Raw genomic sequence first — 53364 nt, 5'->3', positions numbered from 1 at the left:
TGAACCACGCCGATGCGCCGTTGCGGTTGCCACCTTGCGGCCATCCGGATCGCTTGCCGGAGCTGCAGCGCTGGCGCCGGACGTCCGGGTGGCAAGCCGCTGGCTGGGTGGCCGCGATTGAGGCTGGCTCCGTTGCCGTCGATGTTGACGTCCTCACGGTGCTGGCAGAACGCCTAGATGGGCCATCGGCCCTGCGCCTGCTGCGTTGGTGGTGGCAGCTACCCAGCCCTGATCCCCGCTGGCCAGCCCTGATCGGCGGGGTTCGCGATCCTTTGCTGGCGGCCTGGCTGCGGGATCGCCTGGCCAGTCCAGACCAGTCTGGAGCCCCTGAGATGAGCGCTTGCCTGTTGCCGTTGCTGGGCTTCCAGCGCCAGCCCCAGGACGGGGCGCTCTTGGCCCGTTGGGCCTTGGCTCCGCAGCCCGGTGCGGTGCGGCGCGCGGCCCTGGAGGGGTTGGCCGTTGGCCTCAGTGCCTGGCCGCAGGCCGCCCTGGCCAACTGGCTGCGCCGCCTCGCCACCGACCACGATTCGTCGCTCGCCGCTGCAGCCGTCGATTTGCTGGCCCGTTTGCCCGCGGCCCGTGCCCAGTTGGTCGCCCTGGCAGGTGTGCCCCTGGATGCTGCGGTGGAGCAGCGGCGTCAGCGGCGGCTGGCGGCTCTGTCCCTCCCCCAGGCCCTGGCCAGCTCCCTGCTGCTGGTGGTGCACGGCCGCGCCGGCGGGGTGGTGCCTCCGGAGCTGCTGGAGCTGGCGGCTGAGCTGGAGCGGCGTCGGCGAGCGCCGGTGTTGCTACAGGCCCTCACCGGCGAGCCCCCCGGGCGACCTGCTGCTGTGGGCGAGGCCAGCGCGTTGCCGCTCACCCTGGTGCCCCTGATGCTCCTGCCAGGCGGCCATGTGCGCCACGACATTCCCGCCATTGCCGCCCATTGGCGGCTGCAGGGCCCCGTGCGGCGGCTGCCTTTCTTAGGCGCCTGGCCCGCCTGGCAACGCGCCCTGGCCGCCGAGATGGCGGAGCTGTGCGAGCGAGCGGCCCAGCCACCCGCTCAGCCGCCCCCCCAGCCCCTGCTGCTGCACCATCCCCTGGAGGGCCCTCTGGCCCGGCGTTTCCTCGCCCATCTGGAGGCGTGCACCGGCGCCCGCTGCGTGCCCGCTTCATACAGTGACCCCAGTGGCGAGGGTCTCCTGAGCAGCCTGATCCCAGCCCCGATCGCCGGCGCTCCAGCACCGCCGCCCCTGCTGCCCCTGGCCCTGGCCGCCAACCGGCTGACCGACAGCCTCGCCTCCCTGGTGGGTCCGCCGTTGTTGCAGCGCGCTCGCTTTCGTCAGCTGCTGCTGGCCGAGCTGGAGGCCCTGCCATGAGCGGCGCCAACCCGCCGGGCACGGTGTATCTGGTGGGGGCGGGCCCTGGGGATCCCGATCTGCTCACGGTGAAGGCCCAGCGCCTGCTGCAGCAGTGCGACGCGCTGGTGTACGACTCGCTCGTGCCGCGCGAGGTGCTGGCCCTGGTGCCGGACAGCGCCGAGAAGCATTTCGTGGGCAAGCGCCGCGGCCACCACTCGGTGCCCCAGCCCTCCACCAATGCGGTGCTGGTGGAGCTGGCGGGCCGGTGCCGCTGCGTGGTGCGCCTCAAGGGCGGCGATCCGTTTTTGTTTGGCCGCGGCGGTGAGGAAGCCGCCCACCTGGAGCGCCAGGGGATGCCCGTGGAGGTGGTGCCGGGGGTGACTGCGGGCATCGCTGCTCCGGCCTATGTGGGCATTCCGGTGACCCACCGGCGGGCCGGCAGCTCCGTCACGTTTGTGACCGGCCATGAGGAGATCGACAAGGCCCGGCCCGGCGTCGACTGGCGCGGCCTGGCCCGCAGCAGCGACGGCCTGGTGATCTACATGGGGCTGCACAACCTGCCCCACATCTGCGAAGAGTTGATCGCCGGGGGCCTCGATCCGTCGACGCCTGCTGCTGCGGTGCAACAGGGCACGGTGCGCGGCCAGCGCTGGGTGATTGCCGAGTTGGCCCAGCTGGCGGCTGAGGTGTGCCGCGCGGAGTTGGCCTCCCCCTCGATCGTGGTGATCGGGGAAGTGGTGAATCAACGGGTGGCGTCCTGTGCTCCCGAGCCGGCGGCGGTGGAGATGCCGATCCCCTTCTGAGCCAGCCACGCGCAACCAGCCAGGGAACTGGCCTGTGGGAGCAGGGATTGGGTAGTCGATGCAACGGCCGGGACAGGGGTGGTGCGGTTCATTGAGCCATTGCCTTGGTGCCGGTTGGACGGCGCCTCTTCCCATGTCCGCCACCCCCAAGACGGCGCCGATGTTTGAGCTGGTCCCCTATGAGAAGTTTCGCGATACCCCGGCTGTTCGCTTTTTCGACATCACCGTTGCCAGCTCGAATGCCCGCGATCTGGTGATCCACTCCGGTCCGGCGGTTAGCCCCCCCGATGAGGAGAAGACCGGTGCCTGGCAGTTCTATCTGCATCCCCACCAGGAGGACAACCTGCTGGCCCTGCATGGCGGGCGCACCTTTTATCTGGTGAATTTCGGCTGGAACTATCCCTTCCACATCGTGCGCCTCGAGACCGGTGGCGACATCCTGCGCATTCCCCCCGGCACCTTCCATCGCTCGGTGTCCGATCACGATGGCTCGGTGGTGCTCAACCAGGCCGTGCGCGAGGAGGGTGCATCGGTGCTGCGCGAATTCCGCGTTTACAACAGCCGTCGCATTCCCCGGCTGTTTGCCACCACCTTCAAGACGGCACCCCTGCCGAAGTTGCATGGAGTGAGCTGGTAAGCGCCGGCTCCTCGATCTCCGCGTCAATGCTCCACTCCAGGGCGCTTTCAACGCCGGCGGGGCCGGAGAAGCTGCCCGTGATGGCGGCCGTGAGTTCGGGTTTCGAGGAGGTGGCCAGGGTGATGTAGCGATCGTCAATCACACCTATGCCGCTGGGGTCGTAGCCCCGCCAGCCGGCGCCGGGCAGGTACACCTCCGCCCAGGCGTGTAGGTCGTAGCGCTCGGGTTTCGGCTCCACCAGGTGGTAGCCGCTCACGAAGCGGGCCGGCAGCCCGACGCAGCGGCAGGATTCCACCATCAGCATGGCCAGGTCGCGGCAGGAGCCCACCCGCTCCTTGAGGGTGCGCCCGGCAGGCCAGGCGGGGCCCACGTGGCGCTGGGTGTATTTGACCCGGTCTTGGATCATTTCCACCAGCTGCTGCAGAAACATCAAGGCCCGCTGATCGCTCCCCATCAGGGCTTCCTGGGCCACGTCCACCGCCGCGGGATCGTGCTGGCCATTGGGTAGCCAGCCCTCGAGGCTGCCGGCCAGGTCGCCGTTCAGATGGCCCACCGGATAGGGCAGCAGCGGCTCGTTGTCTTCCAGGCAGGCCTGCAGCAGCGGCGCTGTTTCGGTGTCCACCAGGCTGCTGGCCCGCACGGTGAAGGCGTCTGCAGCACCACTGAAGCGGGCCCGCAAAATCTCATCACCACTGGCCGCCACTAGGGGATAGAGCCGCCCCGGCTCCGGGCTGATGGCCAGCTGGAAATCCAACAGTCGCTGGAATCCATGGCCCCTGGGCTTCAGGCAGAAGCGGTGTGGTCCCAGCAGCACGGGTGCGCTGTACCGGTAGGTGAAGGTGTGGATTACGCGGGCACGCATGCGGGCTCGGCGATGAAGTAGCGCTGCTCGATCAGATCATGGAGTCGGTTGAGGTCGCTCTGCAGGGCGTCAATCGATTCATGCAGTCCTCCGGCGATCAGCTCGTCGATGGAGGTGTAGCTCCAGCGGGCCAGGGTCAGCCCACTGAGGCATTCCAGATCATCCGGAGCCCCAGGCACTGCTTGGCCGCGCACGATCTTGAGGGCTTCGTTGATGCGCTCGAGGCAGTAGCGCACCGACCGCGGGAAGATCGGGTCGAGCAGCAGAAAGGACGCCACCGCTTTGGGTTCGATCGCCTGCTGGCGCGACTGGCGGAACATCTGATAAGCCCCGGCGCTGCGCAGCAGGGAGATCCACTGCAGTTCATCCAGCACGCCACCCACCTCATCGGGGGAGGGCAGCAGCAGGAAGTACTTCACATCGAGGATGCGGGTCGTTTTTTCAGCCCGCTCCAGCACCCGTCCCAGCCGGCTGAACTGCCAGGAGAGGTCGCGGCTGAGGGTGGCATCGGTGATGCCATAGAAGAGTTGGCAAGCGCGGCGGATGTCGCGCAGCTGCTCCTGGGGCGGCTGCTTCCAGAAGCCCTCGTTGTCGAGCAGGGTCCAATAGATGTCGTTGAGTTGCTCCCACATTTCGGTGGTGATCACCTCGCGGATCTGACGGGCGTTTTCCCGGGCGATGGCGATGCAGTTCACCACGCTGTTGGGGTTGTCCTCGGCCCGCACCAGAAACTCCACCACCTGGTCGGCTCCACCGGTTGGATAGAGGCGATCAAACAGCTCCCGTTCGCCACTGGCATCCACCAAGGGCAACCAGGGCTCGGCACTGCCGGGCGGGCAGTCGAGTGCCATGGCTTCGCTCACCTCCACAAAGCGCGAGATGTTTTCGGCTCGCTCCACGTAGCGGTTGATCCAGTAGAGCGAATCGGCAACGCGGCTCAGCATGGCAAGGCCTCCTCGTTCTCGCTGACGATCCAGGTGTCCTTGCAACCGCCCCCCTGGGAGGAGTTCACCACCAGCGAACCCCGGCGCAGGGCCACGCGGGTGAGGCCGCCGGGGCTGACCCAGGCCCCCTTGCCGCGCAGCACGTAGGGCCGCAGATCGACGTGGCAGGGGAACAGTTCGCCCTCGCTCAACGACGGAACGGTGGAGAGCTCCAGGGTGGGCTGGGCGATGTAATTGCGGGGATCGGCCTGGATCTTGGCGGCGAATTCAGCGATCTCCTCGCCACTGGCATGGGGGCCAATCAACATGCCGTAGCCGCCGGCCTCGGCCACCGCCTTCACCACCAGCTCACCCAGGTGGGCCAGCACATAGGTGCGGTCGTCCTCCCGGGAGCAGAGATAGGTGGGCACGTTTTCGATGATCGGTTCTTCGCCCAGGTAGTAGCGGATCATCTCCGGCACGTAGGCGTAGATCAGCTTGTCGTCGGCGACGCCGGTGCCGGGCGCATTGGCGATCGCCACCCGGCCGGCCCGGTAGGCCGACATCAGGCCGCGCACTCCCAGCATCGAATCGCTGCGGAACACCGCTGGATCGAGGAAGTCGTCGTCGATGCGCCGGTAGATCACATCCACCGGTTCGAGGCCGGCAGTGCTGCGCATCCACACCCGGTCGTCTTGGCACACCAGATCGCGCCCTTCCACCAGCTGGATGCCCATCTGTTGGGCCAGGTAGCTGTGCTCGAAATAGGCGCTGTTGAACACCCCGGGGGTGAGCAGCACCACCTTGGGGGTGTCGGTCCAGGGGGCGAGCTCCCGCAGGGTCTGCAGCAGGTGGGAGGGGTAGTCGTCGATCGGTTGCACCGTGCGCCCTGAGAACAGGCTCGGGAACATCCGCTTCATCACCCGCCGGTTTTCCAGGAAGTAGGCCACGCCTGAGGGACAGCGCAGGTTGTCTTCCAGCACGCGCCAGGTGCCCTGGCCGTCGCGCACCAGATCCAGGCCGGAGATGTGGCACCAGCGGCCCAGGGGCGGCTCGAATCCCTGCAGCTGGGGGCGCCAGCCCTGGGAGCTTTCGACGTCTTCGCGGGGAATCACGCCGTCGCCCAGGATCCGCTGGGGCCCGTAGACGTCGGCCAAGAAGAGGTCAATGGCCTCGAGGCGCTGAAACAGGCCTCGCTCCAGGGTCCGCCAGTCGCCGCTGCTGATCAGGCGGGGCAGGGGGTCGAAGGGAAGGATGCGCTCACCAACATGGCTGCCGGAGCCGTTGAGGCGAAAGGTGGCCCCCAGGCGCCGCAGCAGCACGCCGGCCGCGGCGTGGTTGCGGTTGAGTTCATCGAGGCCCAGTTGGCCCAGGGAGGACAGCAGGGGGCTCAGGGCGCTGCGCGGCACATCGACGGCGCTGAAGTATTCGTCGTAGCCCCCACTGGGTTTGTATTCGGTAAACATGCCGGACCACTGGGCGTGGCGGGATCATGTCCAGCCGTGGGGGTCAGTGCCGGTGTGGGTTGCTACGAAAGATCAGCAACAGCAGATCTCGCTACAAAAGAAAGTAGCGCTGGGCCATCGGCAGCACCTCGGCGGGCTCGCAGGTGAGCAGTTGGCCGTCGGCGAATACCTCGTAGGTCTGGGGGTCCACCTCCACTTTGGGCAGGGCAGTGTTGTTCCTCATCGCGGCCTTGCCGATGCCGCTCCGGGTGTTCACCACCGGCACGCAGGGCCGCTTCAGGCCCAGCTGGCGGGGCACATCGGCATCGAGGGCCGCTTGGCTCAAGAAGGTGAGGCAGCTGGGGGCTAGGGCCGCGCCAAAGGCGGCGAACATCGGCCGGCCGTGCACCGGTCCGGGGGTGGGAATCGAGGCGTTGGCATCACCCATCTGGGCCCACACGATTGAGCCGCCCTTGATCACCAGCTCCGGTTTTACCCCGAAGAAGCCCGGCTTCCACAGCACCAGATCGGCCAGCTTGCCCACCTCCACCGAGCCGATCTGGGAGTCGAGCCCGTGGGCGATCGCCGGATTGATCGTGGTTTTGGCGATGTAGCGCTTGAGCCGGGTGTTGTCGTTGCGTGAGCTGTCTTCCGGCAGCGGCCCCCGCTGCACCTTCATCTTGTGGGCGGTCTGGAAGGTGCGGGTGATCACCTCGCCCACCCTGCCCATGGCCTGGGAGTCGCTGGCGATGATCGAGAAGGCGCCCAGGTCGTGGAGGATGTCTTCGGCGGCGATCGTTTCGCGGCGGATGCGCGACTCGGCGAAGGCCACATCCTCCGGGATCTTGGGATCCAGGTGGTGACACACCATCAGCATGTCGAGGTGCTCCTCGAGGGTGTTCACCGTGTAGGGCCGGGTGGGGTTGGTGCTGCTGGGCAACACGTTGGCCTCGCCGCAGATCTTGATGATGTCGGGGGCGTGGCCGCCGCCGGCTCCTTCGGTGTGGAAGGTGTGGATGGTGCGGCCGCCGATGGCCCGGATGGTGTCCTCCACGAAACCCGCCTCGTTGAGGGTGTCGGAGTGGATGCACACCTGCACGTCGAGCTGGTCGGCCACCGTGAGGCAGCAGTCGATCGCCGCCGGGGTGGTGCCCCAGTCTTCATGCAGCTTGAGGCCGCAGGCGCCAGCCCGCACCTGCTCCTCGAGCGCCTCGGGGGTGGAGGCGTTGCCCTTGCCGTAGAAGCCCAGGTTCACCGGCAGCCCCTCGGCGGCCTGCAGCATGCGGGCCAGGTGGAAGGCGCCGGGGGTGCAGGTGGTGGCGTTGGTGCCGGTGGCCGGGCCCGTGCCGCCGCCCAGCAGGGTGGTGACGCCACTGGCCAGGGCCGTTTCGATCTGCTGGGGGCAGATGAAGTGGATGTGGCTGTCGATCGAGCCGGCGGTGAGGATGTGGCCCTCGCCGGCGATCGCCTCGGTGCCGGGGCCCACCACGATGGTCACGCCGGCCTGGGTGTCGGGGTTGCCGGCCTTGCCGATGGCGCAGATGCGGCCGTCACGGATGCCGATGTCGGCCTTCACGATCCCCCACCAATCCAGGATCAGGGCGTTGGTGATCACCGTGTCCACGGCACCTTCGGCTCGGGTGGTTTGGGCCTGGCCCATGCCGTCGCGGATCACCTTGCCGCCGCCGAATTTCACCTCATCGCCGTAAACGGTGAAGTCCTGCTCCACCTCCAGGATCAGCTCGGTGTCGGCCAGCCGCAGCCGATCGCCGGTGGTGGGGCCGTAGGTCTCGGCGTAGGCGCGGCGGGAGATGCGGTAGGCCATGGGTTGGGGATGCGGGGGTCGCGCGTCAGTCGAGGGGGCCGTTCACCAGGCCGTTGAAGCCGAACACGCGGCGCTCGCCGGCAAACGGCACCAGCTGCACCTCGCGGCTGTCGCCGGGCTCGAAGCGGATCGCCGTGCCGGCGGGGATGTCGAGTCGCAGGCCGCGGGTGGCGTCACGGTCGAATCTGAGGGCGCTATTGGCCTCATGGAAGTGGAAGTGGGATCCCACCTGCACCGGCCGATCGCCGCTGTTGGCCACCAGCACGGTGGTGACGGGCCGGCCGGCGTTGAGCTCGAGGTCGCCGGGTTCGGGGAGCAGTTCGCCGGGGATCAGGGGGGCCATCAGGGTGTGCGGGGATCAGCGGATGGGGTCGTGCAGGGTCACGAGCTTGGTGCCGTCGGGAAACATCGCTTCGATTTGCACCTCGCTCACCAGCTCTGGAATGCCTTCCATCACCTGGTCGCGGCTGAGCCAGGTGCTGCCCTCGGCCATCAGGGCAGCCACGCTTTTGCCATCGCGGGCGCCCTCCAGCACCTGGAAGCTGAGCCAGGCCACGGCCTCGGGGTGGTTGAGCTTCAGGCCGCGGTTCAGCCGCCGCTCCGCCAGCAGGGCGGCGGTGACGATCAGCAGCTTGTCCTTTTCCTGGGGGGTGAGGTGCATCGCCCAATTCGCATGGCCCAACTCTGGCAGGGACGGGCTCTGGCGTCCCGTTCAGCTTGAACCTCCTGGGGGTGCTGCCAGGGGCTGTTCCTGAAACGGCCACACCCGCGGGATCGGCGGGGCGGGATGGCCACACACCTGATGGACGCCTGACCAGATGCGGGTGAACCAGAACCGGGCCGCCTGGCTTGAGTCTCCCCGGTAGCGGGCTATCAGCCCCGACTCCAGCAGGCCGCAGGCCATGGTGCCGCTCAGGCCTGCCCTGCTGTTGCGCGCCTCGGCCAGCACGGCGGCGCGGCTCGCCGGGTCGAGGGTGCTCGGTGCGATCCACACCAGCGTGCCGAACACCGGCTGGCCGGCCATGCCGTGCTCCCCGTCCAGGCTGGTCCTGTCCAGGCTGACCGCATCGACCAGTTCCCAACGATTGCTGTTGCCGCTCCGGCGGCTGATCTCCAGTCGCGAGCGCCAGCAGCCCTCCCCCAGGTCTTCTCCGGCGGAGCTGCGGCCCAGTCGCACCACGTCGCTGGCCAGGAAACTGGCGCCCTCGGCCAGGCGCACGGCGATCCGCTGCTCCATCAGGGCGCCGCTGTACATCACCAGTTCCTGCGGCATCCAGTCGAGCCAGCTGTGGCCGTCCAGCTCAAAACTGAGCTGTTGGTGAGCCCAGCGGCCCTGGGGCTGGCTGCGGAAGCGCCCGACCGATCCATACACCTTCTGGGCCGCCACGCTGGTAAGCAGGGCCCGGGCCTGGTTGTGGCTGTGCACCCGCAGCTCCAGCCGGTCGCCCCCCACCAGGCCGCCGGCGGTGTGCAGCAGGGGCAATTCCAGCGAGCCATCGCTGTGGTGGGTGGCCCGCAGCCACTTCAGTGGGGCGCGCGCTCCGGCCTGGTGCTGCACCCGCTCGCCAGCGCCGCCGGAGCCGGGCCGATCCAGTTCCAGCCAGGCCTTGGCCTGCCAGGAGGATTCGGCTGTTGCTTCTGCTGCTTGCAAAGCCACCATTGGCGCGTTCGAGCCTCTTTCCTAGGGTGATTTTGTGTAAGGCCATCACCATGGAACGCTGGCGATCGAGAGAACGCTGGCGATGGAGCTGGTCATGGCGGCTGGCGTTCCTGCTGGCTGGCTGCAGCCTGGCAGGCGCGCCGGCATCGGCAGCCCAGCGGGTCACGGCCCGACTGGGGGAGCTGGAACGCTCGGTTGCGGTGCCGGCCCTGGCGGATTTCGCCCGGACTGGTGCGATCAACCCCGACCTGCGCTTCTTTCTCGATCGCCTCAAGCCAGCCCAGCGTGAGGACCTGCGCACCGCCCTGAGCCAGCCGCTCCCCGTCACGACGGTGATGGTGGCCAACTTTCTCTCCACGCCGCTGGGGGAGCGCATTCTTCAGCAGTTGGTGAAGGTGCTGGATCGGCCCCCGGCTGTTGCCCAGGCCGCTGTGTCGTCCGCCTTGATCCAGGCGGCGGCTGAGGCGGGCGATGGACAGCTGCGGCTGATTGATGTGTTGGAGGCCTATCCGCTGCCGAGCCTGGGGGTGAATCTCGCGGCGGTGCAGTCGTTGGCTGAGCAGATCAGCCACGAACAGAATCTGCTCAGTCAGCTGTATCCCCGCATGCTGGCGCTGGGCGCTGGATCGCCGCCGGATGGTTTCAGTTTGGAGGCCTGGGCAGGTTCAGGGCAACGCCACTTCAGCACCGAATCCTTTGGGTTCGTTGGTCGTGATGGCAGCCAGGTCGAGGCCCTGGCCTACCTGCCGCAGGCTCCGGCCCCAGCCCCCCTTGTGGTGCTGGCCCCCGGCTTGAACGCAGAGATGAACGCCCTGCTCTACCTGGGCCAGCACCTGGCGTCCCACGGCTATGCGGTGGCTGCGCTCAACTTCCCCTTCGCCAGTGGCCAGGCGATACAGGCGGCGATTCGGGGCACCGGCACGATTCCCCAGCCCAACGCCTGGTACGGCCAACCCCACACCGTGAGCGACCTGATCGATCAGGTGCAGAGCCGTTGGGGTGAACTGGTGCGCACCGATGCTGTGGGGGTGCTGGGCCAGTCGCTCGGTGGCTACACCGCGGTGGCCCTGGCTGGCGCCAGCCTCGATTGGGACCACCTCAAGCAGGGCTGCAGGGCCCTGGCGGATCCCGCCCGGCTAGTGCTGAATCCAGCGGTGATCTGGCAGTGCCAGGCCCCTGGCGAGGTGGTGGAGCGGCGCGACTTCCGCGATCCCAGGGTGCGGGTGGCCGTGGCCGTGAACCCGGTCACCAATCCGATCTTCAGTGCGACGTCGATGGCAGACGTGGCGGTACCCCTGCTGGTGATCGCCGGCAGCCAGGATGTGTTTGCTCCGGCTGCGTCCCAGCAGCTTGTGCCTTATTCGGCAATCAGGCAGCCGGATTCCCTGCTGGTGATGCAGCAGCACGGCACCCATCTCTCGTTCCTGGATGGCCCTGCCAGCTTGCCCGCGATTCTGCTGGGGCCGGACAGGGCCTTGGCCCGAACAGAGCTGCGGGGTTTGAGCCTGGCCTTTTTTGATCGTCATCTGCGCACGGACGGCCCGGCCCCGGCCCTGGTGCCGTCAGCGCAGAAAGAGGGCGGCGTGACGATGGGCGCCGATCCCCTGCCCTTGGTGGTGCGTTCCCAGTTGAGCCGCCAGAAGCTGCTTGAGGTGGTGCAGGATCCCCGCCTCACGCATTAATTGGATCGCTCCAGGATGGATCACGCTTGGAAGGACCACTGCACACCCATTGGCTGCCATGGCTGACCAGCTCCTGGGGCCACTTCAGCTGATTGCCCGCCAGGCCTCCAGGCCGGGCCAGCTGGCCCAGCACTGGCGCCTGCCGCTGCGAGCCCACGAGCGCAGCCAGTTGCGAGGACGGCGGGTGTGCCAGGAAGGCCAGGAGGTGCTGTTGCAGCTCCCCCGCCAGGAACCCCTGCGGCCGGGTGAGTGGTTGTTGCCGGCGCAGGCTTCTGACGCCTCGCTGGGGGTGTCTTCGCCGGGGGTGGCAGTGGAGGTGGTGGCAGCTGAGGAGGATGTGCTGGAGATTGGCTCGCACGACAGCTTGGCCCTGCTGCAGGCGGCCTATCACCTGGGCAATCGCCACGTGGCGATGGAGATCCACGCCGATCGGTTGCTGCTGCTCCACGACAGCGTGCTGGCCGATCTGCTGGAGCATCGCGGGCTTGAGTTGCGGCGGCTGCGGGCACCGTTCTGCCCGGAAGCGGGGGCCTATGCGGGGCACGCTCATTCCCATGCCAGTGACCATGACCACTGAGGGGGCCGGCGGGCCGGCGGCGGCCCGGTTGCGGCTGTTGCAGCTGGTGAGCCCGGCCCTGCCGGTGGGCGCCTTCAGCTATTCCGAGGGCCTGGAGGTGCTGGTTCAGCAGGGTCGCCTGAGCGATGCAGCGGCCCTGTTGCCCTGGCTGCGGGCCGAACTGGAGCGGGGCACCCTGGCGCTGGAAGCTGCCGCCCTCGCTGCGCTGGCTGAGGGGTTGGAGCGCTGGCGTCAGGGCGATGCCGGCGGGGCCACAGCCATGCGCGATCTTGATGGGTGGCTGCTGGCCCTGCGGGAAGCACCGGAGCTGCGGGCTCAGCAGCGCCAGATGGGGGCGTCGCTGCTGCAGCTGCTGGCTGATCTGGGCTGGCCCCTGCCAGAGCTGGAGCCTGGGGCAGCGCCGCCATCCCTGGCCTGGCCGGCGGCCTTCGCTTGGGCGGGGCTGTGCCTGGAGATCGGCTCCCCTGCGCTGGAGGAGGCTTATCTCTACGGCTGGACGGCCAACCAGATCAGCGCCGCCGTGCGCCTTGTACCCCTGGGGGCCACCGAGGGCCAGCGGTTGCAGCTCGGGCTGGCGCCGTTGATTGCCGCCCGCGCCGCTGAGCTGGCGGTCGCTGATCCTGATGCGCTCTGGAGCGGAGGCGTGGGATCGGGCCTGGCCCAGTTGCGCCATGCCGAGCTCTATTCCAGGCTGTTTCGCAGCTGAGGGCCTCGGATGAGCAAGCTGCGGGTGGGCGTGGCCGGGCCGGTGGGCTCGGGCAAAACCGCCCTGGTGGAGGCCCTCTGCCGGCGGCTGCGCGATCGGCTGCAGCTGGCGGTGGTCACCAACGACATCTACACCCAGGAGGACGCCCAGTTCCTCACCCGCGCAGGAGCCCTGGAGCCCGAGCGCATCCGCGGTGTGGAAACGGGCGGCTGCCCCCATACCGCCATCCGCGAAGACTGCTCGATCAACCGGGCGGCGGTGGCGGAGCTGGAGGCGGCGTTTCCCGATCTGGATCTGGTGCTGGTGGAGAGCGGCGGCGACAACCTGGCCGCCAGCTTCAGCCCCGAGCTCGTGGACCTCTGCATTTACGTGATTGATGTGGCCGCCGGCGACAAGATCCCGCGCAAGGGCGGGCCGGGCATCACCCGCTCCGACCTGCTCGTGATCAACAAGATCGACCTGGCGCCGATGGTGGGCGCCAGCCTTGCGGTGATGGAGGCCGACACCGAGCGCATGCGTGGCGGGCGCCCCTGGTGCTTCACCAACATCCGCACTGGTGAGGGGCTGGATGCTGTGGAGCAGTTTCTGTGGGCCCAGTTGCCCTGATTTGGTAGCCATCGCCACAGACAGCGCTGCCGCTGAATGTTGCTTTGTTGTGATGGATTCAGTTGTGTTGATGCCTTCGTTGCAGCGGTTGAAGGAATCGTTGCAACCGCTACACAGCGTAACCCGTTCGGCTGGATACGTTCCACAGCACCGCTGAACAGCAGCGGCACATTCAGCGGTTTTTTCGTAGGAGTTTTTATGCATCCTTCCCTCATGCGCAAGGCGGCCTTCCGTTATGTCGCCGGTGCCACGGCGGTGGCGGCCAGCCTGTCGCTGGTGGCCTGTGGTGGCGGTGAGCAGGCCTCCGGGGACTTTGACGGCGAAGTGAAGGTGGGCATCCTTCACTCCCGCTCCGGCACCATGGCCATCTCCGAAAACACGGTGGCCGAAGCCGAGTTGATGGCCATCGATGAGATCAACGCCAAGGGTGGCGTGTTGGTCGATGGCAAGAAGCTCAAGATCGTCCCTGTTGAGGAAGACGGTGCTTCCGATTGGCCCACCTTTGCTGAGAAGGCCAAGAAGCTGATCGATCAGGACCAGGTGGCCGTCGTCTTCGGTGGCTGGACCTCCGCCAGCCGCAAGGCGATGCTGCCGGTGTTTGAGGCCAAGGACCACTTCCTCTTCTACCCGATTCAGTACGAAGGTCAGGAGTGTTCCAAGAACATCTTCTACAGCGGTGCAGCACCCAACCAGCAGGCCGAGCCTGCCGTGGACTGGCTGCTGCAGAACAAGGGCAAAGATTTCTTCCTGGTGGGCTCGGACTACGTGTATCCACGTACCGCCAACACGATCATGAAGGAGCAGCTCAAGGCCAACGGCGGCAAGGTGGTGGGCGAGGACTACCTGCCCCTCGGCAACACGGAAGTGGCTCCGATCATTGCCAAGATCAAGCAGGCCTTGCCCAAGGGCGGTGTGATCGTCAACACCCTCAACGGCGACAGCAACGTGGCCTTCTTCAAACAGATGAAGGCCGCTGGGATCACCCCGGCCAATGGCTACTCGATCATGAGCTTCTCGATCGCCGAAGAGGAGATCGCCGCGATTGGTCCTGAATATCTTGAAGGCACCTATGCGGCCTGGAACTACTTCCAGAGCCTCGACACCCCGGCCTCCAAGGAGTTCACCAAAAACTTCAAGGCCAAGTACGGCGACAGCCGGGTCACCAGTGATCCCGCTGAAGCCGCCTACATGATGGTGTACCTCTGGGCTGCTGCTGCCGAGAAGGCCAATAGCGTTGATGACAACAAGGTGCGCGAGGCCCTGATTGGGGTGAGCTTCGATGCTCCCGAGGGCAAGGTGACCGTGCAGCCCAACCACCACGTCGAGAAGCTCGTGCTGATCGGTGAGGTGCAGAAGGATGGCATGTTCAAGATCCTCGAGAACAAAGGCTTCGTGAAGCCCGTGGCCTGGAATCAGTACGTGCCCGAAACCAAGGGCTTCACCTGCGACTGGACCCAGAACCGCCCCGACGCTGGCAAGTTCAAGATGTGAGCCCTGGGCTCGCCAATTGCGTCATGACCGGGGGGAGCATTGTCTCCCCCTCTTTTATTTCCTGTGATTTCCCTTTGCTGAGCCCTACTGGGCGCCATGGATCTTCTTTACGACACACTCTTCAACGGCCTGGCCATCGGCTCGGTGCTGGTGCTGGCGGCCCTGGGATTGGCCGTGGTCTTCGGCTTGATGGGTGTCATCAACATGGCCCACGGCGAGTTGATGATGCTGGGCGCGTACACCACGTTTGTGGTGCAAAACCTCTTCAAAAATGGACCGCTACAGGGGATCTTCCCGCTTTACATCCTGGTGGCGATTCCGCTGGCCTTTCTGGTGAGTGGCCTGGCTGGTTTGCTGCTGGAGAAAACGGTGATTCGTCGTCTCTATGGCCGGCCCCTGGAAACGTTGCTGGCCACCTGGGGCGTAAGCCTGATCTTGCAGCAGTTCGTGCGATCGGTGAGCAGTGCTTTTGTGATTGGCCTGCTGGTGGCCGTCGCCCTGGGCCTGGTGGCGCCGCGGCTGTTGCCCAGGCCCTGGGGGCAGCGCCGCTGGGCGCCTGTGCTTGGAGTGGCCACCTGGGTGATCGCCGGCCTGGTTGGCATCGCCCTGGCTTCTGGTTTGGGTGGCGTGCGGGTGCTGGATCAGCCCTGGTTCAGTGCCCGCAACATTGATGTCACCGCACCGGTTTGGTTGCGGGGCTCGGTCGATCTCGGTGCCGTCAACATGCCCACGGCCCGTCTATTCATCATTGCCCTCACGGCCCTGGCCCTGGTGGCCGTGCATTGGTTTCTGCAGAAGAGTGTCTGGGGGATCCGCATTCGCGCCGTCACCCAAAACCGCTCGATGAGTGACTGCCTGGGGATTCCCACCGAAACCGTCGACGCGCTCACCTTTTTGGTGGGATCCGGTTTGGCCGGTGTGGCCGGTGTGGCGGTAACCCTGCTGGGTTCGGTAGGCCCCAACCTGGGCGGCAATTACATCGTCGACTGTTTCATGGTGGTGGTGCTCGGCGGGGTTGGCAAACTCCTCGGCACCGTGGTGGCGGCCCTGGGCATCGGCGTGCTCAGCTACGTGATCGGTTCGGGTTCGCTGTTGTTGGTGTGGCCCGCCATGCCCGCTGGCCTCAATGAGCTGATCACCTTCTTCGCCACCACCTCGATGGCCAAGGTGCTCGTGTTTGCTTTGGTTGTGGTGTTTCTGCAGTTCAGGCCGGCTGGTCTGTTTCCGCAGAAGGGCCGCATGGTGGAGGCCTGAGCCATGGCGAAATGGCGCACCTGGCTGCCCTGGCTGTTGCTTGTGGCAGCCGGCCTGATTCTTCCGGCGATCCTGCCGCCGTTCCGGCTCAATCTGCTGGGCCGTTTTCTTTCCTTGGGGATTGTGGCCCTGGGGATCGATTTGATCTGGGGCTTCACCGGGATGCTGAGCCTGGGGCAAGGCATTTTCTTTGCCCTCGGTGGGTATGCCGTTGGCATGCACCTGCAGCTGCTTGCCTTGCCACCCGGTGAATTGCCGGAGTTCTTTGGCCTGTATGGCGTGAAGGCCCTGCCGGCTTTCTGGCAACCCTTCCATTCACCGCTGTTTACCGGTTTATGCATCTGGGTGCTGCCGGCCCTGGTGGCCGGAGTGCTCGGCTACCTGGTCTTTCGTAACCGCATCAAGGGGGTCTATTTCTCGATCCTCACCCAGGCGGCCTTGCTGGTGTTTTTCAACTTCTTCAATGGCCAGCAGAAGTTGATCAACGGCACCAACGGTCTCAAAACTGATACGGCTCGGATTTTCGGGGAGCTGGTGGGCAGCGACGCCATGCAGCGCAACCTCTTCTGGCTCACCTTGGTGCTGGTGGTGGCAGCCTGGGCGCTGTGCCGCTGGATCACCCGCGGCCGCTTTGGCGATGCCCTGATCGCCATCCGCGACGACGAGCCGCGGCTGCGTTTCACCGGCTACAACCCCACCGCCTACAAGACCCTGGTGTTCGCCATCGCGGGTGCCATGGCTGGTGTCAGCGGTGCGCTCTACACCGTGCAGTCGGGCATCGTCTCGCCCCAGTACATGGCGGTGCCCTTCTCGATCGAGATGGTGATCTGGGTTGCGGTGGGCGGCCGCGGCACCCTGATCGGTGCGGTGCTCGGCGCCGTGCTGATCAACTACGCCAAGAGCCTGGTGAGTGAGCAGCTGCCGGAAACCTGGTTGTTCATCCAGGGTGGTCTGTTCCTGTTGGTGGTCACGGCCCTGCCCGATGGTCTGGTCGGCTGGTGGCGCCAGGGCGGCCCCCGTCAGATCCAGGCGATGGTGGGCTGGCCGCCACTGGCACCCACCTATCCCGGCCTGGATCTCGACCCCGCCGTGCAGGCCGAACGCGAGGCCCTTGGCTCTATCCCCGGAGGTGCCCCATGACGGTGTCCGCTTCCACCCCAGTGCTTGAACTGCGCCAGGTGAGCGTCAGCTTCGATGGCTTCTTGGCGCTCAACGACCTCAATCTGTCGTTGGCTCCCGGTGAGTTGCGGGCCGTAATCGGTCCCAATGGTGCTGGCAAAACCACCTTCCTCGATGTGATCACCGGCAAGGTGCGCCCCACCAAAGGGGATGTTGTGTTTCGAGGGCGCTCGCTGCTGGGGATTGCCGAGCACCGCATCGCCCGGCTCGGCATCGGCCGCAAGTTTCAAACGCCACGGGTGTATCAAAACCTCACCCCTCGGCGCAATCTCGAGCTGGCCGTGAAGGGCAGCCACGCCCCCTTCAGCCTGTTGTTCGGCGGTCTGGACAGCCGCCAGCGCGATCGGGTGCAGCAGTTGCTGGCGGTGGTTGGTCTGGAGGCCCATGCCTCCCAGCGGGCTGGCAGCTTGTCCCACGGCCAGAAGCAGTGGCTTGAGATCGCCATGTTGCTGGCCCAGGATCCCTACGTGCTGCTGGTGGATGAGCCCGTCGCCGGCCTGTCCGAGGAGGAAACCGAGCGCACCGGGGCTCTGCTGCGCAGCCTGGCCGGTGACCACACCGTGCTGGTGATTGAGCACGACATGGACTTCATCCGCGAGCTCGATTGCCCGGTCACCGTGCTGCACGAGGGCCACGTGCTGTGTGAGGGCCCGATGGATGCAGTGCAGAGCGATCCCCGCGTGATTGAGGTGTACCTCGGCGTTGAGGACAGCGGCGTCGAGGACAGCGGCGTTGAGGCAGACGCATGATCTCTTCCCCCACCATGACCTCTCACTCCTATCCCCCCCAGGACGAGGCCGGCCACCTGCTGAGCGTGCGCGGGCTGAACGTCTACTACGGGGAGAGCCATATCCTCCGCAACGTCGACCTGTCGATCGCGCCCGGTCAGATGGCCTGCTTGATCGGGCTCAATGGCGTCGGCAAGACGACCCTGCTCAAGTCGATCATCGGTCTGGTGCCCCAGCGCAGCGGTCGCATCGACCTGGCTGGCAGCGCCTGCGGCGGTCTGCCGCCCCATCGCCGGGCCCGGGCCGGCATCGGCTACGTGCCCCAGGGGCGGGAGATCATCCCCCAGCTCACCGTGCGCGAAAACCTGTTGCTGGGCTTGGAAGCTCTACCGGGGGGGATGGCGCGCCATCGCCACATCGATCCGCTGGTGTTTGAGCTGTTTCCCGTGTTGGAAACGTTTTTGGCCCGCCGCGGTGGCGACCTCTCCGGCGGCCAGCAGCAGCAGCTGGCGATTGCCCGCGCCCTATTGGGCAAGCCCCGCCTCTTGCTGCTCGATGAGCCCACCGAAGGCATCCAGCCCTCCGTGGTGCTCGACATTCAGCGCGCCGTGGCTCGGATCATTCGCGAGACGGGGATTTCCGTGTTGCTGGTCGAGCACCACGCCAGCTTCGTGCGCCAGGCCGATTGGTATTACGCCATGCAGAAGGGGGGCATCGTGGCCAGTGGCTCCACCGCCGACCTCAGCAAGGAGATGATCCAGCGCTTCCTGAGCGTTTGAAGCTTTGGGTCTGGTGATTGGGCCTGGTGACGGGTTGGTTGTCGAGTCCCTGCTCCCTGGCTAGGACTGGGCCTCAAGTTCACGCTTTGGATTGTTGATGCGCTCTTCTTTTGTTGCCGCCGCCGCCGCCGCAGGTCTCTGCAGCACAGGTCTCCTGGCGGGCTCCTTGCCGGCCCAGGCGCAGACCTGTCAGTTCCTGGCCCCCGTTGGTGGCGATGGCGTCACCAACATCATCACCAAGACGATTGGGCCGGGCAATCCCTTTGGCCGCCCCAACTGGAACACCGATTTCTTCGTCACCCAGCCTTACGGCAGCTACAAGTTTTTCTTCACCGCCAACTCCTCGGTGAGTGCCACCTATCCGATTCAGGGATACCTGAAGTTCACCGATGGCTCCAGCCTGCAGGTGATCAACGAGTCGTTTGCACCCCAGGTGGGAACGGGTCGGATGTGGGGCCCCTTCCCGGCGATCCCCGGCAAGACCGTGAGCCAGCTCAACTTCAAGATCGGCGCCAGTGCCGATCAAGCCGCTACCGGCTTCACCTACCGCATCTCGACGATGGGCTGCAACTGATCGGGTTGCAACTGAGTGGGCTCAACCTGGGCCCCTGGGTGGGCCTGCGCCAGCCGTGAACCGGTGGCGATGGGAAACACCACCAGTGCCCAGGCCGCCAACACGCTGAGCTGGGTCGTTAGGCCCAGCTCGATGCTGGTGATGGCCACGATGCCGCCCAGGTAGAGAAACCACCACAGGCCCTGGCGCAGTTGCTGCCGATCAGCCAGAGCAAACAGGCCCGCCGGCACCAGCACGATCAGGCTGGCGCCGCGCAGGGCGCTGCTGCCGCACCAGCTGATCGCCCAGGTGGCCAGCACGAAGGCGGCGGGGCACCACAGGCGGGCACCGGGCAGGCGGTAGGCGCGGTGGGCCTGGGGCAGCTGCTTGCGCAAGGCGATCAGGCTCACCGGGCCCATGGCCAGAGCGATCACCAAGGTGGCCGTTAGGAAGCTCACCACGGTTTGCCAGCTGGGGCCGCTGAGCAGCATCAGCACCCCCATGGCCAAACTCACGAGGAGCGCCACCGAAGGCACCGCCTGGCGGTTGAGCCGTCCGAGGCTGCCCGGTAGCAGCCCACAGCGACCCATCATCCAGCCCACCCGGGCCGAGGCGCCCATGTAGGCCATGGCCGTGGCGCTGGGGGAGATCACCGCATCAAGCAGCAGCGGCCGCGCCACCCAGCCGAGGCCCAGGCCCATGGCCAGGGCCACCAGCGGTCCGCCATGGGCGCTGAGTTGCAGCCGGGCCCAGCCGCCAGTGAGCTGGTCGGGGGGAACGGACACCAGGAAGGCCAACTGCAGGATCACGTAGACGGCCAGGGACATGCCCAGGCCGAGAGCCATAGCCAGGGGCACGGTGCGCTGGGGCCGGCGGGCCTCGCCAGCCAGATCCATGGCGGTGCGGAATCCCAGCAGGGAAAACAGGATGCCGCCGCTGCTGATCGCCGTGACCATGCCCTGCAAGGTTTGGGCGGGGGCCTGGGGGATGGCGCGCAGGTTGCCCCAATGGCCCGAGGCCAGCATCAGTGTGATCGAGATCAGTAGGGGGATGGCCAGCTTCCAGGCCGTGAGCCCATCGATCCAGCGGGCCAACCAGCCCACGCCCGCCAGGTTGATCCAGGCCAGCACCACCAGCAGGGCCGTGGCCAGGGCCAGTCCTGGGCCGCTCAGCACCTGGCCGGCCCCGCCCTGGCTGGTGGTGGCCGCCACGGTGAGCCAGGGAAAGCTGCTGGCCAGGTATTGCAACACCGCCAGCACCTCAATGGTGGGCAGGGCCAGGTAGGCGATCCAGGCGCTCCAGCCGCCGATGAAGCCGGCGGTGCGGCCGTGGCTGAGCAGGGGGATCTGGGCCAGGGCGCCGGAACTGCTCACCAGGGAGCCCAGCTCGGCAAACACCAGGGCCAGGCTGAAGGCCAGCACGCCGCCCAACAGCCAGGCGCCGAGAGCGGCCGGGCCAGCACTGCGGGCGGCATAGAAGGGGGCAAACAGCCAGCCCGAGCCGATGGTGCTGGTGACCACGGCGAGGGTGAGGCTGCGCAGCCCCAGCTGGCGGGAGAGTCCGGAGCTGGTCATCAACGAGTCGTCATGTGATCATCCTCGCCTGGGCAGGAGCAGTTGCCGCCAGAACGTCTCGGCCTCACCGCCAAGGCTGCTGCCCGCGACCTCGCCGGCCAGGGGGGTGGCATCCAGGTGGCTGATCGGCCGGCAGCCCAGGCTGTTGATCAACCAGGCCGCTTCGCAGCGGGTCAGATCCTGCTCCTGGATCGGCTGCTCCACCAGCAGGCCTCGATCGAGGGCCTGCTGCCGCATGACGCCCGGCAGGCAGCCATGGCTCAGCGGCGGCGTGATCCAGCTGCCGTTGCGGCGCAGCAGCAGGTTGGCGGTGGTGCCGCAGCAGAGCCCGCCAGCGGTGCTGCGCAGCAGGGCGTCGTCGGCGCCGGCTTCGCGGGCCTGGCGGCGGGCCTGGATCGAGGGCCCGTAGGCGAAGCTCTTGCAACGGCTCAGCAGGCTGGTGGCGCTGCGCTCTTCGGTGGGGCTGACGATCACCCGCACCGGCTCAAAACACGGCTCGATGGCACTGAGCTGCAGCCAGAAGCTCGGGGTGCACGCACTGGGAATGGCGATCCCCCGGCTTCCCCCCCCGCCGGCGCCCCCGCTGCCCCGACTCCAGTTGAGCCGCAGGGCGCCACTGCTGCCACGGCCACTGCCGATGCCACTGCGCTGGATGGCTTCTGTGATCAGGGGTTGCACGATCGCCACGCCCGGTGGGGGCGGCAGGGCCAGCAGGGCAGCGGAGCGCTGCCAGCGATCGAGGTGCTCCTCCAGCAGCCAGGCGCGGCCCCCCTCCACCAGCAGCGTTTCAAACACGCCATCGGCCAGCAGCAGGCCCCGATCGCTGATCGGCAGCGCCAGATCTTCCGGCGGGCCCCAGCACCCTGGCCCCGAGGGGTCGGCCAGCCAGGCGATGGTCGCAGCTGGACTGCTCATGCCAGGGCCTCCAGCAGCGGTTGCAGCTTCCAACCCAGTTCTTCGGCTTCCCCGCCGGGATCGGAGTCGGCCACGATGCCGCAGCCGGCATGGGCCCGCAGCCGCTGGCCGCGCAGCAGCAGTGAGCGGATCAGGATGCTGCTGTCGAAGCTGCCATCGCTCCCCAACCGGAAGAGGGAGCCGCAGTAGGGCCCGCGGGGCACCGGCTCAAGGCCATGCAGCCGCTCACAGGCGCGGATCTTGGGGGCGCCGGTGATCGACCCCCCCGGCCAGCAGGCCCGCAGCAGGTCGATCGCGGCGAGCCCGGGCCGCAGCTGGCCCTGCACCACGGAGGTGAGGTGGTGCACCTGGCGGTAGCTCTCCAGACCCACCAGCTGGGGTACCTGGATCGAGCCCGGCACACACACCCGGCCCAGGTCGTTGCGCAGCAGATCGACGATCATCACGTTTTCGGCCCGGTCCTTGGGGCTGCAGACCAGGTCGGCGGCGGCATCCGCATCGGCCTCGGGGTCGCGGTGGCGCGGCCGGGTGCCCTTGATCGGCCGGGTTTCCACCAGCCCGGCCCCATCCACCCGCAGAAAGCGCTCCGGCGAGGCCGACAGCACCGCTTCTCCGGCCGCAGCGGCACCAGCGATCGCCAGGCCGCCAAAGGGTGCGGCGCAGGCGCGGCGCAGGCGGCTGTAGAGCACCAGGGGATCGGCGGCGCCCTCCAGCTGGTGTTCGCAGCAGGCGGTGAGGTTGGCCTGAAAGAGATCGCCGGCGGCGATCCAGCTGAGGATCTGCGCCACCTGCTCGGCGAACCGCTCGGGTGGGGTGTGCCAGTGCCAGGCCGTCGGGGGGATGGCTGCCAGTGGCGGGCCTGCCGGGGTGTGGGTGCCTGCCCCGTCCAGATCCAGGCCAGCCAGCAGCGCCGCAAAGGCGGCCAGCCGGGCTGGATCTTCGCCTTCGAGCCACTGCTCCCGGGCCTCGTGGTCGATCACCAGCACCGGGTCGTGGCGGGCGGCCCAGAGCAGGGCCATGTCGGGGTGATGCCAGTGGGAGGCCGGTTCCACCCAGGCCCCGGCTTCGTAGCTCAGCCAGCCCATCCAGTGGCCGCCGCCCTCGGCCAGGGCGGCCAACTCGGCAAAGGGATCCTCTGCCCCGGCCTGGCCCGGTAACCCTCGGCACACCCGTTGCTCCAGTGGTGCCAGGCCCAGGCGGCTGCAGCGGCCCTGGGGGCTGCCATCGCCATCGAGCCACACCAGCCCTTCGCTGCCCAGTGCCGCGGCCAGGGCCTGCACCAACGGCCAGGGCTCCCGCCAGGACAGGGGGTGGCGCTGGCTCATGGGGCCGTCGGCTGGCTGGCCAGGTCGGGTCGTCCGGCTTCGATCAGGGCGGCATCGCGGATGCGGCAGCTGTCGCACACGCCGCAGGGTTGCTCGCCGCCGGCGTAGCAGCTCCAGGTGGTCGCAATCGGCACCCCCAGCCGCAGGGCTTCCTGCACGATGCGCTTCTTGCTCCAGCTCACCAGCGGCGCCCAGAGTTGGGCGCCGTGGCCTTCGCGACCGGCCTTGCTGGCCAGGTTGGCCAGGGTCTGGAAGGCGGCCAGGTAGTCGGGGCGGCAGTCGGGATAGCCGGAGTAGTCAACAGCGTTTACTCCCAGCACCAGCCGCTCGGCGCCGCGGGCTTCAGCCAGGCTCAGCCCCAGGGCGATGAACACGGTGTTGCGGCCTGGCACGTAGGTGCTGGGAATCACACCTGCCTCGACGCCATCGATGGGGATGGCCAGGGCTCCATCCGTGAGGGAAGAGCCGCCCCAGGCCGCCAGGTTGACGGCGATGGTGTGGTGTTCCTCGAGGCCCAGGGCGACGGCCAGCTCCGTGGCGGCTTCCAGTTCGCGGCGGTGGCGTTGGCCGTAATCGAAGGAGAGCCCGATCACGCGGTGGCCGGCCTCGCCCGCCAGGGCCGCGGCGGTGGCGGAATCCAAACCGCCGGAGAGCAGGGCGATGGCCAGGGGCGGAGGAGGCATGGTCACGGATGCGAAACGGCCAGGGCGAGGGTCTGGTTCGCGAGTCGCTCACAAAGGTTGTACAGATGTACATCTTCCCTGAGGCCAGCGGCGCTCAATCCCGCCACGATGGCGGCAGTGCAACCGCAAGGCCGCCATGGTGATGGGACTGGTTCGCCTCTCGGCGTTGTTGTCCACGGGCATGACGCTCCTGCTGGTTGGGGCCCCCGCAGGCGCCATCCCCAGGCTCGATCTCTCCAGCTACCCCAAGCCCGCCGCCGGCGATCGGCGTTGGGTGATCCAGCTGCCGGGGGTGTTGCGGCCCTCTGCGGATGCGGTGATGTCATCCAACCCCGCTGATTGGCGGGTGCAGCTGATCGTCGGCCAGATGGCCCTGGTGGATTGCAATCGTCAGGTGTTCGGCGGCAAGCTGCGCCCCGTGAAACCCGCCCAGAAGGGTGGCCCGGTGATCTACCGAGTCACGGATGTGGGGTCCCTGGCCTCCACCCGCATGGCCTGCCCACCGGATCAGTCCCGCCGCAGCGCGTTTGTGCCGATGGCTGGCCAGCCGTTTGTGGTGCCCTACAACGCCAGCCGTCCCATCGTGGTGGATGCGCCCCGGCCCTTGGAGTTGCGTTGGCGCCTGTGGAAGGCCGAAAGCCAGGAGCGCCCGGCGAGTCTGCAGTGATCAGCGAGTCGTGATCAGCGCAGCCCCAGCAGCTTGTGGCTCTGCAGGCTGAGCCGCCATTGGGGGTGCTGGCGCACGTAGTCGATCGCTTGGGCCTGGCCGCTGGCGGAGTCCCAGCCTGGCTGAAGCAGGAGCTGGGGGCTGGCGTTGCCGCCGCGGGCTGCTTGGGCCGCAGCGGCCATCGCTTCCGCGAAGTCCAGATCCTCCGGCCCGTGCACCACCACCTTCAACTCATCGCAGGCGGCCAGCAGCTCCGGCAGCGGCGGCCGGTGGGCCTTCGGCGAGAGGGTGACCCAGGCAAAGCGGCCGCTCAGCGGATCAACGCCACTGGTTTCCAAGTGCAGTGGCAGCCCTGCGGCAGCCAGCGCGTTGCACAGGGGTGCCAGATCGTGGTGCAGCGGTTCTCCGCCGGTGATCACCACAAAGGCGGCTCCGGCGATCGCGGCGGCCTGGGCTTCGGCAGCGAGCGCCGCCAGGCTTCGCTGCGGGTGCACGTCCGCGGGCCAGGAGTGCTTGGTGTCGCACCAGCTGCAGCCCAAAGAGCAGCCGCCCAGCCGGATGAAGAAGGCGCTGCGGCCGGCGTGGAGGCCTTCCCCCTGCAGGGAGTGGAAGGTTTCCACCACGGGCAGGGTGCCCGTCATGCCACGGCGTTGGTGCTGGCGAGGGCTTCCTGGGGCGACCGCGGCAGCCGCTGCTGGGCGGCTTCGATCAGGCCACGGAAGAGCGGATGGGGCTTGCCCGGGCGGGAGAGGAATTCGGGGTGGTACTGGCAGGCGGTGAAGAAGGGGTGGTCTTTGAGCTCGATCAGCTCCACCAGCCGGCCGTCCGGAGAGGTGCCGCTGATGGCGTAGCCCGATTCCAGGAACAGGTTGCGGTAGGCGTTGTTGAACTCATAGCGATGGCGGTGGCGCTCGTACACCACCTCATCGCCATAGAGGCTCTGGCCCAGGGTGCCTGCCGCCAGGCGGCAGGGGTAGACGCCGAGCCGCATCGTGCCGCCCAGGTCCACCACGTCCTGCTGCTCGGGCAGCAGGTGGATCACCGGGTGGGCCGTGTCGGGATCCAGTTCGGCGCTGGTGGCATCGGCCAGGCCCGCCTGGTTGCGGGCCCACTCGATCACGGCGCACTGCATGCCAAGGCACAGGCCTAGGAACGGCACCCGCTGCTCGCGGGCCAAGCGGATCGCGGCCACCTTGCCGTCGACGCCGCGGTTGCCAAAGCCGCCGGGCACCACCACCGCATCCATGCCCGCCAGCAGCGCTTCGGCGCCCTGGGTTTCGATCTGTTCGGCGCAGATCCAGTGCAGATCGAGGGAGGCATCCCGATCCAGACAGGCGTGGCGTAGGGCCTCCACCACCGAGAGGTAGGCGTCGTTGAGCTGCACGTATTTGCCCACCAGGGCCACCTTCACGGCCGGGCCCGGGTGCCGCAGCTTGGTGACCAGCTCCTGCCAGCGGGCCATGTCACTTTCAGCGTTGCTGAGCTGCAGCACGTCGAGCACCTCGCGGCAGAGGCCCTCCTGCTCCATGGCCAGCGGCACGGCGTAAATGCTGTCGGCATCGAGGGCCTGGATCACCGCCCGTTCGGGGACGCCGCAGAAGCCGCCGATCTTGCGCCGCAGCTCCTCACTCACCGGCCGGTCGCTGCGGCACACCAGCACATCTGGCTGGATGCCGATCGAGCGCAGCTCCTTCACCGAGTGCTGGGTGGGCTTGGTTTTCAGTTCGCCCGAGGTGCCAATGAAGGGCAGCAGGGTGACGTGCACGTAGGCCAGGTCGTGGCGCCCCACATCGCCCCGGAATTCCCGGATCGCCTCCAGAAACGGCAGCGATTCGATGTCGCCCACCGTGCCGCCGATCTCCCCGATCACCACGTCGGCGCCCGAGTTGGCAGCGACCCGCTGGATGCGCTCGCGGATCTCGCCGGTGATATGGGGAATCACCTGCACGGTGCCGCCGTTGTAGTCGCCACGGCGCTCCTTGTTGATCACCGACTGGTAGATCGAACCGGTGGTCACGCTGTTGAGACGCGACATGGCCGTGTCGGTAAAGCGCTCGTAATGGCCTAGGTCGAGGTCGGTCTCGGCGCCGTCTTCGGTGACGAACACCTCACCGTGCTGGTAGGGGCTCATCGTGCCCGGATCCACGTTCAGATACGGGTCAAGCTTGAGGATCGAGACGCTGTAACCGCGGCTCTTGAGCAGCCGCCCAAGGCTCGCGGCCACGATGCCCTTGCCGATGCTCGACACCACACCGCCGGTGACGAAGACGAACTTGCTCATATCCCTAGACCGATCCCTCAATGTACCGGGCGTTCCAAGGCTCCCTTGCGCCTGCGGGGCTGGCTGGGTTCGGCGGTCACGCCCGCTGCGCGGGCAACACCGCGCTCACCGCAGCCAGACCCCGCAGGAGCCGGGGGAGGGCTTGGGCCCGCTCAGCCCTGGAGGCTTTCGCTCGGCGGAAGCCAGACGCCCAATCGGCACTCCGTCAACCCTCCAGCAGGCTGCGCAGCATCCAGGCGGTCTTCTCGTGAATCTGCAGCCGTTGGGTGAGCAGGTCGGCGGTGGGCTGGTCGTTGGCCGCGTCGGCGGTAACCATCACGCTGCGGATCGTGCGGGCCACGGCCTCATGGCCCAGCACCAGCTCGCGCACCATCTCCAGGGCGGCCGGGATGCCCTGGGTTTCGGGGATGGAGGAGAGCTGGCCGTAGGTGGCGCCGCCGAAGGGTGCCGGGCAGCCCAGGGCGCGGATGCGTTCGGCGATGGCGTCGAGGGCCATCCACAGCTCGGTGTACTGCTCCATGAACATCAGGTGCAGGGTGTTGAACATCGGCCCGGTGACGTTCCAGTGGAAGCCGTGGGTCTTGGCGTAGAGCACGGTGCTGTCGGCCAGCACCCGGCCCAGCCCCTCGGCGATCTGCAGGCGCTGGGGCTCGGGGATGCCGATGTCAATCGGGGGTGCGGTGTTGGCCATGGCGGCTTATCCGTAGTGACTTCGTTTTAGCCCGGTTTGGCTGGTTTAGTCGAGGCTGCCCAGGTAATCCTTCACCCGGCAGCGGTTCTGGGGCTGACGCAGCTTCAGCAGGGCCCGCGATTCGATCTGGCGCACCCGCTCCCGGGACAGGTGCAGGGCTTCTCCGATTTCCGTCAGGGTGCGGGGTGTGTCGTCCTCCAGGCCAAACCGCTGGCGGATCACTTCGGCCTCACGGCTGTTCAGCTCCTCCAGCAGGGCTGTGAGGTCGTTGTGGAGTTGCTCGCGGGCCAGCTCCTGCTCCGGTGTGCTGTGGCTGTCCTCCAGCAGATCGCCCAACTCCGTGTCCTGGTCCTTTCCCACTCGCCCTTCCAGGGAGACGGGGCGGGGCACCTGCAGCAGGGTCTGGCGTACCGCTGCTTCGCTGAGTTCCAGATCCCGGGCGATCTCGGCCACGGTTGGGGTGCGGCCGAGGCGGGCAGTGAGCTCCCGCTGGGCGCGCTTGATCCGGTTGAGCTTCTCGGTGATGTGCACAGGTAGCCGGATCGTGCGGCTTTGGCTGGCGATGGCCCGGGTGATCCCCTGGCGTATCCACCAGTAGGCGTAGGTGCTGAAGCGAAACCCGCGGGTTGGGTCGTAGCGCTCCACGGCCCGCTCCAGCCCGAGGGTGCCTTCCTGCACCAGATCCAGCAGTTCCAGGCCGCGACGCTGGTACTTCTTGGCCACCGCCACCACCAGTCGCAGGTTGGCCTGGATCATCCGCTCCTTGGCCCGCTTGCCGCGGTGCAAGGCCTGGCGCCGTTCGCCTGCAGCCAGCTCGGGCTCAGCTCCCTCCTGCAGAAGTCGCTCGCGCCGCTGCACCAGGCGAGCCAGGGTGAGCTCCTCCTCCTGGCTCAGCAGGTCAACCCGGCCGATGTCCTGGAGATAGAGCCGCACCAGGTCGGTGATGGCGGGGGTGTTGGGCAACCGCAACGGTCGGTGGTTGCTTCACCGTTGCCCGCATGGGGGCGGAGGCGTTGATTCCCCCGATTTGTTTTGGTTTTCAGCCAGCTTCCTCGTCCACCCAGGTGCTGGCCACGTGCAGCTCCTCCAGCTGCTTGCCAGACACCCCGGCCGGAGCCTGGGTCATCAGGCAGCGGGCTTGCTGGGTTTTCGGGAAGGCGATGGTGTCGCGGATCGACTCCTCGCCGGCCAGCAGCATCACGATCCGGTCCACGCCGAAGGCCAGGCCGCCGTGGGGCGGGGCGCCCATGTCGAGGGCGTCCATCAGGAAGCCGAACTGTTGGTTGGCTTCTTCGAGGGGCAGGCCGATGGTTTGCAGCACCTGGCGCTGCAGGGCCGAATCGTGGATGCGCAGGGAGCCGCCGCCCAGCTCCAGGCCGTTGAGCACCAGGTCGTAGGCCTGGGCGCGGGCCGTGGGCAGGGTGGTGGCCCAGGCGGCCGGGTCGTTGCTGAGATCGTCTGCGTTGGGGGCGCAGAAGGGGTGGTGCAGGGCCTCGAGGCGGTTCTCGTCTGAGTTGAACTCAAACATCGGGAAATCCACCACCCAGAGAAAGTTCCAGCTGTCGTTGTCGCGGTCGGGCTTCACCAGGCCCAGCTCGCGGGCCAGAAACTGGCGCACCCGATCGAGGGCCTTGTTCACCGTGGCGGTGTCGCCGGCGCCGAACAGCAGCAGGGTGCCGGGCTCGGCCCCGGTGCGGGCCAGCAGTTCGGCCTTCTTGGCGTCTGTGAGGTTGTCCTTGATGGCGCCGATGGTGTCGATCTCGCCGCCCTCGCGCACGCGGATGAAGGCCAGCCCACCGGCACCGGCCTTCTGGGCCTCGCTGAACACATCGCCGCCGGGCTTGATGCGCACGTTGCTGATGGCGTCATTGCCGCCGGGCACGGCGATGCACTTCACCGAGCCACCGGCGGCCACCGCACCGCTGAACACCTTGAAGCCCATGTCGGCCACCAGGTCGGAGACATCGGAGAGTTCCAGTCCGTAGCGGGTGTCGGGCCGGTCGGTGCCATAGCGCGCCATGGCCTCGTGCCAGGTGAGGCGCGGGAAGGGGCGGGGCAGTTCCACACCCCTCACGCTTTTCCAGATGCTGGCGATCAGGGCTTCGTTGAGCTTCAGGATCTCCTCCTGGCCCATGAAGCTCATCTCGATGTCCAGCTGGGTGAATTCCGGCTGGCGATCGGCGCGCAGGTCTTCGTCGCGAAAGCAGCGGGCCACCTGGTAGTAGCGCTCGATGCCGCCCACCATCAGCAGCTGCTTGAACAGCTGGGGCGACTGGGGTAGGGCGAACCACTCGCCGCCGCACACCCGGGATGGCACCAGGTAGTCGCGGGCGCCTTCGGGGGTGGAGCGGGTGAGAACCGGCGTTTCCACCTCGATGAAGCCCTGGTCTTCCAGGAAGCGGCGGGCGGCTTGAATCGTCTGGGCGCGCAGGCGCAGGTTGCCGTTCATGCGCTCGCGGCGCAGATCGAGATAGCGGTGGCGCAGCCGCAGCTCTTCGCGGGTGTTCTCCTCGTCGTGCACCGACACGGGGAAGGGCAGGTTGCCCTTCACGGCATTGAGCACGGTGATGGCGCTGGCCAGCACCTCGATGCGGCCGGTGGCCAGCTTGTCGTTGATGGCGTCGGCGGGGCGCTCGCGCACCGTGCCCTGCACCTGGATCACCGTTTCATTGCGCAGGTGCTCGGCCACGGCAAACATCGCAGCGCCGTTGTCCGGGTCGACGGTGATCTGCACGGTGCCGCTGCGGTCGCGCAGGTCGATGAAGATCACGCCGCCGTGGTCACGGCTGCGGTCCACCCAGCCGCAGAGCTGAACGGCCTGGCCGCTGGCGTCGTGGCGCAGGTCGCCGCATCCGTGGCTGCGCATCTGGGATCGGGTCTGGGATTCGCGATTGTCCCATCTGAGGGCTCCCCAGCAGCTCAGATGGGTGGACCGTCCTGAAGTCCGTACAGGCTGTACAGAATTGGCGACAGCTGAATGTTTAGCGCCGGTAAAAGGGCCGCTTCACCACCAGGGCTGGCTCGGCCTTGCCGCGGATCTCCACCGCCAGCTCGGTGCCCGGCTTAGCCAGCTCGGCGGGCACCAGGGCCAAAGCGATGCCCGCTTCCAGGCTCGGCGACCAGCCGCCACTGGTGACCGTGCCGAGCGGCGTGGTTCCCGCAGCGGCCGCGGCGGCCAGCACCGGGTAGCCATGGCGGGGGATGGCGCGGCCCTGCAGCTTCAGGCCCACCAGTCGGCGCTTCACGCCCTCGGTGGTCTGGCGCTCCAGCACTGCGCGGCCAATGAAAGGCTTGGGCATCTCCAGGTGCACCAGCCAGCCCAGCCCCACGTCCAGGGGTGTGGTGGTGGCATCCATGTCGGCGCCGTAGAGGTGCATGGCTGCCTCCAGGCGCAGGGTGTCCCGGGCACCGAGGCCGCAGGGGGTGACGCCGCTGTCCAGGAACCGCTGCCAGAGGGCTAGGCCCGCCGGGCGGGGCAGCAGCAGCTCTAAGCCGTCCTCGCCGGTGTAGCCGGTGCGGCCCACAAAAGCCGTTCCGATCCCTGGCAGATCGAGGTTGCGGTGGCCGAAGCGGGGTAGGCCAGCAAGGCTGGTGCCTGCCAGCGCTTCCAGCCGGCCTGCCGCCTCCGGCCCCTGTAGGGCCAGCAGCACCCCATCGCCCTTGTGGTCGGCCACCGTGATGCCCTGGGGTTCCAGCTGGCTGCGGATCCAGGCCGTGTCGGCCTCGGCGCAGGCGGCGTTGATCACCACCAAGAGCGCGTCGGTGTCGGCGATCCGGCCTTGGTCGTAAACGATCAGGTCGTCGCGGATGCCGCCCTGCGCATTGAGCAGCACCGTGTAGCAGGCTTCGCCGGGGCCGATGCGGAAGAGGTCGCTGGGCACCAAGGCCTGCAGGGCATCCTTGGCGCCATCGCCCCGCAGGCTGAGCACGCCCATGTGGGAGATGTCGAACACCCCGCACTGGCGTCGAACGGCGTGGTGTTCGGCCACCAGGCCGGTGAACTGCACGGCCATCTCCCAGCCGGCGAAGGGCACCATCCGGCCGCCAGCCGCCGTGGCGGCGTCATATAGGGGAGTGTGCTGGAGGCCCATGGGGTGGATCCTATGCAGCCATGGCGGGAATCCAGAAGGAACTCGGAAGATTCGGTTTTCCGGCTACCCGGAGGCGGCAGTCGTCCATACCTTGAGAGACCCAAGTCCTGCCTGGATGGGTTCGCGCCCTTGCTGCCGTAGCTGCCGCCACTGCGCTCCTCCCACGGGGGGGGAGTTTGGCTGGTGCCAGCTGCGGCGGTTGCCGATCCATCCCGAGTTGGCGGCAGAACTCTGGTGTCATCACTGGACCGCCCGTCCGCCGCGGTTGCCCGTGATGGCCGCGCCAGCTTCTGGAGGAGGAGCGTCAGCGCAGCCGAACCAGCAGCTCAGCCTCGAGTCGGCACTGGCAGAAAGCTGAAGCAAATGTGAAGCTTGCTTCAAGTGGCCTGCTTTTGTAGGCCAAGTCTGGGCACTGCGAGGCGGCTAGGTTGTATTAAGGAGGCAAATATTTTGAAGGGGGTGACGGGCGTGGTGGCATCTCCGGCAATCAATACGTCGATCGAGCTGATGGCAGCTCAGGTGGATTGCGAGGTTCTCACCCTCCCCACCGGCGCCAAGGTGTTTTCCCGGGGCAACCGAGCTGATGCCATCTACGGCGTGCGGCGCGGCATCATCGAAGTGATTAGCGAAGCCGGGGACAAGCTCTGCTACCGGCCCGGTGAGCTGTGCAGCTACCAGGACATCGTGTGGCGCGATGGCATCTACCGCAACGACGCCCTGGCCCGCACGCCGGTGGAACTTCTGCGGCTCGATCGGCTGCGCTTCCTCAACTTGTTGCACAACCACCCCACCCTGGCGGTGCTGCTGATCAGCCAGCAGCATGAGCGCCTGCGGGAGCAACGCACCAGCGGCACCTGTTGTTACTGAAGGCCCTTTCGGCTCAGCGATCCAGCAAGAACATCAGGCTGCGCACCACCTTGGCCGCTAGCACGCTGCTCACCCCGGTGGGATCCAGCTGGGGCGCTAGCTCCACCACGTCGGCGGCCACCAGGTTGTGGTGGCGCAGCTCTTCCACCATGGCGGCGAAATCCCGCCAGAGGAAGCCGCCAGGCTCGGGGGTGCCGGTGCCGGCCATCACCGCCGGATCAAACCAATCCAGATCCACGGTGAGGTAGAGAGGCTGGCCGCGCAGGGGCTTCAGGGCTTCGGCCATCCGCTCGATCGCCACCAGGCGGCCCGTCTGGCGCAGTTCGCTGAATTCTTCGCGGGTGCCGCTGCGGATGGCGATCTGCAGAAGCTGCTGGCTGGGTAGCACCTCCAGGCAGCGGCGCATGGCGCAGGCGTGGCTGTGTTGGGCGCCGAGCCACTCGTGGCGCAGGTCGGCGTGGGCATCGAGTTGCACCAGCACCAGATCCGGGTGCTCGGCCGCCACGGCCGCCACCGCTCCCGAGCTGATCGAGTGCTCGCCGCCGAGCATCAGCGGCTTGAGGCCCAGGGCCAGCACAGCCTCGGTGGCCTGCTTCACGGCCGCCACCACCGGCTCAGGTGCGCCGAAGGGGATCTCCACGGCGCCTAGATCAGCGATGGCGAGCTCCTCCAGATCCCGATCGAGTTGGGGGCAGTAGCTCTCCAGGCCGCTGCTCACCTCGCGGATCGCGCCCGGCCCGAAGCGGGTGCCGGGGCGGAAGGAGGTGGTGCCGTCGTAGGGCACGCCGAACAGGCCCACCCGGCAGCCGGCCGGGTCGCGCTGGCTGCCCATGTAGATGGCGCCGTCGGTGTCGAAAAGGTCGTTCATGCGTTCAGCTCGCGCTCGATGGCGGCGGGGATGGCGTCGAAGGCACCGCGCTGCCAGCGCGGGCTCCAGATCTCACAGCCACTGGCCACGGCCGCGGCGCGGGCGGGATCCGGCTGCAGATAGCGACGGCCGCCTGTGGCGGCGAATGTCCAGCTCCACCAGCCGCTCGGATACATCGGCACCCAGCCATACATGGGATCGGCGTGGCCGAACACCTCGCGGATCAGCTTCACCGTGTCGAGGTGCACCTGGCGAAAGGCCTCGGGGGATTCGCTCTGGGTGGCGAACACACCGCCGGGCTTAAGGATGCGGCGGCATTGCTCAAAGAAGGCCCGGTTGAACAGGCCCTCGGCCGGGCCAGCCGGATCGGAGCCATCGACGATCACCACGTCGTAGCTGGCGTCGGCGGCGCCTGCGGCCCAGGCGATGCCATCGCCCACGGTGAGGTGGAAGCGGGGATCACTCCAGCAGCCACCGCCGATGCTCGGCAGGTGCTGCTGGCTCAACTCCACCACCAGGCCGTCGATCTCCACCATGTCGAGGTGCTGCACGCCGGCGTGCCGCAGGCACTCGCGGGCGGTGCCGCCATCGCCGCCACCGATCACCAGCACCCGCTCGATGCTCGCCGCGCTGCAGAGGGCCGGATGCACGATCGCCTCGTGGTAGTGCCGCTCCTGGCGCTCAGCCGTCATCCAGCAGCCATCGAGCAGCAGGCCCTTGCCGTAGCGCTCGCTGTCGATGATCGTGACGCGCTGGAAGGGAGACTGCTCTTCGGCGATCACCTGGCCGGCCAGGCCGTAGCGCACGCCGTCGAAGATCTCGTCGATCCAGCCCATGGCTCAGGGGTTGCAATCTCCAGCCTTGCGCATCGCCGGTGTGTCGCCCGTGACAGGCTCAGGCCATGGCCCCAGCGCGCCCCAGCGACGACCTGCAGGTGACCCCGGCGGTGCGGATCCCGGCGGCGGAGCTGGCCTGGCGCTTTTCGCGCTCCTCCGGCCCGGGCGGCCAGAACGTGAACACCACCGACTCGGGGGTGGAGCTGGTGTTTGACCTGGCGGCCTCGGGCGCTGTGCCGCCGCTGCTCCAGGCCCGGGCCCTGGGGCGGCTGGAGGACAAGCTCGTGGATGGGGCGATCGTGATCGCCGCCAGCGAGCACCGCTCCCAGTGGCAAAACCGGGTGGCGGCCCAGCGGCGCCTGGTGGAGCTGCTGCAGGAGGCGCTCAAGCCGCCGCCGCCGCCGCGGCGACCCACCAAGCCCACCCGGGGTTCCAAGGAGCGGCGCCTGGCGGCCAAGAAACAGCGCAGTGCCATCAAGAGTCAGCGCAGCAGCCGGGTCGTGCTGCCGGAAGATTGAGGTGTCGGTGGCGTTGTCCCTGATCTGTACAGCTTGTACAGCTCTTGTGAGGGTGTTGTTGCGAGGGGTCAGCAGCCTGGCTGATGCGAGTTTTCAGCCCAGATCTGGGCCTTGGCCTGCTGCCACAACCCCTCCAGCTCGCCGATGCTGCGGCCCTGCAGCTCGCCGCCCAGGGCTGCCTCCACGCGGGAGAAGCGATCGAGGAAGCGGCGGTTGGTGCCGGCCAGGCCGGCCTCGGGGTCGAGACTGCACCAGCGGGCCACGTTCACCAGGGTGAACAGCACGTCACCCAGCTCCTCCTGGGCATGGGCCCGATCGCCGCTGGCCATCGCTTCCGCTACGGCCTCCTTGAGCTCGTCGAGCTCCTCGTGCACCTTCTCCCACACACCTGTGATGTCGTCCCATTCGAAGCCGGCCGCGGCGGCTTTTTTGGAGATGGTCATGGCGCCGGCCAGGGCGGGCTGGCCGCGCACCTTGCCCGCCAGGCGATCGCTGAGGGGGCTGGCTGAGGGGGCATGGCTTTCGCCTTCGGCCCACTCGGCCCGTTCCTGCTGCTCCTCGGCCTTGATCGCCTCCCAGTGGGCCCGCACTGCTGCGCTGTCGGCCGCCTCGACCTCGCCGAACACATGGGGGTGGCGGCGCACCAGCTTCTCGTTCAGCCCCTGGGCAATTTGCGCGAGATCAAAGCGACCTTCCTCACTGGCGATCTGGGCGTGCAGCACCACCTGCAGCAGCAGGTCGCCCAGTTCTTCGGCTAGGTGCGCGTCGTTGCCATGGCGGATCGCATCGGCCACCTCGTGGGCCTCCTCCAGCACGTAGGGCACCAGGGAGGCGTGGGTTTGTTCGATGTCCCAGGGGCAGCCACCTTCGGGATCGCGCAGCTGGGCCACCACGGCGATCAGCTCGGCGAGGGCTGCCAGGCTTGGATCGGCACGGTTTGGATTGGCACGGCTTGGATCGGTCGGGGCGCTCATCGGACGCGGCCGCGTGGTCGGCGCCACCTTCGCAGCAGCCGCGGTGTTTTGGGCATGGGATCACCGTCCTGGATCAGGTGCAGCCAGCTGCTGGCCTCCAGGCCCACCAGCGCTGCCACCACCAGCGGGCGTTGGGTCTGCCAAAGGGTGCCGCACGCAGCCAGGAGCTGTTGCGGTGGCGGACCCCCCAGGGGCTGCAGCAGCAGGCAGATCGCCAGCGACGCCCCCAGCAGGTAGCTCAGTCGCCCGGCGGTGCCCAGCAGAGGACTGTGAGACAGCAGCGACCGGTGGCGCAGCAGGCGCCGGTAGGGCCACCACAGCAGCCGTAGCGGCCCCCAGCGCTGGGTGGGGTTGGAGCGGGTGTCGAGGTCGGGGGAGAGCAGCAGACCGCCCAGCAGGAAGGCTCCTCCGGCGGCGGCAACACCGGCCAGCCCCAGCCAAGGCCACCACAGGGCCCCGAAGGGCAGCGCCAGGATCCAGGTGGCGCGGTCGTGGCTGCGGCCGCTGGCCATCGCTCAGGGCCCCGCTGCCGCCAGCTTCAGCACCCGCGCTGCGGGCGGGCCGACGGGCCGCAGTCGTTCGCCGCTGCCATCACCGGCGCGCCAGCGCCGGTTGATCCAGTAGTACTGCTCGGCATAGCCCTGGATCCACGGTTCATGCCAGCGGGCTAGGGCGGCCATCTGGGCGGCGAGGGCCGTTGGGCCGCTGCCAGGCCAGAGGGGCGCCCCGAAGATCAAGCGGAAGCGGCCGTTGTCTTCGCGAACTTGGGCCACGGGAAACAGGGGACAACCTGATTTCTGGGATAGGGACGCTGGCCCCTTGGCGAAGAAGGTGGAAAGTCCCAGGAAATCGACCTGCAGCTCACTGCTGGGGCTGTAGAGGTCGGTCATCGTGACCAGGCTGCCGCCGCTGCGCAGCCAGCGGAACATGGCTTTGACGTTGCCTTGAGGGATCCAGTCGCAGTTGCTGTTGGCGCTGCGGGCCTGGTTGAGCAGGCGGTCGCTGTAGGGGTTGCGGGCGGGCCGGTAGATCACCGACAGGGTGTCAATCTGTTGACTCAGCCATCGCAGTCCAATATCCCAGCAGCCCAGATGCAAGGAGCCGATGATCACTCCCTGGCCTTGGCGGTGCAGACGCAACAGCTCCTCGAGGCCCTCTCCTTCAGCGCTGATCCGTGCGCTGTCGACAGGTTGGATGATCGATTCCAGGCAGGATAGAAAAAAGCTATCAATTGAGCGCTGCGCAATCAATTGGCGCTGGCGCATGCTGAGTTGATCGCCGTAGACGCGCTTGAGGTTCTCGATTGCTGTGGCATGGCGGTGAACGAGCCAGGGCCTGGCCAGGCGATGGGCCAGCGCAATCCCACGGATCATTGTGCGGTGGGAGCGCCCGCTCAGCACCACCAACAGCAGCTGCACAGCAAGGGCCTCCATTTGCCAGCGCAGCTTTCGCTGGAGCTGGACAGGCCGAGGCGAGCGTCTGGTCATGAATTGGGGACCGGGCCGATATTGGGGTGTAGTTTGCCTTCCGCGCGCGATTAGCTCAGCGGTAGAGCGCCTGCCTTACAAGCAGGATGTCGCTGGTTCGAACCCGGCATCGCGCATCTCAGGCAGGGCCTTGAAAATCTCCCGAAAGCCGCTTGTGCACCGGCTTTCGGGGTTCCAGCGTGTGGTTGGCTCTGCACGGGCATGCCAGGCTTGGAGGGCAACCTTCTCACATACCTTCTCACGTTCCTCCTCACATGGCTGCCCCCCTTGCCTGGGAGACGGTGCTGCGTGCGGGGGTGTCTCACTCCTTGTCTCGCCTCGGTTGTCGGCGTGGCTGGAGTGTCGCCAACCATCGCGGCCTGGTCCGACTGAACATCACGGCTAACGCCGGCGGCGGACATCGCCGCCAGCTGCTGCTGCCCATTCCCTGGGATGGGGACCATGTGGATGAAGTGCGGGATGCGGTGGTGGCCCTGCATTCGGCGTTTCAGGACGGCGAGGATCTTGAAGACGCTTTAATCAGGCTCTACCCAGGTCAGGCGCCGCTGGCTTCCACCGATAGGGCTTCCTCGTTCAGTCTGCGGCAGATCCCGCCAAGAGCCTCGCCTGGTCTGCCCTTGTGGAGCTCTACCGCGATCACAAACTCTGCAGTGGTGAGGTCAAAACCGCCACATGGGAGCGGATGTACCGGCCTCGGATGGGCCTGATGGTGGAGCTGTTGGCCGATCGTTCCAGTGGCGGGTCAGCTGATGCCGACGCGTTATTGCGACTGACGGCGGCGCAGTGGGCAGAGCGGCCTGGCTGCCGTACACGCCAGCTGCAGGTGCAGTACACCGCTGCGCTGCTGCGTTGGCTGGTGCAGCAGGGGGCACTCAGCCAGGAGTGGAGTCCTCCCCAGGATCTCAGCCCCTACATCGGCCGATCCCGTCAGCAGCGCATGGTCACCACGCCGATGGCTGTGGAGCACATCCTGGCGATGGTTCAAGCGATCCCAGATCAGCGCTGGCGTCTTTGTTTCCAGTTGATCGCTGCCTATGGCTTACGGCCCGAGGAGATCCAGCACCTGGAGCTCAGGCAGGGACGCCTTTGGTGCCTCTACGAAAAAGTGGCAGCTCGCGGTAAGACGAAGCCCAGGCCGCTGCGGCTGCTTCCTTGCGACCAGTGGTCAGCGGCCTGGAACCTGGAGGCCTCGTTCTCAGCAGATCGCCTGCCCCCGATGCGTCCCGGCCATGGTGCTCAGGACATCAGCCAGTACCTGCGGCGTCGCTCCCTCTGGATGGAGCTCAAGCGCGACTACGAAGCTCAGGGCGAAAAGCTGGTGCTCTACTCCTGCCGGCACGGCTACGCCCACCGGGCCCACGTGATCTGTGACCTGCCGCCCAAGGTCGTGGCCGCGGCGATGGGCCACAGCGTGCAGACCCACCTGGCGGCCTACAGCCGCTGGTGCGGGGATGACGTGGTGGATGACGCCTTCGCCAAGGCGGAGCAGCGTTTTCTGGTGGCATAAGGAACACCTCCTCCGCTTTGGCGAAGGCCCGGGCCGCATCCGGCTTAGCCCTGAGGGTTGCTTACGGCTCTTTCCCACGATTCAGACTGCACCGAAGAGCTGGGCCGGTTTGTTCATGGCGCATCGCGTGTTGGCCGAGATCGCAGTGAGCATCTCGGAGCACAAGAAGAACCCCATGGCCACCGTGGCTGCGGGAGATGGGATGGCCGTCGCGGTGCTCAACCGCAACGAGCCAGCGTTCTATTGCGTGCCGGCTAAGGCCTACGAGGAACTGATGGACCTGGTGGAAGACCTGGAGCTGAACCGTCTCACTGACTCGCGTCTGGCGGACGGACAGGAGCCAGTGCGGGTCAGCCTTGATGCCCTCTGAGACCGGCTTTCCTCTGCAGGCCCTGCAACGGATTGGCGACTTATTGCAGTGCTGGCCTCATTCCGAGGGCAGCCGCGGCTTGCTGCATCCGCCCATCGAAGCTGGCCAGATGGGTGCAGCGGCTGTGCAGCGCCACCGCCAGATGCAAGGCGTCACCCGCCCGGAGACCCATGGCCGAATCCTGGAGCAGCTCGGCGGCCTGGTGAAAGCGCTCGCGATCGAGGGAACGAAGTTCCACTCCGCCCTTCAGCAGGCGCTCGAACTGCTCCCCAGCGGCCTGGCGTGCTTCAGAACTGAGGCCGTGATGGCGCTGCTTGATTCCCAGGGCGCTGTGGGTTTCGGTGATCAGCCAGTCGCTGCTGATCAAGGTTTCGCGCGATTGCCCAAACCAGTCGAGCGCTTGCGCACTGCGTTCTTCTGGGGTCAGCAGAGCCACCACCACGCTGGTGTCGAGATAGATCATCGATGGCTCAGCGTCACCAGCGTTCACCGCCGCGGCATTCCTCGGTCACTGAAGGGGTGAGAGGCATGGTTGACTGAAGCTGGCGCAGATCAGCGGCCAGGGCAGAGCGATCCAGCTTGCGCAGAGGCTCCAGGCTCAGGCGGCCATCAGCTCCAACGACGATGTCGATCTGATCGCCTTCCTGCAGTCCGGCCTGACGCAGGCAATCGGCCGGGAGCCTGACCGCCAGGCTGTTCCCCCATCGGCGGATCGCCTGCGGGAAGTGCTGGCAGGCGTCAGCTGAGCGATCTTGAGGCCTGGACTGTGTCAAGGAACGCCCTCGGCCGTTCACGGCCACTCGTAGAGACATGACTCTACGTCCGCTTCGTGGCTGTCAGTGCTGCAGATGCCGCCGGCTCCAGCCGGTGATGGTGGCCTCCACGTTCTCGAGGTGCCACTGCAGGGGGCCCCGGCCCTGGGTGCAGCCCCAACGCCTGTAGTGCTTGCCGGGGGTGAGCACCCCCCGCAGCCGCAGCTGGCGGAGGGTTTCGCGGCTCATGCCCAGGGCAGCGCAGGCTTCTGCTGTCGTGACCCAGACCCGCTGGCGCGATGAGGTTGTCGGCGTCTCCATCAGCCTCCTGCCGGTTGAGCGCGGAAGCGCTGGAGGGTCTCGATCAACCAGGAGCGGCGGTAGCTCTTGACCTGGCGTGGGGCACCGTCAACGAACTGTTGGCGGCAAGGGGGCTCTTCGCCGAACTCCTGGCGGTAGGCCCTGGCCACGAGCTTGCCGGCAGCGCAGAACTGGTTGCGCGGCAGCGCTTGCTGGAACACCTCCAGCCAGGCATCTCCCAGGGTGAGCTCTTGGTCAGTCGGGGCGCCGGGCAGCAGTCCCGAACTCGCGGTGAGCACGTTGCTGCGCACGATGTCCTTGAACAGGAGTTGATCGCGTTGATCGAGGCCGCCCAGTTGCTCGAACAGGGTGATGCTGCGTTCCACCAGCGCGATCACCTCGACCTCTCGCAGCCGGGGCGGGGGCGATTCCACCGGCGCCGGTTGAGCCTGCTGGAGACTCTCCAGGAACCAGCCATCCATCCACACCGCGAACGGTGCGCTGATCCACCGGGCCAGGTCGACAGCTACCTGGGGGTGAATCCAGGTTTCGCCCCCATCAACACCTCCGGCGCGGGACTCGATCAAAGCGTGGACCGAAATTCGGGCTTCGGTCGAAAGGGCTTCCAAATACTCGTTAGCCCGGTCCGACTCGCGGTATTTGGTCCACCGCTTGCCGTTGGCTCGGCACATTGCCGTGGCGTTGACGTAGCCGTCGGTGCTGCGTCGCTGGATCGGTGTGCCATTCCAGGAAAGGGAGATCAGGGACTGGGATGCCATCGGAGCGGAAGGAGTCGGCGTAGATGAATTCGGAGCTGATTGATTCATCGGTCTGAAAGCGGTGTGATGGGGGGAACCTCACCGGCGTCAGTGCCGGCATCGGAGCGAAAGACGGAGTTGGGGCTGGCCAGCGGCTGCGGCGGCACGGGCCCGGCGAGCACGAACAGCAGGGTGCTGAGCTGAAACAGCAGTCCGAGCACAACCAGCAGGCGCAGGGCGGTGAGGCTGCTGGCCGTGACGGCCACGGTGGTGGGCCGGCGGGTGCGGCAGAAGGCAGGCAGCTGGGGACCGGGCCGGTGAAGGGGCCTGCCCCTCCAGGCCCCGGCGTTCTGGTCCTGTCGATCGAGGGGCATCAGAACAACTCCTCGTCGTCGTCCTCGCCATCCGCCGACTGTCCCGCGTCAAGCCCCTTGGCCGATTGGCGTCAATCAAGTTGGCCGGTTAGGGGAACTGATCGCCCCCCGGTTGTCGCCGGCGACAACCGGGGGGCGATGACGCTGGAGGCGACACGAAAACTGAGCTACCCATCAGTCCGAGCCATTGCCAGCACTAACTTCCTCTGATCGGCACCAGGCGACAACCACGTTGGCCGGTTAGTCGCCGAGACCTCCGCTGAACCTTGCCCTGGAGCGCACGAGCCGGCGGACCCCAGAGTCCGCCGGCTTGTGCGGAGCTTCCTACTGGGGCCTGCTTCCATCGGCGCCAGGTTGTCGCTGGACGACAATCTCCCGGGCTGTTCTCCGCTTCTCTACGGCTGCTGTGGCTGTTGGCTGCCGCTGCGCCGGCTTGCCTGGGCGCGGCGGTGGCGCAATGGGGGCAGCCCTGGCGCACGAACACCTCCAGCACTTGTCCGGCAACGGTGACCTGCGGGACCAAGGCCAGCCAGAGCGCCAGCAGCGCAGCCGCCAATGCATGCCAGCGCCGACGCTTCATCCACCGGTGCCAACCACAGGCCATCACTGCGCCAGCGCCATCATCACCAGCAGACCTGCGCTGCACCAGACGAACCCGATGGTGGCATCACGCAGACTGCGGGCCGACTTGATCTCCGGCACCAGATCCGAAGCGGCGATGTAAAGGAAGTTGCCGCAGGCAAACAGCACAAGGCCCCCCACGGGCAGCGACCGGGAGATCAGCCAGGCGATCACCGCTCCAAGCGGGAAGGTGAGTGCCGAGATGACATTCCAGCGCAGGGCGGTGCGGGGCTTCCAGCCGCTGTGGACCAGGATCGCGAAATCCCCAAGCTCCTGCGGCACCTCATGGGCCACGGCCGCCACGAAGGCCGCCACACCGGCATCAGGGTTGAGCAGGAAGGTGCTGGCGATACCCAGACCGCCAATGAAGTTGTGCAGGGCGTCGCCCAGCAGGACCAGGATCGCCATCGGTTGGCGGGAGGCTCCGCCTGCGGCGGCATCCGGTCCGCTCCTGCCGGGATGGCGATGGGAGTGGTGCCATTGCAGGAACTGCTCCAGCGCCAGGAAGGTCATGAAGCCGGCGGCGATGCAGAGGCTGCCGCTGCGCGATGGCATCGCTTCCATTCCCTCCGGCAGCATGTGGAACAGTGCGCCACCCAGCAGCGACCCTGCCGCCAGCGACACCAGGGGCAGCAGCAGCTGCTGGAGCCGCCGGGGCGGCAGCAGCAGGGTGAGGGCACCCACCATCGCCACCAGGCTCATCAGCAGCCCGCCGACCAGAATCCAGACCAGGCTGTTCGGAGTAGCCACCCGTCAGAGTTGACACCAGGCCCAGGCCTGCTGGTTGATCAGCAGACCGATCAAGGTGAGCACCGCCATCAGCAGCACCTGATCCGTGCGGGAGCCAGGGATGCGGATGTCGGCCGTCAGGTGCACCACGTTGGTGAGGCTGTAGACCACGCTGAACCAGAACTGAGCCGCCCGCCATGGGGCGCTGGCGCTCCAGCCCGCTGGATCGGCGATTGCATGCACCGCCACCAGAAACGCCCCCACCGGCAGCAGGAAATAGAACAGCATCGCCAGGAACAGCCGCGGCACCCGCGAGGACGCCACCTGACTCTTGATCTCCACCGAGAGGCCATGGAACAGGGGCATCAGGCCCAGTTCCACGTGGAACAGCATCACCAGCAGCCAGGCAGCCCAGAGGCCCGTGAGGCGCACCGCATAGCCGAAGGAGGCAGCGTCAGACATGGGTGTCGACCGGCACCAGGGGGCATTGGATCATCATCCGTCTTGTGGAGGAATGCACGGATCCTGCGGGTTTCATTCTGCAAGCGAGAGGTCGATGCGTTTCACCACTGAATCCGGCAGGTTGCGCGACACCGGACAGAGCTTCATGCGCTGTTTGATGTAGGTGATCGCGTCGACGTCGGCGCGGCTGTGCTCCTGGCTTGAGACGTCTGGATCGAGCCGGATGACAAAGGCACCATTCAGCTGCTCAAGGATCCAGTCGGCGCTGGTGGTCACCGTGAATTTGCCCTCCACCTGTTGCAGCGGGATGGCCCGCTCCTGGGCATTGGGGGTTGGGTCATGCCGATCAGTGGAGGGGGGATGGAAACGGACGGGGGAGAACGATCAGGCGACGATGTCCTCGAGCGGGTATCCCTCATCGCCCCAGCGGGCGAGGCCGCTGCGCAGGTTGGCCACCTGGCTGTGGCCGGCCTTGAGCAGCTGGTGGGTGGCCAGGGCCGAGCGGCTGCCGGAATGGCAGACCACCACCGGCTTGCCCGCGGGGATCTCGCCGCTGCACTGCTCCAGCTCCGGCAGGGGCAGCAGCAGGCTGCCGGCCACTTGGCAGTCGGGGCCGTGGAATTCCTCGGCGGAGCGGACATCAAGCAGGGTCAGCGCTTCGCGGTGCTCGGCCACCCAGCTGGGCGGCAGCTCGGGCAGCCCCGCATAGCTGCGCTGCAGCGGCGCCCAGCTGGGCGCGGAAGCAGAGGCGTCGCGCGGCTTGCCGGATCGCAGATTGCCCGGGAGGGCCTCGGCGATCTTGTGCGGGTGCGGCAGCGTCATGGCCTCCATGTGGCCCACGAAATCGCGCTCCGTCGCGGCGCCGCCGAGCCGGGCGTTGAAGGCCTTTTCTTCTGCCACCGAGGTGACCGTGCGGCCGGTGTAGTCGTGGGCGGGATAGAGCAGGCAGCTGTCGGGGAGGCTGAACAGCTGCTCGGTGATCGAGCGCCACAGGGTGTGTGCATTGCCCTGCTGGAAATCACAGCGGCTGCAGCTGCGCACCAGCAGCGGCTGGAAGCTCAGCTGCAGCAGCTGCAGGCCGCCTAATCCGCCGGCGGCGGCACAGCTGCTTCACGGCGCCAGCCGCTCGATCAGCCAGGTATCGCCGTTGCGCCGGTAGCGAAAGCGATCGTGCAGGCGGTGCAAGCCTCCTTGCCACACCTCCAGTTCTTCAGGGATCACCCTATAGCCACCCCAGGCAGGCGGCATGGGAATCTCACCCTGCCGGAAGCGTTCGGTGATCGCCCGCCACTGGTCTTCCAGCACCTGCCGGGAGGAGATCATACGGCTCTGCTGCGACACCCAGGTCCCGAGGCGACTGCCTTGGGGACGCGAACGGAAATAGGCCAGCGCATCGCCCAGGCTGATGCGCTCGGCTCGTCCGAGGATGATGCATTGCCGTTCAAGGCCATACCACGGAAACAGCAAGCTCACCGCCGGATGAGCTGCGATCTCCTGGGCCTTGCGGCTGTTGGTGTTGGTGAAAAAGACGAACCCCCGCGCATCAAAGGCCTTGAGCAGCACCGTGCGGGCGCTGGGGCGCTGGCCATTAACGCTGCCCAGCACCATGGCGTTGGGCTCGAGCAGGTTGGCCTCCACGGCTTCCTCAAACCAGCACCGGAATTGTTCCACCGGATCGGGATGCAGGTCGCTGCGACGCAAGGTGGCGCGCCCGTAATCCCGGCGAAGGGGGCCCAGGTCAACCCTTTCATCGGCCCCTGTCATGGCTGCGACGCTCCCGTTGCGGTTCAGCCTATTGAGATCTGTGAGAGCTATTCCAGATGCCTCTGCTCGTCTTCCTTAAGTTCGCCGAACACCATGGCGATCACCACCGTCATGCCGATGGCCAGCGCGAGTGCCAGAGCGGCTTTCACGGGCACAAGAAGGAAGATGGCTTTCATCGTGATGAGCTCCGTCTGACCCGCTGGACAAGGTCCTGTCACTCCAGGCTGTTAGCCGCTGGCTTTGCGAAGGCGTTCAGGCTCTGATCTGCTGCGTAGTCGCAAGCATTTGCTGGCAGGGTTTGTTCATCGCTTGAGGTCGAAGCGATCGGCCTCCATCACCTTCACCCAGGCGGCCACGAAGTCGCACACCAGGCGCCCGGCGCCATCGCCCTGGGCATACACCTCGGCGATCGCCCGCAGCTGGGAGTTGGAGCCGAACACCAGATCCGCCCGGGTGCCGCTCCAGCGCAGCGCCCCGCTCTGGCGGTCGCGCCCCTCAAACAGCTCACCGCTGTCGTCGGTGGGCGTCCAGGTGGTGGCCATGTCGAGCAGGTTCACGAAGAAGTCGTTGCTCAGCACCCCCGGCCGCTCGGTGAACACGCCATGGCGCACGCCACCGCTGTTGGCACCCAGCACCCGCAGGCCGCCCACCAGCACGGTCATCTCCGGAGCGCTCAGGCCCAGCAGTTGGGCCCGGTCCAGCAGCAGGTGCTCGGCGGTCACGCTCATCGGAGCCTTCTGCCAGTTGCGGAAGCCATCGGCCTGGGGCTCCATCACCGCAAACGAGGCCGCATCCGTTTGCTCCTGGCTGGCATCCATCCGGCCCGGCGTGAACGGCACCTCCACCGGCATGCCCGCGGCGGCGGCCGCCTGCTCCACGCCCACGCCACCCGCCAGCACGATCAGATCTGCCACCGACACGCGCACCCCACCTGAGCGGGAGGCGTTGAACGCCTGCTGGATGCCCTCGAGCACGGCCAGCACCCGTTGCAGCTGCTCGGGCTGGTTCACGGCCCAGGTGTTCTGCGGGGCCAGGCGCACCCGGGCGCCGTTGGCGCCGCCGCGCTTGTCGGAGCCGCGGAAGCTGGAGGCCGAGGCCCAGGCAGTGCTCACCAGTTCAGCGGTGCTTAGCCCCGACGCCCGCACCCGCGCCTTGAGATCGGCGATGGCGGCCCCGTCCACCAGGGGGTGATCCAGCGCTGGAATCGGGTCCTGCCAGATCAGGTCTTCCTCGGGCACCTCGGGGCCGAGGTAGAGGCTCTTGGGCCCCATGTCGCGGTGGGTGAGCTTGAACCAGGCCCGGGCGAAGGCATCGGCGAAGGCCTCCGGGTGCTGGTGGAAGTGGCGCGAGATCGGCGCGTAGATCGGATCGAAGCGCAGCGACAGATCCGCCGTGGTCATCATCGGCGGGTGCTTGAGCCCGGGGATGTGGGCGTCGGGGATCAGGTGCTCCTCGCGGCAGTCTTTGGCCTGCCACTGCCAGGCGCCGGCTGGACTCTTGATCAGCTCCCACTCGTAGCCGAACAGCATGTCGAAGTAGCCCATATCCCAGCGGTTGGGGTTGGGTTTCCAGGCGCCCTCGATGCCGCTGGTGGTGGCGCCGGCCCCCACACCGCTGCCGTGGCGGCTGCGCCAGCCCAGGCCCTGCTCCTCCATGGGCGCCCCCTCGGGCGGTGGACCCAGCAGCTCGGCGCTGCCGGCGCCGTGGGCCTTGCCGAAGGTGTGGCCGCCAGCGGTGAGGGCCACCGTTTCCTCGTCGTTCATCGCCATGCGGAGGAAGGTCTCGCGCACGTCGCGGCCTGAGGCCACTGGATCCGGTTCGCCGTTGGGGCCCTCGGGGTTCACGTAGATCAGGCCCATCTGCACGGCCGCCAGAGGGTTCTCCAGCTCGCGGTCGCCGCTGTAGCGCGCATCGCCGAGCCAGGTGGTCTCGTTGCCCCAGTAGATGTCTTCTTCGGGTTGCCAGATGTCGGCGCGGCCGCCGCCAAAGCCGAAGGTCTGGAAACCCATCGATTCCAGGGCGACGTTGCCGGCCAGGATCATCAGGTCGGCCCAGGAGATCTGGTTGCCGTAGGTCTGCTTGATCGGCCAGAGCAGCCGGCGGGCCTTGTCGAGGTTGCCGTTGTCGGGCCAGCTGTTGATCGGCGCGAAGCGCTGGTTGCCGGTGCCGCCGCCGCCGCGGCCATCGGCGGTGCGGTAGGTGCCGGCGCTGTGCCAGGCCATGCGGATGAACAGGCCGCCGTAGTGGCCCCAGTCGGCGGGCCACCAGTCCTGGGAGTCGGTCATCAGCGCGATCAGGTCGCGCTTGAGGCCGGCGTAGTCGAGCTGTTGGAAGGCTGCGGTGTAGTCGAACGCCTCCCCAAGCGGATTGGCGGCCGGGCTGTGCTGGTGCAGGATCCCGAGGTTGAGCTGCTGGGGCCACCAGTCGCGCGGCGCGGGGCCGCGGCCCGCCACCGCTGCTGCGCCGTGGTTGAAGGGGCACTTGCCGAGTTCGGTCATGGCGGCGCTGCTGGGATTTCATCCACTGTTCTGACCGTAGGCAGCACGATCTAGGCCGGATTGCGGTGGTCACAGTCCGTGACGGCTACCGTTGGGCTGCTGGGCCCTGAGCCCGCAACGGGCCCGGCCAGAACCAGAGCATGGCTATCTGCATCCAGGGGCCTGATCAAGCTGAGCGGGGTTTAGAGGCCGTCCATAGCCTTGGCTGATAAGCGCTCCCGGCTTGTTCGTTTCGGCGTCTGCCTAGTCGGCAATTGGAGAGAGCGGCGGAAACGAAAGCTCAGTGCTCAGCGGTCAGCTCTCCTGCCACCGCAGGTCTGCCAGCTGTCCAATAGGCGCGACAGCTCGTCTTTCATGGCGGCGAGCTCAGAGATCCGCAAGTTGATCGACTCCACCTTGGTCGCAATGCTGTCCTTTAAGACAGAGCAGTTGCACAGACCCGAGCGACGCACCTCCAGGATTCTCGACACCTCAGGGATCGCGACATCCATCGAGCGCAGGGCACGAATGATCGTGAGCTCAGCAAGATTCTCGTCATCAAACAAGCGGTAACCAGCGTCTGATCGTCCCTTGGGCTGGAGCAGTCCCTCGTCGCAGTAGAAGCGAATCGTCTTCACGGAAAGGCCTGTGCGCCTGGCCACCTCGCCGATGCGCAGGCCGGGAGTGGATGCCACTGACAGCGATCCTCGGCGGGCCATCGATCCCTCCACTGCATGGAAGCTTCCCAACGGTAGGCATCGGCAGGCTGCGAGAACCCTGAGCGCCAACCCTCCACCAGAGGCGCACTACTGGAGATGCCTGTTAGGGTTCTGTCTGGCAGGTTTTCTGCTCTCGCCACCCTCCCGATGCCGCACCGTTTCAGTCCCTGGGGCGCCCCAGCGGTAGCCGCGCTGGGCGCCAACCTGTTGCTCTCGGCCGCCGGCCTTGCCGCGCCGGCCATCGGCACAGGCGGTGTGCCGGCCCTCTACCCAACCCAGGCAGAAGCGGAGAAGGCCGCCAAGCTGCACTTCAACTGCAAAGGGGCCCACAAGATGGGCAGCCAGTGGATGCCCTGTGCCAAGCACGGTGACGCTCCTGGCTCTGTGCACGCCCACTGAGGCCGTTCACTCCCATGGCCCAATGCGGTGACAAGCCCAAGCGGATTGCCTTCGGGGTGGCGCCCCTGGGCATCATCTCGATTGGCATCGTGCCGATGGGTGTGGTGAGCATCGGCGTGGTGCCAATGGGGGTCATCAGCCTCGGCGTGGTGGGGATGGGTGTCCTCAATGCCTGCGTGGTGGGGATGGGCGTGTTGGTGGTTGGCGTGAACGTGATGGGGGTCTGGTGGGCAGGTCTTGAGGGCATGGGGCCACGGCGCCTGGGGGCTCTTTCTGGTGCCCTGCATCAGCACCACCACGGTTCCGCCGGCCCGATGGCGCCGAACCTGATGGCCTACCCCACCCGCCAGGAGGCTTTGGAGCAAGCCCGCAAATTGGGCTGCAGCGGCGCCCATGCCATGGGATCCCGCTGGATGCCCTGCTCTGAGCACTCCCCATAGGGTCACGGTTTGGGCCCACCTGCTCGTGGCGGCGGTGGCCTCTGCGGTGCTGTCCAGCCACACAATGGAGAGATCGGTTCCAGCGGGTCACTCCCTGGAGGCAACGAGGAAAGTCCGGTGGGGTGCAGGTTTTGCCTGAGCCGAGTCCGTCACTGTCCCGCAGCTGTGATGGAGGCCACCAACGGCCGCCTCAGTCAGAACGCTCGCCGTGCACAACCTCTTCACCTCCGGCGCGGACCGGTTCTCTCAATGCCCCAGACCTTCTCAGCCAGAACTCTGGCCCTGATCGGTGGTGCGGCAGCACTGGCGCTGCTGCTCGATCAACCGGCTCAGGCCCATGGCATCGCCCACGGCGGCATCGCCGCCGGCTTCCTGCATCCGATCAGTGGAGTCGACCACCTGCTGCTGCTGATCGCCGTGGGGGCCGCAGCTTCCTGCATCTCGACCCAACTGCTGCTCTGGGCCCTGGCCGGTGCCGTCGGCGGCGGCGTCTTTGGGGCGATAGGAGGCACGTTGCCAGCACACGAGTTTCTCGCGGCGCTGGCAATCAGCGCGGTGGCGGTGCTGGTGCTGAGCTGCCTTCGTTCCAAGCAGGGTCCCCAGTTGGGTGCCTGTGCCGCCCTGGTGGCATCAGCGGTGGCGGTTCACGCCATGCTTCACGGGCTGGAGGCACCGGCTGACGGCTCTGCGGCGCTCTGGTGGTTGGGTGCCTTTGCCGGTTCAGTGCTGGTGAGCGGCGTCAGTTACCTAGTGCTGCGGCGTCTGCCCCTGGCCTGGACCCGGGGGGTGGCCCTGCTGCTCGCGCTCTGTGGTGGTGTGGCGGCGCTGGGGCCTGTTGGTCTGCTGATGCGCTGAGCCGCAACGGGGAAGGCTGCCCAGCTGGGGAACGAGGATCAGCCTCTGCTTGGTTCCTCTCCCCGGTCGTGCCCACCCATGCCACTGCAGATCCGCCCCTATGAGGCGGCCGACTGGCCGGACGTGTGGGCTCTGCTGGAGCCGGTGTTCCGAGCTGGTGAAACGTTCCCCCATGACCCGGCCATCACGGAGGCAGAAGCACGGGTGGCCTGGGTGGAGCAGAGCCAGGCGGTGATGGTGGCTGTCGATCCGGCCGGGGCGGTGGTGGGCACCTACTACCTGAGGCCCAACTCTCTGGCCCTCGGCGCCCATGTCGCCAACGCGGGCTATGTGGTGGCTGAGCACTGCCGCCGCCAAGGGATCGGCAGCCGGCTCTGCCAGCACTCGCTGCAGGCGGCTCGGCGGCTGGGCTTTCGCTCGATGCAGTTCAACCTGGTGGTGAGCACCAACAACGCCGGCATCCACTGCTGGCAGAAGAATGGCTTCCAAGTGGTGGGCACCCTGCCGGGAGCATTCCGCCACCAGCGGTTGGGCTATGTGGATGCCCTGGTGATGGTGCAGGGGCTGCTGGAGGGGCCAACTCCATGAGGGTGGTGCCACTGCGCTTCAGTCCCGGCGACGACCTGCGCCTGGCGCTGGAAACCTGGATGGCTCAGCAGCAGGAGCAGGCTGGCTGCGTGATCAGCGCCGTTGGCAGCTTGTCGGTGCTCCAGCTGCGGCTGGCCGGCAAGCAGGAGAGCACCACGATCACGGGCGACCTGGAGATCCTCAGCCTCGCGGGCACGCTCTCGCCCGATGGGGTTCACCTCCATGTGGCTGTGGCCGACAGCCGCGGCACCGTGATCGGGGGCCATCTCTGCGCCGGCTCGCTGGTGCGCACCACCGCTGAGCTGATGGTTGGCCTGCTTGCGGAGTGGCGCTTCTGCCGGCAGCTGGATCCAGCTACCGGCTACGCCGAGCTGCAGATTCATCCCAGTGAACCCATCAGCGGCTCTTGATGCATAAGTTGTGCGAGCTAATGCAGCCCACCTGGAAAGACTTGCCCATTTTCTGGATCGTCGCGCAGTTGTTATTCGGACTACTGAGGCAAAAGTTGCTCGGCAACTAAAAGCTCAGCAGATCGATGAAGGTGATATCGAGCTCGCTTCCAAGCGGATCCCGCTAGTTCCTTTGAGTTCGATCAACAACGCGCTGCAATTGTTCAGACTGGCCGGCGTTATCGTTCTCAGGAAGATTGCTGAGCCTCATATCTATCGTGCAGGCCTCGCCCTGAAGCAGGGGCCAAGGCGGCCCCGCAGGTTTCAGGGGCGCAGGCTCCAGAAGCGATTGAAAGCAACCGTTGCCATCGTCCAGTCGCCAGGCCGCCACGCTCCGCCCGCTTAAATCGACGAGGCGCAGGCTGAGCGGCACATTCAGGGGCAGGCGGGGGTGGAGGCACGGGTAAAGAGCGCTCTGCCGGTAACGCAGCCCGATCGGCTGGGCTGGATCGGCAGGCCATCTCAGTGGTCTGTCGTTGAGATAAAGCTGAAACTGGCGGCGCATAGGGCCATTGGCACACAGCTCGAGGCGGCGCATCGAACTGTCCACGAAGCGGCTGGTGAACCCTCCCTCCACCGGGGTGTCGCAGAGCAAGGGCCAAGGCTCGAGTGCCTCACGAATGTCCAGGTCAGCGCCGCTGATGGGCTCGCTCCAATGCAGCAGCTGGGGGAATCGCCACCTCCAGATCTGGCGAAACACGCCGGATTCAAGCGGCAGACCAGCGGCGGCCAGATCAGCCAGCACGGCTTTGAGATCGGCCCAGAGCTGGCTGGGCAGCAGGGCCCGATCGTGAAGCTCCTCGCCCCAGGGGCGTAGCCCACGCGGCCGCTTCTGAGGATCCAGCAGGTGCACGGCCAATGCCCGCCAGAGCAGGGCCACGGCGCTGCTCCAGTGGTGGTTGGGCATCGATTCCAGCGCCCGGAATTCGATTAGGCCTTGGCAGCCTCCTGGCCAGGCTGGGTTCCAGAACTTATCCAGGCTGATCTCACTGCGATGGGTGTTGCCGCTGCGGTCGGCGTGCAGGTGACGCAGGGTTTCGCTGATCGCAACCCGCTGATCGCCGCTGCCCAGTTGCTCGAGGGTTGCATGGGCCAGCACCAGATCGAGCCAGTTGGCACTGCCTTCGTCGGGGCGTGGGGCCTGGGAGGCGGGCCCCACGCAGGGGCCGCTGAAGAGGTAAGCCAGGCATGGGTGATGCTGCCAGTAGCGCAGGATCCCCACCAGCCAGGCGGGGCGCGCAAAAAACGGGTGGCGCTCAGGTTCCAGCGATGGTCCGCCCCAGAGCAGGTGGTTGCCGCCGCCGGTGCCGACCTGACGTGCGTCGCGCCACTGCCAGGACCGCAGTCCCACAGCTGCACCGGCCTGCTCCAGGCACTCCAGCCAGTTGGCGTACTCGTGCCAGCAGCTGCACACCGGCAGGTTCACCTCAAGAACGCCGGGGTCAGCGGTGATCCCCAGCACCTGCCAGTGGCCAGCCGTGTCGAGCGGCAACACGCCGCTGAGCTCGGGTTCGCTCCAGAGTGCGCTGGCAGCAGCAATCGCTGTGAGCAGCTGCTCCAGCCGCAGGCGATCCAGGGGCGGCAGAAACAGTCCCCAGCCCTGGGGTGTGATCTCGAGGGTGAGCACCTGGCGGGGAACATCCTGAGGAAAGTGCTGCAGTGGCAGGCGCAGCCCAGCGGGTCCAGGCGCCGGGAGCAGGGTGCGCCGTTCTTTGGCCAGGGGCCAGAGCAGCGCCTGCCAGCGCTGATCGTCGTGACTGAGGGGGGCGGCCCAAACCTGGCGCTCTGGGTTCAGCGGATCGACCAGCGCAATCGGGTGCAACTCGCAGCCCAGGCCGGCCCCGATCGCAGCCAAGAGAGCGGGAGCGGCTGAAGCCTCCAGGGGCCGGCGTGGCTGTGAGTCCAGGCGTTGGGGCCAGCGCACCAGGGGGCCTCCACCGCCCCCTCTGCCAGGAAAGTTGACGCCTCTCCATTCCGGTCACTTTTCCACCAGGGGGCTTGATGGAGCAGAGCAATGCGTCGCTACAGCGAGGCCGTCAAAGCTGATGTGAGAAGGCGGATGAGTCCGCCGCACCGCCAGAGCGTGGCCCAGATCTCAGCCGAGCTGGGCATTCACGTGGTCACCCTCTACAACTGGAGGAAGACCTGGCGGTTGCAGGGAGAGGTGGTGCCGGCATCCGAGAAGGAACCTGAGGGCTGGGGTGCCACCGACAAGTTCACGGTGGTGTTGGAAACCGCTGGGCTGAACGCCACCGAGCTCAGTGCCTACTGCCGCGAGCGGGGTCTGTACCCGGAACAAGTGGAACGCTGGCGGCAGGCATCCCAGGATGCCAATGAAAAGCCAGTGCTCACCTTGAAAGAGCAGAAGGAGCTGGAGAAGCTCCGTGCCCAGGACCAGCGGGAAATCAAGCGGCTCAAGCAGGAGCTCAGGCGGAAGGAGAAGGCTCTGGCGGAGGCGGCAGCACTGCTGATCGCCTCAAAAAAGATTCAGGCCTTCTGGGGAGAGGACGGGGACGATTGACCTCGCCCACCGACCGCCAGAAGGCTCTGCAGATCCTCGATGAAGGCATTGAAGGTGGTGCCCGTGCCAGCGAGCTGGCACGGCTACTGGGCGTGGGGCTCACCACGCTGCAGCTGTCCCGCGTCAAGCCCCTTGGCCGATTGGCGTCAATCAAGTTGGCCGGTTAGGGGAACTGATCGCCCCCCGGTTGTCGCCGGCGACAACCGGGGGGCGATGACGCTGGAGGCGACACGAAAACTGAGCTACCCATCAGTCCGAGCCATTGCCAGCACTAAGTTCCTCTGATCGGCACCAGGCGACAACCACGTTGGCCGGTTAGTCGCCGAGACCTCCGCTGAACCTTGCCCTGGAGCGCACGAGCCGGCGGACCCCAGAGTCCGCCGGCTTGTGCGGAGCTTCCTACTGGGGCCTGCTTCCATCGGCGCCAGGTTGTCGCTGGACGACAATCTCCCGGG

General features: G+C 67.1%; 61 protein-coding genes, 1 tRNA gene and 1 riboswitch (1 of these 63 only partly in view). Of the genes, 26 read left to right on the top strand and 36 right to left on the bottom strand.

All coding sequences use genetic code 11. From position 1 onward, the window contains the following. The 3 genes from CJZ78_RS14745 to CJZ78_RS00290 form a co-directional block, all read left to right on the top strand. A protein-coding gene (locus CJZ78_RS14745) for a CbiX/SirB N-terminal domain-containing protein (RefSeq protein ID WP_094558911.1) crosses the window boundary here: on the top strand, positions 1–1355 show its 3' portion. 10 nt of this gene lie to the left of the window's left edge; only the last 1355 of its 1365 coding nucleotides appear in the window; its start codon lies beyond the left edge, outside the window; its stop codon occupies positions 1353–1355. Beyond that, positions 1352–2140 (top strand): uroporphyrinogen-III C-methyltransferase, encoded by a 789-nt coding sequence (gene cobA, locus CJZ78_RS00295; protein ID WP_094558910.1) that lies wholly within the window; start codon positions 1352–1354, stop codon positions 2138–2140. Before CJZ78_RS14745 ends, cobA begins: the two co-directional genes overlap by 4 nt. 160 nt (positions 2141–2300) lie before the next feature. After that, a complete protein-coding gene (locus CJZ78_RS00290) occupies positions 2301–2777 on the top strand; it encodes a redox protein (RefSeq protein ID WP_094559194.1) in 477 nt (158 codons plus the stop codon). Here the strand turns inward: CJZ78_RS00290 and CJZ78_RS00285 are convergent. The 7 genes from CJZ78_RS00285 to CJZ78_RS00255 form a co-directional block, all read right to left on the bottom strand. Next, entirely contained in the window at positions 2734–3639 is a 906-nt protein-coding gene (locus CJZ78_RS00285; protein WP_094558909.1) for a transglutaminase family protein, read from the bottom strand. The genes CJZ78_RS00290 and CJZ78_RS00285 overlap by 44 nt on opposite strands. Then, positions 3624–4583 (bottom strand): alpha-E domain-containing protein, encoded by a 960-nt coding sequence (locus CJZ78_RS00280; protein WP_094558908.1) that lies wholly within the window; start codon positions 4581–4583, stop codon positions 3624–3626. The genes CJZ78_RS00285 and CJZ78_RS00280 overlap by 16 nt, the downstream gene beginning before the upstream one ends. Continuing rightward, the gene (locus CJZ78_RS00275) at positions 4577–6028 is read right to left on the bottom strand and encodes a circularly permuted type 2 ATP-grasp protein (protein ID WP_094558907.1); all 1452 of its coding nucleotides are present in this window, start codon (positions 6026–6028) and stop codon (positions 4577–4579) included. The genes CJZ78_RS00280 and CJZ78_RS00275 overlap by 7 nt, the downstream gene beginning before the upstream one ends. A gap of 91 nt (positions 6029–6119) precedes the next feature. Further along, entirely contained in the window at positions 6120–7832 is a 1713-nt protein-coding gene (ureC, locus tag CJZ78_RS00270; RefSeq protein WP_094558906.1) for an urease subunit alpha, read from the bottom strand. A gap of 25 nt (positions 7833–7857) precedes the next feature. Next, positions 7858–8175, bottom strand: coding sequence for an urease subunit beta (locus tag CJZ78_RS00265; RefSeq protein WP_094558905.1), 318 nt, complete (start codon positions 8173–8175; stop codon positions 7858–7860). Positions 8176–8190: 15 nt separating this feature from the next. After that, complete coding sequence (locus tag CJZ78_RS00260) at positions 8191–8493, bottom strand: urease subunit gamma (RefSeq protein WP_094558904.1); 303 nt, start codon at positions 8491–8493, stop codon at positions 8191–8193. A 51-nt stretch (positions 8494–8544) separates the two neighbouring features. Further along, on the bottom strand, positions 8545–9492 hold the full coding sequence (locus CJZ78_RS00255) for an urease accessory protein UreD (RefSeq protein WP_094558903.1): 948 nt from the start codon (positions 9490–9492) through the stop codon (positions 8545–8547). 50 nt (positions 9493–9542) lie between these two features. Between CJZ78_RS00255 and CJZ78_RS00250 the strand changes: the two genes are divergently transcribed. From CJZ78_RS00250 to CJZ78_RS00205, 10 genes are all read left to right on the top strand, one after another. Continuing rightward, entirely contained in the window at positions 9543–11174 is a 1632-nt protein-coding gene (locus CJZ78_RS00250) for an alpha/beta hydrolase (protein ID WP_094558902.1), read from the top strand. Positions 11175–11232: 58 nt separating this feature from the next. Then, positions 11233–11751, top strand: coding sequence for an urease accessory protein UreE (gene ureE, locus CJZ78_RS00245; protein WP_094558901.1), 519 nt, complete (start codon positions 11233–11235; stop codon positions 11749–11751). Beyond that, on the top strand, positions 11741–12457 hold the full coding sequence (locus tag CJZ78_RS00240; RefSeq protein ID WP_094558900.1) for an urease accessory protein UreF: 717 nt from the start codon (positions 11741–11743) through the stop codon (positions 12455–12457). The genes ureE and CJZ78_RS00240 overlap by 11 nt, the downstream gene beginning before the upstream one ends. Positions 12458–12466: 9 nt before the next feature. Then, positions 12467–13063, top strand: coding sequence for an urease accessory protein UreG (gene ureG / locus CJZ78_RS00235; RefSeq protein WP_094558899.1), 597 nt, complete (start codon positions 12467–12469; stop codon positions 13061–13063). 198 nt (positions 13064–13261) lie between these two features. After that, the gene (urtA, locus tag CJZ78_RS00230) at positions 13262–14554 is read left to right on the top strand and encodes an urea ABC transporter substrate-binding protein (protein WP_369801999.1); all 1293 of its coding nucleotides are present in this window, start codon (positions 13262–13264) and stop codon (positions 14552–14554) included. A 96-nt stretch (positions 14555–14650) separates the two neighbouring features. Further along, positions 14651–15808 (top strand): branched-chain amino acid ABC transporter permease, encoded by a 1158-nt coding sequence (locus CJZ78_RS00225; protein WP_094558897.1) that lies wholly within the window; start codon positions 14651–14653, stop codon positions 15806–15808. Between the two features lie 3 nt (positions 15809–15811). Next, positions 15812–16948: an urea ABC transporter permease subunit UrtC gene (gene urtC / locus CJZ78_RS00220; protein WP_094558896.1), complete on the top strand. Its 1137-nt coding sequence runs from the start codon at positions 15812–15814 to the stop codon at positions 16946–16948. After that, on the top strand, positions 16945–17736 hold the full coding sequence (urtD, locus tag CJZ78_RS00215) for an urea ABC transporter ATP-binding protein UrtD (protein WP_094558895.1): 792 nt from the start codon (positions 16945–16947) through the stop codon (positions 17734–17736). The genes urtC and urtD overlap by 4 nt, the downstream gene beginning before the upstream one ends. A 14-nt stretch (positions 17737–17750) precedes the next feature. Next, positions 17751–18494 carry an urea ABC transporter ATP-binding subunit UrtE gene (urtE, locus tag CJZ78_RS00210; RefSeq protein ID WP_094558894.1) on the top strand — a complete coding sequence of 248 codons (744 nt, stop codon included), beginning with the start codon at positions 17751–17753 and terminating at the stop codon, positions 18492–18494. A gap of 97 nt (positions 18495–18591) precedes the next feature. After that, positions 18592–19068, top strand: coding sequence for a hypothetical protein (locus tag CJZ78_RS00205; RefSeq protein ID WP_094558893.1), 477 nt, complete (start codon positions 18592–18594; stop codon positions 19066–19068). On the opposite strand, the gene CJZ78_RS00200 is transcribed toward CJZ78_RS00205, so the two are convergent. From CJZ78_RS00200 to queC, 4 genes are read right to left on the bottom strand one after another with little or no spacing between them, the layout of a single operon-like run. Further along, positions 19038–20621, bottom strand: coding sequence for an APC family permease (locus CJZ78_RS00200; protein ID WP_094558892.1), 1584 nt, complete (start codon positions 20619–20621; stop codon positions 19038–19040). The genes CJZ78_RS00205 and CJZ78_RS00200 overlap by 31 nt on opposite strands. An 18-nt stretch (positions 20622–20639) precedes the next feature. Continuing rightward, a complete protein-coding gene (locus CJZ78_RS00195) occupies positions 20640–21536 on the bottom strand; it encodes an aminotransferase class IV (RefSeq protein WP_094558891.1) in 897 nt (298 codons plus the stop codon). Then, a complete protein-coding gene (locus tag CJZ78_RS00190) occupies positions 21533–22861 on the bottom strand; it encodes an anthranilate synthase component I family protein (protein WP_094558890.1) in 1329 nt (442 codons plus the stop codon). The genes CJZ78_RS00195 and CJZ78_RS00190 overlap by 4 nt, the downstream gene beginning before the upstream one ends. Then, positions 22858–23544, bottom strand: coding sequence for a 7-cyano-7-deazaguanine synthase QueC (gene queC / locus CJZ78_RS00185; protein WP_094558889.1), 687 nt, complete (start codon positions 23542–23544; stop codon positions 22858–22860). The genes CJZ78_RS00190 and queC overlap by 4 nt, the downstream gene beginning before the upstream one ends. 142 nt (positions 23545–23686) lie before the next feature. On the opposite strand from queC, the gene CJZ78_RS00180 reads away from it, so the two are divergent. After that, positions 23687–24211, top strand: coding sequence for an ecotin family protein (locus tag CJZ78_RS00180; protein ID WP_094559193.1), 525 nt, complete (start codon positions 23687–23689; stop codon positions 24209–24211). 14 nt (positions 24212–24225) lie between these two features. Here the strand turns inward: CJZ78_RS00180 and CJZ78_RS00175 are convergent, their stop codons facing one another. The 6 genes from CJZ78_RS00175 to gcvT form a co-directional block, all read right to left on the bottom strand. Beyond that, positions 24226–24852, bottom strand: coding sequence for a 7-carboxy-7-deazaguanine synthase QueE (locus CJZ78_RS00175; protein ID WP_094558888.1), 627 nt, complete (start codon positions 24850–24852; stop codon positions 24226–24228). Then, complete coding sequence (locus CJZ78_RS00170; RefSeq protein WP_094558887.1) at positions 24849–26492, bottom strand: CTP synthase; 1644 nt, start codon at positions 26490–26492, stop codon at positions 24849–24851. The genes CJZ78_RS00175 and CJZ78_RS00170 overlap by 4 nt, the downstream gene beginning before the upstream one ends. A 205-nt stretch (positions 26493–26697) precedes the next feature. Next, positions 26698–27183, bottom strand: a complete 486-nt coding sequence (locus tag CJZ78_RS00165; protein WP_094558886.1) for a Dps family protein — start codon at positions 27181–27183, stop codon at positions 26698–26700. A 45-nt stretch (positions 27184–27228) separates the two neighbouring features. Next, on the bottom strand, positions 27229–28146 hold the full coding sequence (locus CJZ78_RS00160; RefSeq protein WP_304442185.1) for an RNA polymerase sigma factor, RpoD/SigA family: 918 nt from the start codon (positions 28144–28146) through the stop codon (positions 27229–27231). A gap of 76 nt (positions 28147–28222) precedes the next feature. Next, positions 28223–30049 carry an aspartate--tRNA ligase gene (gene aspS / locus CJZ78_RS00155; RefSeq protein ID WP_094558884.1) on the bottom strand — a complete coding sequence of 609 codons (1827 nt, stop codon included), beginning with the start codon at positions 30047–30049 and terminating at the stop codon, positions 28223–28225. Positions 30050–30164: 115 nt separating this feature from the next. After that, entirely contained in the window at positions 30165–31274 is a 1110-nt protein-coding gene (gene gcvT / locus CJZ78_RS00150) for a glycine cleavage system aminomethyltransferase GcvT (RefSeq protein ID WP_094558883.1), read from the bottom strand. A gap of 471 nt (positions 31275–31745) precedes the next feature. Here gcvT and CJZ78_RS00140 point away from each other — a divergent pair, with 471 nt between their 5' ends. Next, complete coding sequence (locus CJZ78_RS00140; RefSeq protein ID WP_233128373.1) at positions 31746–32141, top strand: cyclic nucleotide-binding domain-containing protein; 396 nt, start codon at positions 31746–31748, stop codon at positions 32139–32141. 13 nt (positions 32142–32154) lie between these two features. Here CJZ78_RS00140 and speB read toward each other — a convergent pair whose 3' ends face one another. Beyond that, positions 32155–33009 (bottom strand): agmatinase, encoded by an 855-nt coding sequence (gene speB, locus CJZ78_RS00135; protein ID WP_094558880.1) that lies wholly within the window; start codon positions 33007–33009, stop codon positions 32155–32157. Continuing rightward, positions 33006–33845: a polyamine aminopropyltransferase gene (speE, locus tag CJZ78_RS00130; protein ID WP_094558879.1), complete on the bottom strand. Its 840-nt coding sequence runs from the start codon at positions 33843–33845 to the stop codon at positions 33006–33008. Before speE ends, speB begins: the two co-directional genes overlap by 4 nt. A gap of 65 nt (positions 33846–33910) precedes the next feature. On the opposite strand from speE, the gene arfB reads away from it, so the two are divergent. Next, on the top strand, positions 33911–34363 hold the full coding sequence (gene arfB, locus CJZ78_RS00125) for an alternative ribosome rescue aminoacyl-tRNA hydrolase ArfB (protein WP_094558878.1): 453 nt from the start codon (positions 33911–33913) through the stop codon (positions 34361–34363). Positions 34364–34431: 68 nt separating this feature from the next. Here arfB and mazG read toward each other — a convergent pair whose 3' ends face one another. The 3 genes from mazG to CJZ78_RS00110 are packed head-to-tail and all read right to left on the bottom strand — an operon-like array spanning position 34432 to position 36770. Then, positions 34432–35337, bottom strand: a complete 906-nt coding sequence (gene mazG / locus CJZ78_RS00120; protein ID WP_094558877.1) for a nucleoside triphosphate pyrophosphohydrolase — start codon at positions 35335–35337, stop codon at positions 34432–34434. Beyond that, on the bottom strand, positions 35334–35849 hold the full coding sequence (locus tag CJZ78_RS00115) for a DUF2227 family putative metal-binding protein (RefSeq protein ID WP_094558876.1): 516 nt from the start codon (positions 35847–35849) through the stop codon (positions 35334–35336). Before CJZ78_RS00115 ends, mazG begins: the two co-directional genes overlap by 4 nt. A 3-nt stretch (positions 35850–35852) precedes the next feature. Next, positions 35853–36770 carry a lysophospholipid acyltransferase family protein gene (locus tag CJZ78_RS00110; RefSeq protein WP_158217010.1) on the bottom strand — a complete coding sequence of 306 codons (918 nt, stop codon included), beginning with the start codon at positions 36768–36770 and terminating at the stop codon, positions 35853–35855. A 98-nt stretch (positions 36771–36868) separates the two neighbouring features. Here CJZ78_RS00110 and CJZ78_RS00105 point away from each other — a divergent pair. The 3 genes from CJZ78_RS00105 (at position 36869) to CJZ78_RS00095 (ending at position 38701) form a co-directional block, all read left to right on the top strand. Next, positions 36869–36940, top strand: a tRNA-Val gene (locus CJZ78_RS00105). Between the two features lie 503 nt (positions 36941–37443). After that, positions 37444–38331: a hypothetical protein gene (locus tag CJZ78_RS00100; RefSeq protein ID WP_094558874.1), complete on the top strand. Its 888-nt coding sequence runs from the start codon at positions 37444–37446 to the stop codon at positions 38329–38331. 115 nt (positions 38332–38446) lie between these two features. Then, positions 38447–38701 carry a type II toxin-antitoxin system Phd/YefM family antitoxin gene (locus CJZ78_RS00095; RefSeq protein WP_094558873.1) on the top strand — a complete coding sequence of 85 codons (255 nt, stop codon included), beginning with the start codon at positions 38447–38449 and terminating at the stop codon, positions 38699–38701. Between the two features lie 40 nt (positions 38702–38741). On the opposite strand, the gene CJZ78_RS00090 is transcribed toward CJZ78_RS00095, so the two are convergent. From CJZ78_RS00090 to CJZ78_RS00040, 13 genes are all read right to left on the bottom strand, one after another. Continuing rightward, on the bottom strand, positions 38742–39191 hold the full coding sequence (locus tag CJZ78_RS00090; protein ID WP_233128372.1) for a type II toxin-antitoxin system VapC family toxin: 450 nt from the start codon (positions 39189–39191) through the stop codon (positions 38742–38744). Continuing rightward, the gene (locus CJZ78_RS00085; RefSeq protein ID WP_233128371.1) at positions 39178–39474 is read right to left on the bottom strand and encodes an AbrB/MazE/SpoVT family DNA-binding domain-containing protein; all 297 of its coding nucleotides are present in this window, start codon (positions 39472–39474) and stop codon (positions 39178–39180) included. Before CJZ78_RS00085 ends, CJZ78_RS00090 begins: the two co-directional genes overlap by 14 nt. A gap of 63 nt (positions 39475–39537) precedes the next feature. Continuing rightward, entirely contained in the window at positions 39538–39774 is a 237-nt protein-coding gene (locus CJZ78_RS13595; protein ID WP_143592814.1) for a helix-turn-helix domain-containing protein, read from the bottom strand. Next, the gene (locus CJZ78_RS00080) at positions 39774–40532 is read right to left on the bottom strand and encodes a KilA-N domain-containing protein (protein WP_158217009.1); all 759 of its coding nucleotides are present in this window, start codon (positions 40530–40532) and stop codon (positions 39774–39776) included. Before CJZ78_RS00080 ends, CJZ78_RS13595 begins: the two co-directional genes overlap by 1 nt. A gap of 44 nt (positions 40533–40576) precedes the next feature. Next, positions 40577–40885: a hypothetical protein gene (locus CJZ78_RS00075; RefSeq protein ID WP_094558870.1), complete on the bottom strand. Its 309-nt coding sequence runs from the start codon at positions 40883–40885 to the stop codon at positions 40577–40579. Between the two features lie 603 nt (positions 40886–41488). Continuing rightward, entirely contained in the window at positions 41489–42256 is a 768-nt protein-coding gene (locus tag CJZ78_RS00070; protein WP_233128370.1) for a ZIP family metal transporter, read from the bottom strand. Between the two features lie 3 nt (positions 42257–42259). Continuing rightward, positions 42260–42697 (bottom strand): hypothetical protein, encoded by a 438-nt coding sequence (locus CJZ78_RS00065; protein WP_094558869.1) that lies wholly within the window; start codon positions 42695–42697, stop codon positions 42260–42262. 72 nt (positions 42698–42769) lie between these two features. Beyond that, positions 42770–42991, bottom strand: coding sequence for a hypothetical protein (locus CJZ78_RS00060; protein WP_094558868.1), 222 nt, complete (start codon positions 42989–42991; stop codon positions 42770–42772). A 90-nt stretch (positions 42992–43081) separates the two neighbouring features. After that, positions 43082–43738 carry a rhodanese-like domain-containing protein gene (locus CJZ78_RS00055; protein ID WP_315860088.1) on the bottom strand — a complete coding sequence of 219 codons (657 nt, stop codon included), beginning with the start codon at positions 43736–43738 and terminating at the stop codon, positions 43082–43084. Positions 43739–43807: 69 nt separating this feature from the next. Next, on the bottom strand, positions 43808–44461 hold the full coding sequence (gene pdxH, locus CJZ78_RS00050) for a pyridoxamine 5'-phosphate oxidase (RefSeq protein WP_094558866.1): 654 nt from the start codon (positions 44459–44461) through the stop codon (positions 43808–43810). A gap of 47 nt (positions 44462–44508) precedes the next feature. Continuing rightward, positions 44509–44637, bottom strand: a complete 129-nt coding sequence (locus CJZ78_RS14630; protein ID WP_254988351.1) for a hypothetical protein — start codon at positions 44635–44637, stop codon at positions 44509–44511. A 126-nt stretch (positions 44638–44763) separates the two neighbouring features. After that, entirely contained in the window at positions 44764–46959 is a 2196-nt protein-coding gene (gene katG / locus CJZ78_RS00045; RefSeq protein WP_094558865.1) for a catalase/peroxidase HPI, read from the bottom strand. 287 nt (positions 46960–47246) lie between these two features. Then, on the bottom strand, positions 47247–47633 hold the full coding sequence (locus CJZ78_RS00040) for a MerR family transcriptional regulator (protein ID WP_233128369.1): 387 nt from the start codon (positions 47631–47633) through the stop codon (positions 47247–47249). 171 nt (positions 47634–47804) lie between these two features. Here CJZ78_RS00040 and CJZ78_RS00035 point away from each other — a divergent pair, with 171 nt between their 5' ends. The 5 genes from CJZ78_RS00035 (at position 47805) to CJZ78_RS00015 (ending at position 50349) form a co-directional block, all read left to right on the top strand. Beyond that, positions 47805–48056 carry a DUF3721 domain-containing protein gene (locus CJZ78_RS00035; protein WP_094558864.1) on the top strand — a complete coding sequence of 84 codons (252 nt, stop codon included), beginning with the start codon at positions 47805–47807 and terminating at the stop codon, positions 48054–48056. A 14-nt stretch (positions 48057–48070) separates the two neighbouring features. Beyond that, positions 48071–48496 (top strand): hypothetical protein, encoded by a 426-nt coding sequence (locus CJZ78_RS00030; RefSeq protein ID WP_094558863.1) that lies wholly within the window; start codon positions 48071–48073, stop codon positions 48494–48496. 57 nt (positions 48497–48553) lie between these two features. Continuing rightward, positions 48554–48722, top strand: a riboswitch (cobalamin riboswitch). 23 nt (positions 48723–48745) lie between these two features. Continuing rightward, positions 48746–49351, top strand: coding sequence for a HupE/UreJ family protein (locus CJZ78_RS00025; protein WP_094558862.1), 606 nt, complete (start codon positions 48746–48748; stop codon positions 49349–49351). A 78-nt stretch (positions 49352–49429) separates the two neighbouring features. Next, the gene (locus CJZ78_RS00020) at positions 49430–49939 is read left to right on the top strand and encodes a GNAT family N-acetyltransferase (protein WP_094558861.1); all 510 of its coding nucleotides are present in this window, start codon (positions 49430–49432) and stop codon (positions 49937–49939) included. Continuing rightward, positions 49936–50349, top strand: a complete 414-nt coding sequence (locus CJZ78_RS00015) for a PPC domain-containing DNA-binding protein (RefSeq protein WP_094558860.1) — start codon at positions 49936–49938, stop codon at positions 50347–50349. Before CJZ78_RS00020 ends, CJZ78_RS00015 begins: the two co-directional genes overlap by 4 nt. Positions 50350–50512: 163 nt before the next feature. Here CJZ78_RS00015 and CJZ78_RS00010 read toward each other — a convergent pair whose 3' ends face one another. Further along, positions 50513–52243 (bottom strand): transglutaminase family protein, encoded by a 1731-nt coding sequence (locus tag CJZ78_RS00010; RefSeq protein ID WP_233128368.1) that lies wholly within the window; start codon positions 52241–52243, stop codon positions 50513–50515. A gap of 159 nt (positions 52244–52402) precedes the next feature. Between CJZ78_RS00010 and CJZ78_RS00005 the strand changes: the two genes are divergently transcribed. Continuing rightward, the gene (locus tag CJZ78_RS00005) at positions 52403–52909 is read left to right on the top strand and encodes a transposase (protein ID WP_094558858.1); all 507 of its coding nucleotides are present in this window, start codon (positions 52403–52405) and stop codon (positions 52907–52909) included. Beyond that, positions 52906–53076 (top strand): hypothetical protein, encoded by a 171-nt coding sequence (locus CJZ78_RS14295; protein WP_158217008.1) that lies wholly within the window; start codon positions 52906–52908, stop codon positions 53074–53076. Before CJZ78_RS00005 ends, CJZ78_RS14295 begins: the two co-directional genes overlap by 4 nt. The last annotated feature ends 288 nt before the right edge of the window (positions 53077–53364 follow it).

Origin of the sequence: Synechococcus sp. 8F6, from assembly GCF_002252665.1 — a bacterium.
Taxonomy (GTDB): Bacteria; Cyanobacteriota; Cyanobacteriia; order PCC-6307; family Cyanobiaceae; genus Cyanobium_A.
Note: the sequence above shows the minus strand (reverse complement) of the source record. Positions and strands in the feature narration are given on the sequence as shown.

Coding starts and splice junctions, on each gene's coding strand:
- urtD (WP_094558895.1), top strand. CDS start 16,945: ATGACGGTGTCCGCTTCCACCCCAGTGCTTGAACTGCGCCAGGTGAGC.
- CJZ78_RS00015 (WP_094558860.1), top strand. CDS start 49,936: ATGAGGGTGGTGCCACTGCGCTTCAGTCCCGGCGACGACCTGCGCCTG.
- katG (WP_094558865.1), bottom strand. CDS start 46,959: ATGACCGAACTCGGCAAGTGCCCCTTCAACCACGGCGCAGCAGCGGTG.
- speB (WP_094558880.1), bottom strand. CDS start 33,009: ATGAACGACCTTTTCGACACCGACGGCGCCATCTACATGGGCAGCCAG.
- CJZ78_RS00095 (WP_094558873.1), top strand. CDS start 38,447: ATGGCGCATCGCGTGTTGGCCGAGATCGCAGTGAGCATCTCGGAGCAC.
- CJZ78_RS00005 (WP_094558858.1), top strand. CDS start 52,403: ATGCGTCGCTACAGCGAGGCCGTCAAAGCTGATGTGAGAAGGCGGATG.
- CJZ78_RS14630 (WP_254988351.1), bottom strand. CDS start 44,637: ATGAAAGCCATCTTCCTTCTTGTGCCCGTGAAAGCCGCTCTGGCACTC.
- urtE (WP_094558894.1), top strand. CDS start 17,751: ATGACCTCTCACTCCTATCCCCCCCAGGACGAGGCCGGCCACCTGCTG.
- cobA (WP_094558910.1), top strand. CDS start 1,352: ATGAGCGGCGCCAACCCGCCGGGCACGGTGTATCTGGTGGGGGCGGGC.
- CJZ78_RS00280 (WP_094558908.1), bottom strand. CDS start 4,583: ATGCTGAGCCGCGTTGCCGATTCGCTCTACTGGATCAACCGCTACGTG.
- CJZ78_RS00025 (WP_094558862.1), top strand. CDS start 48,746: ATGCCCCAGACCTTCTCAGCCAGAACTCTGGCCCTGATCGGTGGTGCG.
- CJZ78_RS00030 (WP_094558863.1), top strand. CDS start 48,071: ATGGCCCAATGCGGTGACAAGCCCAAGCGGATTGCCTTCGGGGTGGCG.
- CJZ78_RS00020 (WP_094558861.1), top strand. CDS start 49,430: ATGCCACTGCAGATCCGCCCCTATGAGGCGGCCGACTGGCCGGACGTG.
- CJZ78_RS13595 (WP_143592814.1), bottom strand. CDS start 39,774: ATGGAGACGCCGACAACCTCATCGCGCCAGCGGGTCTGGGTCACGACA.
- CJZ78_RS00275 (WP_094558907.1), bottom strand. CDS start 6,028: ATGTTTACCGAATACAAACCCAGTGGGGGCTACGACGAATACTTCAGC.
- CJZ78_RS00255 (WP_094558903.1), bottom strand. CDS start 9,492: ATGGTGGCTTTGCAAGCAGCAGAAGCAACAGCCGAATCCTCCTGGCAG.
- CJZ78_RS00205 (WP_094558893.1), top strand. CDS start 18,592: ATGCGCTCTTCTTTTGTTGCCGCCGCCGCCGCCGCAGGTCTCTGCAGC.
- ureE (WP_094558901.1), top strand. CDS start 11,233: ATGGCTGACCAGCTCCTGGGGCCACTTCAGCTGATTGCCCGCCAGGCC.
- CJZ78_RS00115 (WP_094558876.1), bottom strand. CDS start 35,849: ATGGCCAGCGGCCGCAGCCACGACCGCGCCACCTGGATCCTGGCGCTG.
- ureG (WP_094558899.1), top strand. CDS start 12,467: ATGAGCAAGCTGCGGGTGGGCGTGGCCGGGCCGGTGGGCTCGGGCAAA.
- CJZ78_RS00265 (WP_094558905.1), bottom strand. CDS start 8,175: ATGGCCCCCCTGATCCCCGGCGAACTGCTCCCCGAACCCGGCGACCTC.
- aspS (WP_094558884.1), bottom strand. CDS start 30,049: ATGCGCAGCCACGGATGCGGCGACCTGCGCCACGACGCCAGCGGCCAG.
- CJZ78_RS00290 (WP_094559194.1), top strand. CDS start 2,301: ATGTTTGAGCTGGTCCCCTATGAGAAGTTTCGCGATACCCCGGCTGTT.
- CJZ78_RS00200 (WP_094558892.1), bottom strand. CDS start 20,621: ATGACCAGCTCCGGACTCTCCCGCCAGCTGGGGCTGCGCAGCCTCACC.
- ureC (WP_094558906.1), bottom strand. CDS start 7,832: ATGGCCTACCGCATCTCCCGCCGCGCCTACGCCGAGACCTACGGCCCC.
- CJZ78_RS00195 (WP_094558891.1), bottom strand. CDS start 21,536: ATGAGCAGTCCAGCTGCGACCATCGCCTGGCTGGCCGACCCCTCGGGG.
- queC (WP_094558889.1), bottom strand. CDS start 23,544: ATGCCTCCTCCGCCCCTGGCCATCGCCCTGCTCTCCGGCGGTTTGGAT.
- CJZ78_RS00035 (WP_094558864.1), top strand. CDS start 47,805: ATGCCGCACCGTTTCAGTCCCTGGGGCGCCCCAGCGGTAGCCGCGCTG.
- CJZ78_RS00285 (WP_094558909.1), bottom strand. CDS start 3,639: ATGCGTGCCCGCGTAATCCACACCTTCACCTACCGGTACAGCGCACCC.
- CJZ78_RS00260 (WP_094558904.1), bottom strand. CDS start 8,493: ATGCACCTCACCCCCCAGGAAAAGGACAAGCTGCTGATCGTCACCGCC.
- CJZ78_RS00075 (WP_094558870.1), bottom strand. CDS start 40,885: ATGCCCCTCGATCGACAGGACCAGAACGCCGGGGCCTGGAGGGGCAGG.
- urtA (WP_369801999.1), top strand. CDS start 13,262: ATGCATCCTTCCCTCATGCGCAAGGCGGCCTTCCGTTATGTCGCCGGT.
- CJZ78_RS00080 (WP_158217009.1), bottom strand. CDS start 40,532: ATGGCATCCCAGTCCCTGATCTCCCTTTCCTGGAATGGCACACCGATC.
- CJZ78_RS00165 (WP_094558886.1), bottom strand. CDS start 27,183: ATGGCCAACACCGCACCCCCGATTGACATCGGCATCCCCGAGCCCCAG.
- CJZ78_RS00250 (WP_094558902.1), top strand. CDS start 9,543: ATGGAACGCTGGCGATCGAGAGAACGCTGGCGATGGAGCTGGTCATGG.
- gcvT (WP_094558883.1), bottom strand. CDS start 31,274: ATGGGCCTCCAGCACACTCCCCTATATGACGCCGCCACGGCGGCTGGC.
- CJZ78_RS00225 (WP_094558897.1), top strand. CDS start 14,651: ATGGATCTTCTTTACGACACACTCTTCAACGGCCTGGCCATCGGCTCG.
- urtC (WP_094558896.1), top strand. CDS start 15,812: ATGGCGAAATGGCGCACCTGGCTGCCCTGGCTGTTGCTTGTGGCAGCC.
- speE (WP_094558879.1), bottom strand. CDS start 33,845: ATGGGCTGGATCGACGAGATCTTCGACGGCGTGCGCTACGGCCTGGCC.
- CJZ78_RS00240 (WP_094558900.1), top strand. CDS start 11,741: ATGACCACTGAGGGGGCCGGCGGGCCGGCGGCGGCCCGGTTGCGGCTG.
- pdxH (WP_094558866.1), bottom strand. CDS start 44,461: ATGACAGGGGCCGATGAAAGGGTTGACCTGGGCCCCCTTCGCCGGGAT.
- CJZ78_RS00170 (WP_094558887.1), bottom strand. CDS start 26,492: ATGAGCAAGTTCGTCTTCGTCACCGGCGGTGTGGTGTCGAGCATCGGC.
- CJZ78_RS00110 (WP_158217010.1), bottom strand. CDS start 36,770: ATGGAGGCCCTTGCTGTGCAGCTGCTGTTGGTGGTGCTGAGCGGGCGC.
- CJZ78_RS00065 (WP_094558869.1), bottom strand. CDS start 42,697: ATGTCTGACGCTGCCTCCTTCGGCTATGCGGTGCGCCTCACGGGCCTC.
- arfB (WP_094558878.1), top strand. CDS start 33,911: ATGGCCCCAGCGCGCCCCAGCGACGACCTGCAGGTGACCCCGGCGGTG.
- mazG (WP_094558877.1), bottom strand. CDS start 35,337: ATGAGCGCCCCGACCGATCCAAGCCGTGCCAATCCAAACCGTGCCGAT.
- CJZ78_RS00180 (WP_094559193.1), top strand. CDS start 23,687: ATGGGACTGGTTCGCCTCTCGGCGTTGTTGTCCACGGGCATGACGCTC.
- CJZ78_RS00175 (WP_094558888.1), bottom strand. CDS start 24,852: ATGACGGGCACCCTGCCCGTGGTGGAAACCTTCCACTCCCTGCAGGGG.
- CJZ78_RS00190 (WP_094558890.1), bottom strand. CDS start 22,861: ATGAGCCAGCGCCACCCCCTGTCCTGGCGGGAGCCCTGGCCGTTGGTG.